Source organism: Xenorhabdus sp. KJ12.1 (assembly GCF_963876495.1).
Taxonomy (GTDB): Bacteria; Pseudomonadota; Gammaproteobacteria; order Enterobacterales; family Enterobacteriaceae; genus Xenorhabdus; species Xenorhabdus stockiae.
This window is the reverse complement of record NZ_CAWNQH010000070.1, coordinates 1-57671: the sequence shown is the minus strand read 5'-3', so window position 1 is coordinate 57671 and position 57671 is coordinate 1. Positions and strand designations below refer to the sequence as shown.

General features: G+C 41.7%; 51 protein-coding genes and 2 pseudogenes. 30 read left to right on the top strand and 23 right to left on the bottom strand.

The genetic code is table 11. The features are described from left to right. Positions 1-5: 5 nt before the first annotated feature. Complete coding sequence (locus AACS92_RS11050) at positions 6-380, bottom strand: YijD family membrane protein (protein ID WP_099111268.1); 375 nt, start codon at positions 378-380, stop codon at positions 6-8. Between the two features lie 25 nt (positions 381-405). Next, complete coding sequence (gene fabR / locus AACS92_RS11045; RefSeq protein WP_228858013.1) at positions 406-1098, bottom strand: HTH-type transcriptional repressor FabR; 693 nt, start codon at positions 1096-1098, stop codon at positions 406-408. A 209-nt stretch (positions 1099-1307) separates the two neighbouring features. Here fabR and sthA point away from each other — a divergent pair, with 209 nt between their 5' ends. Further along, positions 1308-2711 carry a Si-specific NAD(P)(+) transhydrogenase gene (sthA, locus tag AACS92_RS11040; protein WP_099111267.1) on the top strand — a complete coding sequence of 468 codons (1404 nt, stop codon included), beginning with the start codon at positions 1308-1310 and terminating at the stop codon, positions 2709-2711. On the opposite strand, the gene oxyR is transcribed toward sthA, so the two are convergent. The 5 genes from oxyR to argC all read right to left on the bottom strand — a co-directional run bounded on the left by oxyR (position 2703) and on the right by argC (position 8438). Beyond that, a complete protein-coding gene (gene oxyR, locus AACS92_RS11035) occupies positions 2703-3620 on the bottom strand; it encodes a DNA-binding transcriptional regulator OxyR (RefSeq protein WP_099111266.1) in 918 nt (305 codons plus the stop codon). The two genes, sthA and oxyR, sit on opposite strands and share 9 nt — an antisense overlap. A gap of 222 nt (positions 3621-3842) precedes the next feature. Further along, entirely contained in the window at positions 3843-5222 is a 1380-nt protein-coding gene (argH, locus tag AACS92_RS11030; protein WP_099111265.1) for an argininosuccinate lyase, read from the bottom strand. Positions 5223-5255: 33 nt separating this feature from the next. Next, the gene (locus AACS92_RS11025) at positions 5256-6488 is read right to left on the bottom strand and encodes an argininosuccinate synthase (protein ID WP_099111264.1); all 1233 of its coding nucleotides are present in this window, start codon (positions 6486-6488) and stop codon (positions 5256-5258) included. Positions 6489-6590: 102 nt separating this feature from the next. After that, the gene (gene argB, locus AACS92_RS11020; protein WP_099111263.1) at positions 6591-7364 is read right to left on the bottom strand and encodes an acetylglutamate kinase; all 774 of its coding nucleotides are present in this window, start codon (positions 7362-7364) and stop codon (positions 6591-6593) included. Positions 7365-7433: 69 nt separating this feature from the next. After that, entirely contained in the window at positions 7434-8438 is a 1005-nt protein-coding gene (gene argC / locus AACS92_RS11015; protein WP_099111262.1) for an N-acetyl-gamma-glutamyl-phosphate reductase, read from the bottom strand. 130 nt (positions 8439-8568) lie between these two features. On the opposite strand from argC, the gene argE reads away from it, so the two are divergent. Beyond that, positions 8569-9726: an acetylornithine deacetylase gene (gene argE, locus AACS92_RS11010; RefSeq protein WP_099111261.1), complete on the top strand. Its 1158-nt coding sequence runs from the start codon at positions 8569-8571 to the stop codon at positions 9724-9726. A 38-nt stretch (positions 9727-9764) separates the two neighbouring features. On the opposite strand, the gene AACS92_RS11005 is transcribed toward argE, so the two are convergent. After that, positions 9765-10064, bottom strand: coding sequence for a helix-turn-helix domain-containing protein (locus AACS92_RS11005; RefSeq protein ID WP_099111260.1), 300 nt, complete (start codon positions 10062-10064; stop codon positions 9765-9767). Position 10065: 1 nt separating this feature from the next. Then, the gene (locus AACS92_RS11000; RefSeq protein ID WP_099111259.1) at positions 10066-10416 is read right to left on the bottom strand and encodes a type II toxin-antitoxin system RelE/ParE family toxin; all 351 of its coding nucleotides are present in this window, start codon (positions 10414-10416) and stop codon (positions 10066-10068) included. 334 nt (positions 10417-10750) lie between these two features. Between AACS92_RS11000 and metF the strand changes: the two genes are divergently transcribed. Beyond that, the gene (gene metF / locus AACS92_RS10995) at positions 10751-11638 is read left to right on the top strand and encodes a methylenetetrahydrofolate reductase (protein ID WP_099111258.1); all 888 of its coding nucleotides are present in this window, start codon (positions 10751-10753) and stop codon (positions 11636-11638) included. A 169-nt stretch (positions 11639-11807) separates the two neighbouring features. On the opposite strand, the gene AACS92_RS10990 is transcribed toward metF, so the two are convergent. The 4 genes from AACS92_RS10990 to metB form a co-directional block, all read right to left on the bottom strand. Beyond that, complete coding sequence (locus AACS92_RS10990) at positions 11808-12041, bottom strand: hypothetical protein (protein ID WP_099111257.1); 234 nt, start codon at positions 12039-12041, stop codon at positions 11808-11810. A 27-nt stretch (positions 12042-12068) separates the two neighbouring features. After that, complete coding sequence (gene ppc / locus AACS92_RS10985; RefSeq protein WP_099111256.1) at positions 12069-14705, bottom strand: phosphoenolpyruvate carboxylase; 2637 nt, start codon at positions 14703-14705, stop codon at positions 12069-12071. Positions 14706-15161: 456 nt separating this feature from the next. Further along, entirely contained in the window at positions 15162-17597 is a 2436-nt protein-coding gene (locus AACS92_RS10980) for a bifunctional aspartate kinase/homoserine dehydrogenase II (protein WP_099111255.1), read from the bottom strand. 9 nt (positions 17598-17606) lie between these two features. Next, entirely contained in the window at positions 17607-18785 is a 1179-nt protein-coding gene (metB, locus tag AACS92_RS10975; RefSeq protein ID WP_099111254.1) for a cystathionine gamma-synthase, read from the bottom strand. 289 nt (positions 18786-19074) lie between these two features. Here metB and metJ point away from each other — a divergent pair, with 289 nt between their 5' ends. Then, positions 19075-19392 carry a met regulon transcriptional regulator MetJ gene (gene metJ, locus AACS92_RS10970; RefSeq protein WP_099111253.1) on the top strand — a complete coding sequence of 106 codons (318 nt, stop codon included), beginning with the start codon at positions 19075-19077 and terminating at the stop codon, positions 19390-19392. A gap of 136 nt (positions 19393-19528) precedes the next feature. On the opposite strand, the gene rpmE is transcribed toward metJ, so the two are convergent. Next, positions 19529-19741: a 50S ribosomal protein L31 gene (gene rpmE / locus AACS92_RS10965; protein WP_099111252.1), complete on the bottom strand. Its 213-nt coding sequence runs from the start codon at positions 19739-19741 to the stop codon at positions 19529-19531. Between the two features lie 207 nt (positions 19742-19948). On the opposite strand from rpmE, the gene priA reads away from it, so the two are divergent. The 7 genes from priA (at position 19949) to rraA (ending at position 28145) form a co-directional block, all read left to right on the top strand. Next, on the top strand, positions 19949-22147 hold the full coding sequence (gene priA, locus AACS92_RS10960) for a primosomal protein N' (protein WP_099111251.1): 2199 nt from the start codon (positions 19949-19951) through the stop codon (positions 22145-22147). 406 nt (positions 22148-22553) lie between these two features. After that, a complete protein-coding gene (gene cytR / locus AACS92_RS10955; RefSeq protein ID WP_099111250.1) occupies positions 22554-23579 on the top strand; it encodes a DNA-binding transcriptional regulator CytR in 1026 nt (341 codons plus the stop codon). A gap of 73 nt (positions 23580-23652) precedes the next feature. Next, positions 23653-24480 (top strand): cell division protein FtsN, encoded by an 828-nt coding sequence (gene ftsN, locus AACS92_RS10950; protein ID WP_099111249.1) that lies wholly within the window; start codon positions 23653-23655, stop codon positions 24478-24480. 142 nt (positions 24481-24622) lie between these two features. Further along, positions 24623-25153 carry an ATP-dependent protease subunit HslV gene (hslV, locus tag AACS92_RS10945; protein WP_099111248.1) on the top strand — a complete coding sequence of 177 codons (531 nt, stop codon included), beginning with the start codon at positions 24623-24625 and terminating at the stop codon, positions 25151-25153. Between the two features lie 11 nt (positions 25154-25164). Then, positions 25165-26496, top strand: coding sequence for an HslU--HslV peptidase ATPase subunit (gene hslU / locus AACS92_RS10940; protein WP_099111247.1), 1332 nt, complete (start codon positions 25165-25167; stop codon positions 26494-26496). 110 nt (positions 26497-26606) lie between these two features. Next, positions 26607-27527, top strand: coding sequence for a 1,4-dihydroxy-2-naphthoate polyprenyltransferase (locus tag AACS92_RS10935; protein WP_099111246.1), 921 nt, complete (start codon positions 26607-26609; stop codon positions 27525-27527). A gap of 108 nt (positions 27528-27635) precedes the next feature. Further along, on the top strand, positions 27636-28145 hold the full coding sequence (gene rraA / locus AACS92_RS10930; protein ID WP_099111245.1) for a ribonuclease E activity regulator RraA: 510 nt from the start codon (positions 27636-27638) through the stop codon (positions 28143-28145). A 116-nt stretch (positions 28146-28261) separates the two neighbouring features. On the opposite strand, the gene zapB is transcribed toward rraA, so the two are convergent. Beyond that, a complete protein-coding gene (zapB, locus tag AACS92_RS10925) occupies positions 28262-28504 on the bottom strand; it encodes a cell division protein ZapB (protein WP_099111244.1) in 243 nt (80 codons plus the stop codon). A gap of 389 nt (positions 28505-28893) precedes the next feature. Here zapB and AACS92_RS10920 point away from each other — a divergent pair, with 389 nt between their 5' ends. Next, entirely contained in the window at positions 28894-29691 is a 798-nt protein-coding gene (locus AACS92_RS10920) for an MIP/aquaporin family protein (RefSeq protein WP_099111243.1), read from the top strand. Between the two features lie 70 nt (positions 29692-29761). Continuing rightward, positions 29762-31285 carry a glycerol kinase GlpK gene (gene glpK, locus AACS92_RS10915; RefSeq protein ID WP_099111242.1) on the top strand — a complete coding sequence of 508 codons (1524 nt, stop codon included), beginning with the start codon at positions 29762-29764 and terminating at the stop codon, positions 31283-31285. A 73-nt stretch (positions 31286-31358) separates the two neighbouring features. Here glpK and emrD read toward each other — a convergent pair whose 3' ends face one another. Then, positions 31359-32543 carry a multidrug efflux MFS transporter EmrD gene (gene emrD, locus AACS92_RS10910; protein ID WP_099111241.1) on the bottom strand — a complete coding sequence of 395 codons (1185 nt, stop codon included), beginning with the start codon at positions 32541-32543 and terminating at the stop codon, positions 31359-31361. Between the two features lie 421 nt (positions 32544-32964). Between emrD and fpr the strand changes: the two genes are divergently transcribed. Beyond that, positions 32965-33711, top strand: coding sequence for a ferredoxin--NADP(+) reductase (gene fpr / locus AACS92_RS10905; protein WP_099111240.1), 747 nt, complete (start codon positions 32965-32967; stop codon positions 33709-33711). Positions 33712-33870: 159 nt separating this feature from the next. On the opposite strand, the gene AACS92_RS10900 is transcribed toward fpr, so the two are convergent. Continuing rightward, entirely contained in the window at positions 33871-34317 is a 447-nt protein-coding gene (locus tag AACS92_RS10900) for a DUF805 domain-containing protein (protein WP_099111239.1), read from the bottom strand. A gap of 77 nt (positions 34318-34394) precedes the next feature. Here AACS92_RS10900 and AACS92_RS10895 point away from each other — a divergent pair, with 77 nt between their 5' ends. Further along, complete coding sequence (locus AACS92_RS10895) at positions 34395-35015, top strand: DUF1454 family protein (RefSeq protein ID WP_099111238.1); 621 nt, start codon at positions 34395-34397, stop codon at positions 35013-35015. Between the two features lie 139 nt (positions 35016-35154). Then, positions 35155-35922, top strand: coding sequence for a triose-phosphate isomerase (gene tpiA / locus AACS92_RS10890; RefSeq protein ID WP_099111237.1), 768 nt, complete (start codon positions 35155-35157; stop codon positions 35920-35922). A gap of 65 nt (positions 35923-35987) precedes the next feature. Here tpiA and AACS92_RS10885 read toward each other — a convergent pair whose 3' ends face one another. From AACS92_RS10885 to AACS92_RS10865, 5 genes are all read right to left on the bottom strand, one after another. After that, positions 35988-36980: a sulfate ABC transporter substrate-binding protein gene (locus tag AACS92_RS10885; protein WP_099111236.1), complete on the bottom strand. Its 993-nt coding sequence runs from the start codon at positions 36978-36980 to the stop codon at positions 35988-35990. A gap of 250 nt (positions 36981-37230) precedes the next feature. Continuing rightward, a complete protein-coding gene (gene pfkA / locus AACS92_RS10880) occupies positions 37231-38208 on the bottom strand; it encodes a 6-phosphofructokinase (RefSeq protein ID WP_099111235.1) in 978 nt (325 codons plus the stop codon). A gap of 212 nt (positions 38209-38420) precedes the next feature. Next, positions 38421-39320 carry a CDF family cation-efflux transporter FieF gene (fieF, locus tag AACS92_RS10875; protein WP_099111234.1) on the bottom strand — a complete coding sequence of 300 codons (900 nt, stop codon included), beginning with the start codon at positions 39318-39320 and terminating at the stop codon, positions 38421-38423. Positions 39321-39356: 36 nt separating this feature from the next. Next, positions 39357-40301, bottom strand: coding sequence for a phosphatidate cytidylyltransferase (locus tag AACS92_RS10870; protein WP_099111233.1), 945 nt, complete (start codon positions 40299-40301; stop codon positions 39357-39359). Continuing rightward, entirely contained in the window at positions 40298-40939 is a 642-nt protein-coding gene (locus tag AACS92_RS10865; RefSeq protein ID WP_099111232.1) for a lysophospholipid acyltransferase family protein, read from the bottom strand. Before AACS92_RS10865 ends, AACS92_RS10870 begins: the two co-directional genes overlap by 4 nt. Before the next feature lie 261 nt (positions 40940-41200). Here AACS92_RS10865 and rfaL point away from each other — a divergent pair, with 261 nt between their 5' ends. The 14 genes and pseudogenes from rfaL (at position 41201) to AACS92_RS10795 (ending at position 56129) form a co-directional block, all read left to right on the top strand. After that, positions 41201-42412 carry an O-antigen ligase RfaL gene (gene rfaL, locus AACS92_RS10860; protein WP_193756974.1) on the top strand — a complete coding sequence of 404 codons (1212 nt, stop codon included), beginning with the start codon at positions 41201-41203 and terminating at the stop codon, positions 42410-42412. Between the two features lie 257 nt (positions 42413-42669). Then, positions 42670-42867 (top strand): hypothetical protein, encoded by a 198-nt coding sequence (locus AACS92_RS10855; protein WP_153044781.1) that lies wholly within the window; start codon positions 42670-42672, stop codon positions 42865-42867. 344 nt (positions 42868-43211) lie between these two features. After that, complete coding sequence (cpxR, locus tag AACS92_RS10850) at positions 43212-43904, top strand: envelope stress response regulator transcription factor CpxR (RefSeq protein WP_099111228.1); 693 nt, start codon at positions 43212-43214, stop codon at positions 43902-43904. Beyond that, positions 43901-45271: an envelope stress sensor histidine kinase CpxA gene (cpxA, locus tag AACS92_RS10845; RefSeq protein ID WP_099111227.1), complete on the top strand. Its 1371-nt coding sequence runs from the start codon at positions 43901-43903 to the stop codon at positions 45269-45271. Before cpxR ends, cpxA begins: the two co-directional genes overlap by 4 nt. A 641-nt stretch (positions 45272-45912) precedes the next feature. Continuing rightward, positions 45913-46237, top strand: a pseudogene (locus AACS92_RS10840) (transposase); the annotation flags it as partial. A gap of 905 nt (positions 46238-47142) precedes the next feature. Beyond that, complete coding sequence (locus AACS92_RS10835) at positions 47143-48399, top strand: lipopolysaccharide biosynthesis protein (protein WP_099111225.1); 1257 nt, start codon at positions 47143-47145, stop codon at positions 48397-48399. A gap of 382 nt (positions 48400-48781) precedes the next feature. Beyond that, positions 48782-49339 carry an acyltransferase gene (locus AACS92_RS10830; RefSeq protein ID WP_241537995.1) on the top strand — a complete coding sequence of 186 codons (558 nt, stop codon included), beginning with the start codon at positions 48782-48784 and terminating at the stop codon, positions 49337-49339. Then, a complete protein-coding gene (locus AACS92_RS10825) occupies positions 49302-50609 on the top strand; it encodes an O-antigen ligase family protein (protein ID WP_099111224.1) in 1308 nt (435 codons plus the stop codon). The genes AACS92_RS10830 and AACS92_RS10825 overlap by 38 nt, the downstream gene beginning before the upstream one ends. Before the next feature lie 4 nt (positions 50610-50613). Further along, positions 50614-51402: a glycosyltransferase family A protein gene (locus tag AACS92_RS10820; RefSeq protein ID WP_099111223.1), complete on the top strand. Its 789-nt coding sequence runs from the start codon at positions 50614-50616 to the stop codon at positions 51400-51402. Positions 51403-51418: 16 nt separating this feature from the next. Next, positions 51419-52141, top strand: a complete 723-nt coding sequence (locus tag AACS92_RS10815; protein ID WP_099111222.1) for a hypothetical protein — start codon at positions 51419-51421, stop codon at positions 52139-52141. Further along, positions 52125-52808, top strand: coding sequence for a ChbG/HpnK family deacetylase (locus AACS92_RS10810; protein ID WP_099111221.1), 684 nt, complete (start codon positions 52125-52127; stop codon positions 52806-52808). The genes AACS92_RS10815 and AACS92_RS10810 overlap by 17 nt, the downstream gene beginning before the upstream one ends. Positions 52809-52811: 3 nt before the next feature. Next, complete coding sequence (locus AACS92_RS10805; protein ID WP_099111220.1) at positions 52812-53939, top strand: glycosyltransferase; 1128 nt, start codon at positions 52812-52814, stop codon at positions 53937-53939. 246 nt (positions 53940-54185) lie between these two features. Then, on the top strand, positions 54186-54950 hold the full coding sequence (locus AACS92_RS10800; RefSeq protein WP_099111219.1) for a glycosyltransferase family 2 protein: 765 nt from the start codon (positions 54186-54188) through the stop codon (positions 54948-54950). 12 nt (positions 54951-54962) lie between these two features. Beyond that, on the top strand, positions 54963-56129 hold the full coding sequence (locus AACS92_RS10795) for a nucleotide sugar dehydrogenase (RefSeq protein WP_099111218.1): 1167 nt from the start codon (positions 54963-54965) through the stop codon (positions 56127-56129). 1231 nt (positions 56130-57360) lie between these two features. Here the strand turns inward: AACS92_RS10795 and AACS92_RS10790 are convergent. Next, a pseudogene (locus tag AACS92_RS10790) lies at positions 57361-57471 on the bottom strand (IS1 family transposase); the annotation flags it as partial. Between the last annotated feature and the right edge of the window lie 200 nt (positions 57472-57671).

Below are 57671 nucleotides of genomic sequence, written 5' to 3'. Positions count from 1 at the left end.
AGTCATCAGTTATGTTTTTCTGACAGAGTTGCCTGTTGTCTGCGCCCTTTTATCTTCCTGTAAAGCCAGAAGACTAATGCCGTTCCAACCACAACAGACAGGAAATTGGAGCCAATTTCTGGGTGGTTAACCCGAATAATTGCGTTATAGGCGAAAAGGCCTAAAAAGAAACAACCAACAGCCAGTTTTGGTAATCCCTCAGCCATGGGATAATTTAAATAACGCTGATGGAGACAATACAAAGATAGTGCAAGTGTGATAATCGGGAAAATTGAAAAAGGTACCAACGAATTAAAAAATGCTGAAAAAGTGCCGTGAGTTGCCAATCCAACGATAAGAGCCAGCAGCATTGTGCTTTTATCCTGGCGATATTGTTCCATCGTGTTGTTCTCCTTTCAGTCGTGTTCAAGGGGTTTTAGGGACAGAAGTCTTAGAGACAGCGGTTTTTAGGACAGTATTTTTTAAGTTAGCCGTTTTTTCTTGCTCCCGCCGATACCAGTAAAAAGCACCTTTGGAAATCATACGCAGTTGTAATACCAAACGTTCTTCGAGACGACGTCTTTTTTCTTCATCAATATCCAGCGCTTCTGCACCTGCACTGAACACAATTGTTACCATCGCTTCGGCTTGTATTTCGGTAAAATGGCGAGGCATATGACTGGCCTGTTCAAGGTAGTCTGCCAGCTCTGCAATAAAATGTTGGATTTCCCGTGCGACAGCTGCACGGAACTCAGCGGATGTACCGGAACGTTCACGCAGCAATAACCTGAATGCATTCGGGTTATTACCGATAAACTCCATAAAGGTTGAAACAGAAGTGCGAATGATACTCCCACCTTTTGCGATACGCTGGCGAGCCTGACGCATAAGCTGACGCAGCATTAAGCCGCTTTCATCCACCATCGTCAGCCCTAATTCATCCACATCACGAAAATGGCGATAAAATGAAGTCGGTGCAATCCCTGCTTCCCGGGCCACTTCCCGCAAACTCAGGCTGGTGAAACTACGTTCAGCACTCAGTTGGCTAAATGCTGCTTCAATCAGTGAACGACGGGTTTTCTCTTTCTGTTTCGCTCTGACGCCAGTTACATTATTCACAGCAATCCTGATATACATACTCGACTATACTATGCAGCAAATATATCAGATTCTGCTACATTTGCTGTGATTGTTCTCTTAAAGATATTAACCAATGTTTCCCTGTTTTATATCAACATCGGAAACAAAAACCGTACGCTAATTAGGTTATTACGCCAACCAATGTTAATATAGAGTTGTTATTTTGTGTAAAAACAGGTCTTTCCTCTATGCAATATACTCATTTTGATGCCATTGTGATTGGCTCCGGACCCGGTGGAGAAGGGGCAGCAATGGGATTGGCAAAACAAAGAAAAAACGTTGCAGTTATAGAGCGTTATAACAATATTGGCGGCGGCTGTACCCACTGGGGCACTATCCCGTCCAAAGCTCTCCGCCATGCTGTCAGTCGTATTATTGAATTTAATCAAAACCCTCTCTACAGTGACAACTCCCGCATTCTTCGCTCCTCGTTTTCAGAAATTTTACGTCATGCCGAAGTTGTCATGAATCAGCAGACTAAAATGCGGCAAGGGTTTTATGAGCGCAATCGGTGTAAGATGTTTGCCGGTGAAGCCACCTTTATCGATGAACATCATGTTAGTGTGCGTTATGCTGATGATAGTGTAGATATATTGAGTGCTGACAAAATAATTATTGCCACAGGCTCTCGCCCTTATTGCCCTCCCGATGTCGACTTCACTCATTCCCGTATTTATAACAGCGATACTATTCTGGAACTGGATCATGAACCACGTCATGTCATTATTTATGGCGCGGGTGTGATTGGTTGCGAATATGCTTCTATATTCCGGGGGTTGGGTGTGAAGGTCGATTTGATCAATACCCGTGACCATCTGCTGTCATTTCTTGATCAGGAAATGTCTGACGCGCTGTCTTATCATTTCTGGAATAGCGGTATTGTTATCCGCCATAACGAAGAATATGAAAAGATTGAAGGTCTTGAAGATGGCGTCATTATCCATCTGAAATCAGGCAAGAAAGTTAAAGCAGATTGTCTGCTGTATGCCAATGGACGAACCGGTAACACAGATAAACTCGGGATGGAAAACGTCGGGCTGGAAACTGATAGCCGTGGTTTATTGAAAGTAAATCGGGTCTACCAAACCAGCAATGAAAATATTTATGCTGTTGGTGATGTTATTGGTTATCCCAGCCTCGCTTCTGCCGCCTACAATCAGGGGCACATTGCAGCAAAAGCCATCATGACCGGAGCTGAGAATGCCGAAAAGTATCTGGTAGACGATATTCCAACGGGCATTTATACCATCCCTGAAATCAGTTCTGTGGGTAAAACTGAGCAGGAACTAACAGCGATGAAAGTTCCGTATGAAGTGGGACGAGCCCAGTTTAAACATCTGGCCAGAGCACAGATTGCAGGGATGAATGTAGGCAGCATCAAGATATTATTCCACCGCGAGACAAAACAGATCCTCGGTATTCACTGTTTTGGCGAACGTGCAGCGGAGATTATTCATATCGGTCAGGCGATTATGGAACAAAAAGGTGAAGGTAATAGTATCGAATATTTCGTTAATACAACCTTCAACTATCCGACAATGGCCGAAGCTTATCGCGTTGCTGCCCTTAATGGACTGAACCGGTTATTTTGATGTTGTTCCACTGATATCGAAATAATTCCTCATTCTGGTTCGGATCGCCTCTGCCAGTTGCTCATAGCGATTACGCAGAGGTGAGCCGGGACGATAAACCAGAATCACAGAACGTTCCGGCAAGGGATTATGACACTCAAGATAACAGATCCCATCACGCTTTTTCTCTTTTGGAACAGCCAAGTCAGGCAACAAAGTGATGCCGCTCCCTGCCGCTACCATATTACGCAATGTTTCCATACTGGTTGCCCTGAAATGCGTATCTTCTTTGGCTCCGGCCTGAAAACAGAACCCCATTGCCTGATCACGTAAGCAATGACCATCTTCCAGCATCAATAACTTTTCACCAGTCAGCTCACTCATATTGATCTTATCCCGCTCTGCCCATTTATGTTCTTCATAGACCGCAAGCTTCATGGGTTCCTTAAAGAGAGGAATTTCAATAAATGCTTCCGTTTCTTTTATTGCGGCCAGAATCGCACAGTCCAGCTTCCCGCTATCAAGCTGGGCCAGCAGGTTTTGGGTCTGGGCTTCGTGTAGGTACATTTCCAGTTTGGGGAACAACTTATGCAGTTCAGGAATAATCAATGGCAGGAGATAAGGACCAACGGTTGGAATGAGACCGATATGTAATGGGCCGGACATACTTTCACCCTGAAGTGAAGCCATTTCCTGTAATACCTTCACTTCTCGCAATACCGTCTTGGCTTGCTCCACCAGCAACATCCCCTGTTGTGTAAACAAGACCTTGCGGCTTGTGCGTTCCAGCAGCATTACGCCCAACTCATCCTCAAGTTTGCGTATCTGCCCACTGAGCGTCGGCTGGCTGACATGACAAGAATCAGCAGCCCTGCGAAAATGCCGATACTCAGCAAGTGCCACAAGATATTCCAAATCGCGGATATTCATTCCCAACCTCATTGTTTTGGTATCAATGATAGAATTGATCAATAAATCATTATATGCATGAGAGGAGAAAACTATCAATTCGTTGTGATTTCAGTTTTTTTATACAGTTACCTGATAAAAAATGACGGAATTCATTCAAAAAATAGATAAATCGGACCACCGCAATAAGCAGGCAGCCCAATTCGTTGATCCGGGGAAGTTATGTACTCAGAGGGGTTTCAGTTAGCTGAGATGTAGCCTCTGCTTTGCCTCAGTAATAGCCAGCACTACCTGTTTCTGTGCCACACCACCTTTTGCCAGACGTTTATCCAGACAGGACTGTAACGATAAAATATCGTATACATCGATTGAAATAGTTTCACTGAACTTTTGTAATTCAGATAATGATAACTCTTCCAGCGCCTTACCTTTCTTTATTGCAGCAATCACTACTTCACCAACAATGTGATGTGCTTCACGGAATGGGACACCTTTTGCCACCAGATAATCGGCTAATTCCGTAGCATTAGCATAGCCCTGCTTTGCTGCCTCCCGGCAACGCTCACGTTTTATCTGAATGCCATCCAATACCATTGCTGCCATATGCAGGCAAACCCGCCAAGTATCTAACGCATCAAACAGCCCTTCTTTATCCTCTTGCATATCTTTGTTATAAGCGAGAGGCAGCCCTTTTAATGTCATCATCATACCAGTCAATGCACCCTGTACCCGGCCACATTTACCGCGGATAAGTTCCAGTGCGTCAGGGTTTTTCTTTTGAGGCATCAAAGAGGAACCAGACGTTACCCGATCCGATAATTCAATAAAGTCCGCTTCTCCACTGTTGAAGAAAATCAGATCTTCGGCAAAACGTGAAAGATGGATCATACTGATGCTGGCATTTGACAGCAGTTCCAGCACATGATCACGGTCTGACACGCTGTCTAAACTATTACGGGTTGCTGAGGCAAAACCAAGCCATGAAGCCAGTTGTTCCCGATCAATATCATAAGCCGTTCCCGCTAACGCACCACATCCCAACGGGCTGACATCCAACCGTTTTAAAGTATCCTGCAAACGGCTTTCATCACGGGCAAGCATTTCTGCATATGCGAGACACCAATGTGCGAAAGTCACCGGCTGCGCCCGCTGTAAATGAGTATACCCCGGCATAACGGCATCCTGATTATTCTCAGCCGTAATCACTAATGCCTGTTGTAATGCTGTCAGAGCCTGCCGGATATCCGCTATTTGATCCTTACACCACAACTTCAGGTCAGTCGCGACCTGATCATTACGGCTGCGTCCTGTATGCAGTTTTTTGCCTAAATCCCCAACTTTTGCGATCAACTGGCCTTCCACCCAACTATGAATATCTTCCGCATCGCTTTGCAAAATAGCCTCTGGGTTGGTTCTCACTTCATCCAGTAATGCATTCAACGCCAACTCCAGCTTCTGCTGCTCTTCAGATGTCAGAACACTAACTGTGACCAGCGCCTTTGACCATGCGACAGAGCCAAAAATATCCTGCTCTGCCAGACGATAATCAAAACACAGGGAATCATTAAACTGCTTAAATTGCTGATCAGCTTCCTGACTGAAGCGCCCACCCCAAAGTGCCATAATTGCATTCCTCTTCTTTTTATTAGCCGGAAATTACTTTTTGCTTTTCAGCGCACGAATGCGGGAAGAAAGCGAATGGAGGCGGATAAACCCTTCAGCATGGCTGTGATCATAGACTTCATCCTCACCAAAAGTAGCAAACTCTTCAGAGTAGAGGCTATAAGGAGATGTTTTCTGAGTGGCTGTCACCTGCCCCTTATACAGCTTCAGGATCACTTCACCACTGACATTCTCAGCCAGCATCTCTGCCGCAGCCTGAATAGACTGACGCAGCGGCACAAACCAGCGCCCATCGTAAACAACATAAGACATCTCCAGACCCAGCTGCTGACGCCATTTAAAACTGTCACGATCCAGAACTAATTGTTCAATACCGCGCAGAGCCGCCATCATGATGGTTCCTCCCGGTGTTTCATAACAGCCACGGGACTTCATTCCGACCAGACGGTTTTCCACAATATCAATCCGGCCAATACCATGTTTAGCACCCAGCTCATTCAATTCATTAAGGCATTGATATGGCGACAGTATCTTCCCATTGACTCCGACAACCTCTCCTTTCTCAACAGTGACAGAAAGATATTCAGGTTCGTCAGGAGCATCTTCCGGCGCTACAGTCCACTCCCAACAATCTTTATTCGCTGCATTCCACGTATTTTCCAATACACCACCTTCGGTGGAAATGTGCCACGCGTTTTCATCACGGCTGTAAATTTTTTCCAGTGTTGCCGTAGTAGGAATATCACGGACTTTCAGGTAATCCAACAACGCCTCGCGGGAACGCAAATCCCACTCTCGCCACGGAGCGACGACTTTCAGATGTGGAGCCAATGCCGTATAGGTACTCTCAAAACGAACCTGATCATTCCCTTTACCCGTCGCCCCATGCGCCAGTGCATCAGCACCCACTTTCAGGGCCAGTTCAACCTGCGCTTTGGCAATAATCGGGCGAGCCATTGAAGTACCGAGCAAATAACTGCCTTCGTACAATGCTCCGGTTTTCAGTACCGGATAAACATATTCTTTAATGAATTCTTCACGCAGATCAGCGATATGGCATTCTGAAGCGCCGGAACGTAATGCTTTTTGTTCTATACCATCCAAATCTTCACGGCTCTGACCAACATCGGCGACAAATGCAATAACATCACAGTTGCCATAATGTTCTTTCAGCCACGGAATGATGGCAGAAGTATCCAAACCGCCAGAATATGCCAGCACAATCTTTTTAATACTGTTTTTTACCGAAGTAGTCGTCGTTGTCATAGAGGTAGCCTTTTACTTTTATTCACCAGCAAGTTTTCATCAGAAAGGTGCCATGCTGTTAATCAGTCAAAACCGCTTTCATTCTCTGTTATGTCAGAATGGTTATGCCAGAATGCGAGTGCCAACGGATATACCATTAAATAGAGCAATCAGTTGGTCAGCATAACGCCAGCTGGCGATATCCACCGGACGCCCCAGTGTTTTTGCGGCTTCCAGTGCCGCATGGACTTTCACAACCATGCCGTCAGTAATCACACCCTGTTCAATCATCTGCTGTATTTCTTTTTCTGATACTTCAGGGATCTTGTTGCCTTTTCCGTTCAGAATGCCGCTGACATCTGACAGAAAAACTAAATCGGCATCCAGTGACTGTGCGACAGCTGTAGCAGCTTGATCTGCATTCACATTCATTAATTTGCCGTCTTCTGTAATACCAATAGAGCTAATAATGGGGATATAACCGATATCCAGTAAGATTTTCAGCAAATCCGGATTACCGGGAGAAGCCATGCCCGTGTGACCAAATTCCTCGTTAAACTGAGAAACTTTCACAACACAGCCATCACCCAAACATAGACCAACCGCAGGTAAACGGTATTTTATCGCCCAGGAGAGTAAGGTTTTATTAGCTGTGCCAGCCAGTGTCCCGGTAATAATATCGATCTGATCTGCTGGCGTTACACGCAGGCCCTGTTTCTTGGTAATCGGCAACTGTAATTTCTGCATCAGTTCATCAACCAAGCAACCGCCCCCATGTACAATGACTAAAGGGCGTTTATGCGTTTTTCGATATAACTGCAATGTGGAAAATAATCGTACCAGCGCTTCATCACTATCTAATAACACCCCACCCAACTTGATAACTAATGGCTCCATCAGATTTATCCTCTGTCGGTATCAAATAATCTCTGAAATAAAAAAGCTCTGAATTCAAAACACATTGAATTAAAGTAACGCCTGAGTTTCTTCGAACCCGAAGCGAATATTCATACACTGCACGGCCTGCGCTGCTGCACCTTTCAGAAGATTATCCTCAGCCCCGACAATAATCAGATGCTGGCCTTGTACAGCAAAACCAATATCACAGAATGGCAACCCGACGATCCCTTTCAGGGCAGGAACACCTTTTTCATAGAGCCGAATAAGTGGTTTATCGTGATAAGCCTGTTGATAGGCATGCCTGACTTGTTCTTCTGTGATACCGGCTTTCAGCTTGCAGGTAATCGTAGCTAAGATCCCTCGCGCAAAATTGCCTAAATGGGGGATGAAAATCACATCTGTCCCTAAATGTGTAGCAATTTCCGGCTGGTGGCGATGATTGAAAACACCGTAAGGCTGCAAACTGACTTCACAGAAATTGTTATTTATCGACGCCTTACGCCCGGCCCCACTCACACCACTGACAGCATTAATAACGGGCCACTGTCCGGTATCCAGCAAACCAGCTTCCAGCAGTGGTTTCAGCGAAAGCTGTGAAACCGTAGGGTAACAACCCGGAACTGCGATCAGCTGAGCTGTTTTAATTTTCTCCGCCTGCCATTCCGCCAGCCCATATACTGCCTGCTCAAGCCAATCGATATTTTTATGCTCAAATCCGTAGTATTCTGAATAAAACAGTGTATTTTGTACGCGATAGGCACCAGATAAATCAAATACGATACAGCCTGCCTGTAGAAATTCCGGAGCAATGTCATGGCTGACTTCGTGTGCGGTAGCAAGGAAAACGATATCAATACCGCTTGCGGCTTCAGCCACATCAGTTAACGGTTGTAAAGGTAAATCAAGGGTTCCTTTATACTGTGGGTAAAGTTCTGACAAGCACTTTCCGGCATCAGAGCTTTGAGCAGAAACCATCAGACCCGCAAGATGTATATAAGGATGGCGTTGCAGACATGCTGCTAACTCCGCTCCGGTATAGCCACTGGCACCAACTATCAGCGTATTAAGCATGGGATTTATTCACCTTGTATTAACCCAATGTATTGTATTAACCCAATGTAGTAACCCGATTACACAATTGAATTTATATTCAATTAAATTGCATTAATATTGATACTATCTTGAATAAGGGCTGTCAACAGTGAATATTAAATTACCAACGTTTATTGAGTTATATCGCCAGCTTATCGCAGCACCTTCCATCAGTGCCGTGGATGAGGAGCTAGATCAAAGTAATGAATCTGTTATCTCTCTATTGGCTGACTGGCTGAAACAGATTGGTTTTGAAATTGAGGTTCAGCCTGTGCCGGAATCTCGCGGAAAATTTAATATGCTTGCAACGTTAGGGAGTGGGTCTGGAGGGTTACTCTTATGCGGTCATACAGACACTGTACCATTTGATGCCGGGCGCTGGACTCAAGATCCATTCACACTGACAGAGCGTGATAGCAAATTATACGGTCTGGGAACTGCTGATATGAAAGGCTTCTTTGCCTTTATCATTGATGCAATACGAGATATTGATATTACTAAACTGTCTCACCCACTCTATATTCTGGCAACCGCAGATGAAGAAACCTCAATGGCTGGTGCCCGATACTTTGCCGCAAACGCAACTATCCGACCTGATTTTGCCATTATTGGCGAACCGACATCACTACAGCCAATCCGCGCCCATAAAGGGCATGTTGCCCATGCTATCCGTATTGAAGGGAAGTCAGGGCACTCCAGTGATCCGGCGCGGGGTGTTAACGCCATTGATTTGATGCATGAATCCATCACACAGCTGATGAAATTACGTCATACCTTGCAGGAGCGTTACCATAATCCGGCTTTCGCTATTCCGTATCCCACCATGAATTTCGGTCATATCCACGGTGGTGATGCAGCTAACCGGATCTGTGCCTGCTGTGAACTGCATATGGATATTCGCCCGCTACCCGGCCTGACATTACAGGATTTGAATGAAGCACTGAATGAATCACTGGAACCCGTCAAGCAACGCTGGCCGGGACGCCTGAATGTGACAGAACTTCATCCTCCCGTTCCCGGTTATGAGTGTCCGACCAATCACAAGCTGGTAGGTGTTATCGAAAAACTGTTGGGAAAAAAAGCAGAAACCGTCAATTACTGTACGGAAGCGCCTTTTATTCAGCAACTCTGCCCGACAATAGTTCTGGGGCCGGGTTCTATTGAGCAGGCCCATCAACCTGATGAATATATAGAAGTGTCGATGATTGAGCCGACAAGGAAACTGATCGCCCAGATTGTGGAGCATTTTTGCTTGGGTGTGGGTTAAAGCTCATTTTTCGGAGTGGGACCACGGTCCCACTTATTTTAAATAGAAAAATTCATTGAATCGCCATTAGGTAATTTAACACCAAGGGTCATTTCTCCCCCCATAGACTCAATGTACTTTTTGAGTGTGGAAATTTTTAATTCATTTCCCCGTTGCTCGATTGCAGCAACTGATGACTGTGCAATACCTAAATTTTTTGCGACCTGAGTTTGTGAAAGCTCTAACGTTTCACGAATTTGATATAGTTGTGTTTCAAGCAACAACTCCGCTGCTTTTTCTTTAATTCTCTCTTGGCTCTCGGGACTGCGTTTTTCCATTAGTTCTTTTAACGTAGCCATATCATCTCTCCAGATTTTCTAGATGAATTCTGAATTGTTCATCCGCAATTCTAATCATCTCTTTATAGAACAGTCGTTGATTCTGCCCTTCTTTGTTACCTGCACAAAGAATAATTGCCTGACGTTTTGGATCAAATGCAAAAAAAGCACGAATTGGAACTCCATTATGTTGGATTCGTAATTCTTTCATGTTCGGATAACAGGAGCCATTCAATGTATCAACCAATGGTCGGCCCAGTACTGGTCCTTTGAGCGCTAACACATGCATTACTGCCAAAACACTTTCTTGTAATTCATCTGGTTGTACATTAAACCATTGGTCAAACAGTTCTGTTGTTATTAACTCCCACACATTCTACTCCCTCTATACAGTTATAATTTTCCAAGTTAATCATAGACTGTAGGCTATAAACGCATAATAGATTATAGTCTATAAAACACAACCTATCTTGTACAAAAATCATCCCAGTTTCGTTAATAGCACATTTTTAATAACACTTTTTTCCCAACATGAATTTCTTTCCTGATCACACTGAATATTCCTCACTGGAAATAAGCCATTTCCTAATTGACTAAAAATCCCGCTTCGCTCATTCTATTTGGACATCTAAACGGATAGACATATAAACACTTAAGCATCTAAATATAATCGGAGAAAAACTCCGTCGTTCACGAGGGTACAGGGTATGAGTTTCTTTCACGCTAATCATCAAGAGGCACTAAATCAGAATCTGGCTGAACTAGAAGGTCAAATTCGTGTTTCCTTCGAATTTTTTCCCCCCCAAACGGCTGAAATGGAACAGACCCTGTGGAAGTCAATTGACCGTCTAAGCAAACTTAAGCCTAAGTTTGTTTCCGTGACTTATGGAGCTAATTCTGGTGAGCGTGATCGTACTCATAGCATCATTAAGGGCATCAAAGACAGAACAGGCCTTGAAGCTGCGCCTCATCTAACTTGTATTGATGCCAACCGTGAAGAATTGTGTAACATCGCCCACGATTACTGGAGTAGCGGGATTCGTCATATTGTGGCCTTGCGTGGCGATTTACCAAATGGCAGTAGTAAACCTGAAATGTACGGTGCTGATTTGGTTGAGCTCTTAAAAAAAGAGGCTGATTTTGATATTTCCGTGGCGGCTTATCCGGAAGTCCATCCCGAAGCAAAAAGTGCGCAATCTGACCTGATTAACCTGAAAAGAAAAATTGATGCCGGTGCCAATCGCGCTATTACTCAATTCTTTTTTGATGTGGAAAGTTATCTTCGTTTTCGTGATCGCTGTGTTTCAACAGGAATTGATGTAGAAATCGTGCCGGGCATTTTGCCTGTCTCTAACTTCCGTCAGCTACAGCGGTTTGCGACTATGACTAATGTTCGTATCCCAAGCTGGATGACCAGAATGTTTGAAGGATTAGATGATGACCCTGAAAGCCGCAGCTTAGTGGGCGCTTCAATAGCAATGGATATGGTGAAAATTCTGAGCCGTGAAGGAGTAAAAGATTTCCATTTTTATACGCTTAACCGAGCGGAATTGAGTTATGCAATCTGCCATACATTAGGGGTTCGCCCTTGTTAAATTTCATTTCCGCCGAACTCTTTAGTTCGGCGAAGACAAAACTTCCTTACTGATTACAATCAAACGGTGACGATGTAAATCTGTGTCTCTTCCCCAGCAAAACGCATCCCATTTATCAAGAAGTTCATCCATTTGGTTTTAAATCACACAGAATATGAGCAATTTCCCATCAGCACATCCTGTTATTTCTGGAAATAAACCAAAACACAAATCCAACAATAATAACCATACTAACAATATTCAGGATATACCACCCAGCCTGATCGCTCATCACCATACCCACTGACAGAGAAGCAAGCATATTGGACAGATAGGTAATAAGCGAATTCACTCCCTGTAATTTATGTTTAAATGGACTACCGATACAATAAGCAAAACCGGACAGTTTCCCATCCGGTTTCACCCTTTTTCTCATCAAGAAAACGAAATACTAGCCTGTATTGCGCATCCCTGCCGCAACCCCTGCTATTGTTACCATCAGCGCCAGCTCTACGCGAGGATCAGGTTGTTCCTGCTGGCGGGAACGCTGTAATAGCTCTGCCTGTAAAACATTCAGCGGGTCTGTATAAACATTACGTAATGCGATGGATTCCGCTATCCACGGTAGATCCGCCATCAGTTGCCCATCACGTGAAACAGCCAGAACAGTCTCGATATCGGCTAAAAGTTGATTACGCAGTTTCGTACCCAGCGGCCACAGTTTTTTATCAACCAAACGTTGGTCATAATATTCCGCCAACCATAAATCAGCTTTGGCAAAAACCATCTCCAGCATAGCGATACGCGTCGTAAAAAATGGCCAGTCACGAGACATTTCCGACAAAGTATCCTGCTGATCAGCCTCTATCACATGCTGTAATGCAGCCCCTGCACCCAGCCATGCCGGAAGCATCAGGCGGTTTTGCGTCCACGCGAAAATCCACGGAATGGCGCGCAGGCTTTCTACTCCACCTGTCGGACGGCGTTTGGCAGGGCGCGAGCCTAACGGTAATTTCGCCAGTTCCTGTTCAGGAGTTGCCGAACGGAAATAAGGCACAAATTCCGGCTGCTCGCGGACGTAATCACGATACATATCACAGGAAATATCGGAAAGCGTATCCATGATCTGCTTCCATTCAGGTTTCGGCTCTGGCGGTGGCAGTAAGTTCGCCTCCAGAATGGCGCTGGCGTACATTGCCAGACTACTAATCGTCACCTGTGGCAAGCCGAACTTGAAGCGGATCATTTCTCCCTGCTCTGTTACACGCAACCCTCCTTTCAGGCTGCCCGGCGGCTGAGAAAGTAATGCCGAATGTGCCGGAGCACCACCACGTCCGATTGTTCCTCCCCGGCCGTGAAACAGTGTCAGTTTCACACCTTCTTTTTCACACACTCTGATCAGTGCATCCTGAGCACGATACTGCGCCCACGATGCTGCCATCACGCCCGCATCTTTTGCTGAGTCAGAATAGCCAATCATGACCATTTGTTTATCCTGAATCAGTTCACGATACCATTCAATATGGAGCAATTGCTGGATCACACTTTCCGCGTTATTCAGGTCATCAAGCGTTTCAAATAATGGTGCAACAGGTAATGACAATGAACAATCCGCAGCTTTTAGCAGTAATTTCACTGCCAGTACATCTGAAGGGACTTTCGCCATAGAAATCACATAGGCGGCAATCGCATCCGGTGGCGATTCTGCAATGACTTTACAGGTTTCCAATACTTCCTGAGTTTCTGCACTTGGCTGCCAGTGACGAGGAATTAATGGGCGCTTTGAATTCAGTTCACGTAACAAAAAGGCCTGTTTCTCTGTTTCTGACCAGCTCGCATAATCGCCCATTTCCAGATATTGGGTCAGCTCGGCGATAGCATCAGTATGACGGGTACTTTCCTGACGAATATCAATGCGAACCAGTGACAGACCGAAACAACGGATACGACGCAGAATATCCAGCAACTGACCATCGGCGATAATTTCCATACCGCAGGCTTTCAGAGACTGGTAACAGGCATAGAGCGGCTGCCACAATTGATCGTTATGCAGCAATAAATCTGCGGGAGGGATAACCTGTTCACCTTTCAGGCGTTTTTCCAGATATGCCAGCGTATTATTTAATTGAGTACGCAACTGTTTAGCAATTTCACGATAAGGCTCGATAACCTCATCTCCTCCTGCCAGCTGGCGCAGCTCTGGCGTACATTCCGACATCGAAAGCTCGGATACCAGAACTTGAATATCCTTCAGAAACAGGTCAGCGGCTTTCCAGCGACTAAGTAACAGCACATGGCGGGTAACTTCTGCGGTGACGTTAGGATTTCCATCCCGGTCGCCTCCCATCCAGGAAGTAAAACGGATTGGCACAGACTCTACCGGTAAGCTGTAACCGATAGATTCTTCCAATTGCTCATTGAATTCACGCAAAAACGCAGGAACACCTTCCCACAGGCTATTTTCCACTACCGCAAAACCCCATTTCGCTTCATCAATCGGGGTAGGACGGATCTTGCGGATTTCATCAGTATGCCAGGACTGAGCAACCAACTGGCGTAAACGACGCATGATATTGTTATGCTCGTAATCAGCCAAATCATCATGATCCAGCTGTGCCAGACAAGTATTCACTTCAACCAGTTTATGGATCAGAGTGCGGCGGGCAATTTCTGTCGGATGCGCGGTCAGCACCAGTTCAATGGAAAGTTCATTGACCGCCTGAACCAAATCATCATTATTGAAGTTTTTACTTTTCAGCCGTTCAAAGAGTGCTGCTAATGCAACCGGGTTACTGGCTGCTTCACCATGCGGTGAGATGCTGTGATATTGTTCAGCAGCATTGGCCAGATTAAGAAACTGGTTAAACGCTCTGGCAACCGGCAGTAATTCATCATTAGATAAATTTTGCAGTGTCGATAACAGTTGCTGGCGATCAGCGTCATTTCCGGCACGGGATGATTTGGATAGCTTCCTTATCGTTTCAACTTTATCAAGAATATCCTTTCCCTGAGCCTCTTTGATCGTGTTTCCCAGTATCGTACCAAGCATACTGACATTACTTCGCATTGCGGAATATTGTTGATTCATGTGAGTCCTGACCTTGTGTTGCTGTATGCATGTTTACCCTTCGCCTTTCAAGCTGCCTCTTTGTTGGCTGCACTCAGTAATCCCCGGTCACATAGTTATCTATGCTCCCGGGGATTACTGAGAGGCTCCTGCCTCTCACCGGAGGCCAGCCTTTGGCTGGGCAAATTCGTTCCCGACGAATTTGTCATTCCCTGGCCGCCGCGATGCAACTTGAAATCCATTGGGTATATTTAATCTACTATTCATATCAGAAAACAAACAAATTGGGCGGATTTTATGAAATTTTGTTCAAAACTTTCTTTAACCTGAGTCAGACTATTGGCTTTGAAAATTCCCAACAATGAAGGAAAAACAACGAACTTTTGCTGGTAAATGGGGGCTACGTGAGCCTGCTCCAATCAAAAATAAAAGAGGGAACAGGCATAAATCAAATATTCTGATAGAACGTGCGGATTACTATAAAAGTTGCGATAAACGATTCAAATCTGACTGAATCGCACCGGCCGTGACATCACGCCCTGCGCCCGGGCCACGAATGACCAGAGGATTATCACGATACCAGCGGCTTTCTATGGCGAACACATTGTCCCCCGGTAATAACGAGGCTAAAGGATGCTCTGAACGCACCGCTTCTACCCCTACTTTAGCCTTACCTTTGGCATCAAAGCGCGCCACATAACGCAGTACCATGCCCATTTCACGCGCAGCTTCCAACCGTTTCTGCATTTGCTCATTGATAGCTGAGCTGTTTTCAAAAAACTCGTCAATCGAGCCAACGCTGGCTTCTGGTGGTACAAGTGACTCTATCCGCACCTGATCCGGCTCAATCTCATAGCCAGCCTCACGAGCCAGAATCACTAGCTTACGCATCACATCCTGACCGGAAAGATCAATGCGGGGATCAGGCTCTGTTAGCCCCTGTTGCCATGCCTGTTCCACCAGATCGCTGAAAGGAACTGTACCGTCAAATTGGAGGAACAGCCACGATAGTGTGCCAGAGAAAATCCCACTGATAGACAGGATCGTATCGCCACTTTCCCGTAAGTCCCTGACAGAATAGTTAATGGGTAACCCTGCACCAACAGTTGCGTTGTATAACCAGTGACGGCCAGTCTTTGCAAAAGCATCCCGGATCATGCGATAAGTATTACTGTCGGAGGCACCGGCAGCCTTATTAGCGCTAATCACATGGAAACCATAACTGGCAAAATCGATGTAGTTACCCGCCAACTCTTCACTCGCCGTCACATCAAGTACGACCAAATCATCATAAGGGTGTGCCCGCATCCACAAAAACAGTTCATCATCTGCATGAGTGGTGGCCTCATCATTGAAGAATGCTAATGCCCGGCTTGCATCAATCCCCTGATAATTCAGCAGGCTTCGGCGACTATCAACAATGCCTGCCAGAATGAATTCAAAATCACTGCGCGCTGAGATATTTTTCTGTTCACGCGCAAACAGCTCCAGCCAGCGTGAACCAATATTACCTTTTCCAAACAGAACCAAACCGATCTGTTTTTCTGCCCGGAACAAACTCTGATGTAATCCCTGAATCAGATGAGATGTCTGGCCCAAGCGCAGTACAGCCACCAGACTGATATCATCTTCAGCATGCCAGATAAACTCAACCGGCTGGTCTTTAAGCTGCTGATAAAAACGGTGGCTATGTAACGGATTTTTACATACTCCTGCCCCGACCAACGCCACCAGCGAAAACCCTTCGCGCAAGGAAAGTTTTCCCGGCAAAGAGGCATCCTGTAATACATCAAGGGCACTGTTAACTATTTCAGAGGTATAACAAAGCTGGATCAAATTGCAGTCAGTATGTAGCCCCGTCGCCAACGGCCTGATTTGGGCACGCTTCAGCAATGAGTCGATATCTTTATAGGTTTGTTTAAAATCAAGGGACGAAAAAAGGTGTAACTCAATCAGACAGACATCATCGTGGCTGGTTACAATCTTTGCTCCCATCCCGGATGCCAGAACCCGCTCAATACGGGTAGAACCCTGTTCAGGTTGGTAACTGCAACGTAATTGCAAATCGATATCACTGAGCGAAACAGGCTGTAATGTTCGGGTATGAAGTACAGGAGCAGCCAGACGCGCCAGTTCACTCGCTTCATCCAGACGCAATAATGGCAACAGGCATGCATCGCTGACTTTACGTGGATCAGCACTGTAAACCCCGGCTACATCACTCCAGATAGTCACTTTTTTGGCACCCGCCAATGCCCCAACCTGGGTAGCAGAATAATCACTGCCATTGCGCCCTAATAGTACGGTTTCTCCTTTATGGTTACTGGATATGAAACCTGTCACCACCAGACGCTTATCAGAATTCTCAACTAATAACTGGCTCAATAAAGGCTGGGATAAGATAACATCGACCTGCGGCTGGGCCGCCCGTTCAGCCCGCAGGAACTGACGCGCATCCAGCCATGCGCTGGAAATACCCTGAGATTCAAGCACTGCGGCCATCAGGCGTGCGGACCATATTTCGCCATGACCAACAACTTCAGCGTAGGTAATATCACTCACCGGTTTATCCAGTAATGCACTCAGCCTTTCCAAATCAGCAACAAAATCTGCGATCAGTGTTTCGGCGGCAGCTTCTGGCAACAATCCCCGGATTAATTCCTGCTGATAACGCCGTAAGGCCTGCTGAACCTGATGCGCTGAAATACGATCATTCTGGCTCAATTTCAGCCAGTCAATCAGCTGGTTCGTCGTACTCCCCGCCGCCGATACCACCATCAAATCACCCGGCTGGCTGTAGTTCGCCATAATATCCGCAACCCGCTTATAACATTTCACGTCTGCAAGGCTGCTACCGCCAAATTTATGTAACTGGCGGCCAGATTCCGCCCCCGCTATTGCCAGTTCAACCATAATGAATGCTTACCTCGTTGCCGCTGCCTGAAATGCACTATCCAGATCAGCAATTAAATCCTGACTGTCTTCTATTCCCACCGAGATACGAAGAAGTGAATCCGTAATTCCCGCCTGTTTCCTTGCTTCTGCCGACATACCAGCATGTGTCATCGTTGCAGTATGAGAAATCAATGATTCCACACCACCCAGCGATTCGGCCAGAGTAAATAATTTTAACCCAGATAAAAAGCCACGCATTGTTTGTTCATCACCAGCAAGTTCAAAACTCAGCATCGCACCAAATCCGGCCTGCTGTTGGCGTGCTATTTCATGGCCCGGATGATCTTTCAGCCCCGGATAATAGAGTTTTTTCACCTGTGGCTGTTGTTGCAGATATTCCGCAATGGCAACCGCATTATTTTGCTGTAGAAGTACCCGGGCTGATAATGTACGAATTCCCCGCAACAGCAAATAACTGTCAAAAGCCCCGCCTGTTACGCCGATATTATTCGCCCACCATGCCAAATCCTCGGCAATGGAGGGATCTTTAGCAACCACCGCACCAGCAATTAAATCAGAGTGCCCATTCAGGTATTTTGTACAGGAATGAATAACCAAATCTGCCCCCAAATCCAGTGGTTTCTGTAAGACGGGACTCAGAAATGTGTTATCGACTACCGTTAATGCACCGGTTTCACGAGCCAGTTCACAGATGTACCGGATATCCACGATCCGCAGCAACGGATTACTGGGTGTTTCAATCAATACCAGTTTGGGCTTTTGGGCAAGAGCCTGCTTCAATGCTGCATCATCCGACTGATCCACAAAAATAACATTGTAGGCTCCACGGCGACTTAAACTGTCAAACAGGCGATAACTCCCGCCATAGCAATCATGGGGAGCCACAAGAAGATCTCCCGGCTGTAAGAATACCGTGCATAACAAGTGGATCGCTGACATCCCACTGCTGGTCATCACAGCCCCTGCACCGCCTTCCAGTTCAGCCAGAACCTGCTGGACAACATCACGCCCCGGGTTACCGCGCCGGGAATAGTCATGCGCTCTGGGTTCATTAAATCCCGTGAAATTATACGTACTGGAAAGATAGACGGGAGGAACAACACAGCCATATTGTTCGTCAACATTGATACCACTTTGAACTGCAGCCGTTGCTTGTTTACAACCTGCTATTTGTTTAAACCCCATAGCTCTACCCATTATTGTATTTTAGGAGTGACAGAAGAATAACCTCCAGAAATATAGACGTCAATACATCTAGACATCCAAAAAGATTTGCGCTTTAATAATACAATCCGTCTATTACCCCTGTTTTGATGTCAGATTAGGGCATATTTTCTGAAATCCTTAACCGTAGCGATATAGTCGATAGGGGAAATATGCTAAAATGCAGAATTATCGACACGAACATAGTTCAGAAATAATTTCTTTTATTTCTGATTTCAATTGCTTGATTTAAAACTATTTAAGGTATCTCATGGCTGAGTGGAATGGTGAGTATGTCAGCCCTTATGCTGAACATGGCAAAAAAAGTGAACAAGTCAAAAAGATTACGGTTTCAATTCCATTAAAGGTATTGAAGATACTGACTGATGAACGCACCCGCCGTCAGGTAAATAATCTGCGTCATGCAACAAATAGCGAATTACTGTGCGAAGCATTTCTCCATGCATTCACCGGACAGCCTCTGCCTGATGACGACGATTTACGCAAAGAGCGTCATGATGAAATTCCTGAAGCAGCCAAAGAGATAATGCGCGAGTGTGGGATCGATCCCGATACTTGGGAATATTGATATCTCTTTTATCTCAAGTCGTTGTTTATAGGCTGTACTGCGACTTGAAATCAATCAGATGCAGGCAGTTAAAATTGCATTCGTTTAAAACAAAAACGCCCGGCATATAACCGGGCGTTTTTGTTGGCAGTAAGAATTACTTCTTAGCACCTGGAACGCTGAAACGTTTGTTAAAGCGATCAACACGACCACCAGTCGCAACGTCACGCTGCTTACCAGTGTAGAACGGGTGGCATGCACCACAAACGTCCAAGTTCACATCGTGACCGGTAGATTTGATTTTGATAACGTTACCGCAAGAACAGGATGCAGTAATTTCTTCGTATTTAGGGTGAATACCTTGTCTCATGGGGAAAACCTCTGTTAAGGCCGTGTCGCTATCCGGCCTTATTGCCGCCAGACACCACACGTCGTGTTGATTAAAATAAGTTCGGTAATTTTGATACCAAAGGCGGCGGATCATACAGAATATCGTTTTATTGCGCAATGAAATCTGCTGAGTTGCTATGATACTCTTTGTTTATATGTTTGCCATTAATCATCCGGAAATCACTTTATGACAGTTGTTCAGGTTGCGTTACCTGTCCCTTTGGCCCGCTCTTTTGATTACCTGTTACCCGAAGGATTACCCGTTCCTGCTCTTGGAATACGGGTGCGAGTGCCTTTTGGCAAACGCAGTGCAATTGGTGTTGTCACCGGGATCACCGACAACAGTGAATTCGCTCCAGAACAACTGAAATCAATTACTGAACTTCTTGATGAAGCTACCCTTTTCCCTGGCGATCTCTGGCAATTACTCCAATGGTCCGCCCGCTATTATCACTACCCGCTCGGGGAAGTTCTTTTTCATGCTATGCCTGTTTTGCTGCGGCAGGGCAAACCAGCAGAATTTTCCCCGCTCTGGCAATGGCAAATCACAGAAACCGGCCAACAAGTGCCACCAGAACAACTTAAACGCTCAGCTAAACAACAACAGGCATTAGCCAAACTGCGCCAGCAATCCGTTTATCGCCATCAGGTTTCTGAATTAGAAATCAGCGAAAGTGCACTACAGGCACTGAAAAAAAAGGGGTTCATTGATTTGCATCCGGTACAGCCGGAAGCGGAGAACTGGCGGGAACATTTTCAGGTTATCGGCGAACGGCTGAAACTCAATACTGAACAGGCCACCGCAGTTGGCGCGGTTCGCGCAGAAGATAAAACTTTCGCTCCCTGGTTACTTGCTGGTATCACAGGTTCAGGTAAAACCGAAGTTTATCTGAGTGTACTGGAAAATATTCTGGAGCAGGGAAAACAGGCGCTGATTCTGGTTCCTGAAATTGGTTTAACACCCCAGACTATTTGCCGATTCAGAGAACGTTTCAATGCACCTGTCGATGTTCTGCATTCGGCTTTAAATGACAGTGAAAGGTTATCCGTATGGTTAAGAGCCAGACGGGGAGAAAATGCGATTGTTATCGGCACCCGCTCCGCACTGTTTACACCTTTTGCCCACTTAGGCGTCATCATTATTGATGAAGAACATGACAGCTCCTATAAACAACAGGAAGGCTGGCGTTATCACGCCCGTGATCTGGCGGTATTCCGGGCCAAAAAAGAGAGCATTCCCATTATTCTGGGAACCGCAACCCCTGCGCTGGAAACACTGCACAATGTACAGCAGGGTAAATATCGGCAACTCACTTTGACAAAACGGGCAGGTCACGCCCAACCAGCCACTCAACACCTGCTTGATATGAAAGGCTTACCGCTGACTGTCGGGCTATCTCAGCCACTGATTAACCGCATTAGAGAACATTTAAAAGCCGATAATCAGGTTATTCTGTTCCTGAATCGGCGCGGTTATTCGCCTGCCCTGCTCTGCCATGAATGTGGCTGGATAGCAGAATGTCAGCGTTGTGATCACTATTACACCCTTCATCAGAATCATCGCCATCTGCGCTGTCATCACTGTGACAGCCAACGGCCTATCCCACGCCAATGCCCACAATGTGGGACGACAAATCTCATCCCGGTAGGGCTGGGAACGGAGCAACTTGAGGATGGTATCAGCCAACTATTTCCCGATATTCCGGTTACCCGTATCGATAGAGATACCACCAGCCGCAAAGGGGCTTTAGAGCAACAACTGGCTGACGTTCATCAGGGAGGAGCCCGCATTCTAATCGGAACCCAAATGCTGGCAAAAGGCCACCATTTCCCTGATGTCACACTCGTCGCTTTACTGGATGTGGATGGTGCCCTGTTTTCTGCCGATTTTCGTGCCGCTGAGCGCTTTGCACAACTATATACTCAGGTTTCCGGCCGTGCAGGACGCGCTGGCAAACAGGGAGAGGTCGTCCTTCAGACTCACCATCCCGACCATCCGCTTTTGCAGGTATTGCTGGAAAAAGGCTATGACGCATTTGCCCGGCAAGCAATAGAAGAGCGCCAGCAGGTTCTTCTGCCTCCTTTTGTCAGCCATATCATGCTGCGATCAGAAGATCACGATAATCAGCAGTCTCCTGCTTTTTTACAGCAAATGCGCCAACTACTTGAACAACACCCCCTGTATAATGACCAGCTATGGATTATGGGCCCTGTTCCCGCCTTACAGGCCAAACGCAGTGGTCGTTATCGCTGGCAATTACTGGTGCAGCATCCTTCGCGTATTTATCTCCAGAAAATGATGACTGAGGTCTATCCGGGTATTACAGCACTGCCTTTAGCACGTAAAGTAAAATGGAATATTGATGTCGATCCGACTGAAGGCTAATAAAAAAACGCGGCCATAAAAATTCAAAACTAAGCAGAACCCCATGAAAAACAGTGAAACTTATTTCCTTAATTTGCGAAGCAGCTCTAAGAAATGATGCGTATCACATTTTTTATGCAAACAAAGTAACGGCTTGAACTGTTAATCTGTTTAAAATGGATTTATTAATATGCCTGTAGAAAACGAATCCGCCAGCGTTTCCCCACAGAAATGGCTGGCGTTTTTTGTCGTTAATTTTTTAACTTTACGGATATACCCAATGGATTTCAAATTGCATCGCGGCGGCAAGGGAGCGAGTCCCCGGGAGCATAGATAACTATGTGACCGGGGTGAGTGAGCGTAGCCAACATTGAAAGACGAAGGGTATAGCAATCGTTTCACTGCCAGTAGAAAGCGAGGAGCGGCTATGGAAAAAAAGAATTGTGCATTGGCGACAATGAAAGATGTAGCCAAAGTAGCGGGTGTTTCTACCGCAACTGTATCAAGAACGCTAATGAATCCTGATAAAGTTTCTGCGCACACCCGCCAAAAAGTAGAAAATGCAGTACTGGAAGTGGGTTACTATCCCCATAATCTCGCGAAAAATTTAAGACGGAATGAATCCAGAGCAATTCTGGTCATTGTTCCTAATATCTGCGACCCTTTCTTCAATGAAATTATCCGTGGTATTGAAGAGGCCGCAGCACAACATGGTTATCTGGTTCTGATTGGTGACTGTAAACACCAGCAACAGCAGGAACATGCCTTTATTAACCTGCTTATCACCAAACGCATTGATGGCATGATACTGCTCGGTTCAAACATTCCATTCGATGTTTCCAAAGAAGAACAGAAAAATATGCCTCCTATGGTGATGGCCAACGAATTTGCGCCTGAGCTGGAACTTCCCACCGTCCACATTGATAACCTGACCTCTGCCTTCAATGCCACGCACCACCTGCAAGCTCTAGGCCATAAGCGCATTGCCTGTATCACCGGCCCAGAATCAATGCCCCTGTGCCAATACCGGCTTCAGGGTTACATTCAGGCATTACGCCGTGCCGGTCTGCCTATCCGGGATGAATACATTATCAGAGGCGATTTTACTCACGAAAGTGGCGCTGAATTAGCAGAAAAACTGCTCACTCTAAGAAATCCACCCAGTGCTATTTTCTGCCATAGTGATGTCATGGCTATCGGGGCAATGTGGCAAGCTAAAAAAATGGGGTTAAAATTACCAGAAGATCTTTCCATTATTGGTTTTGATAATATCAACACAGCGCAATATAGCGATCCCCCTCTGACAACCGTGGCACAGCCATGTTATGACATTGGGCATAACTCAATGCTTTTGCTGCTGGAACAGCTTCAGGGCCGTATGGTTTCGAAAGGTTCACGATTACTGGATGCAGAACTTCTTATTCGAGGAAGTACTTGTTCGCCTAAAAGCTAGGCAAATAAAGACATGTTCAGTAACATTAGGTATCTATTCCTTAATTTTTTTATAACTCAGCGAATTAAATACAGTGGCACAACGAGATTATGTGGGTCGCGGGCATTCTAATCCCCGCAAGAAAGGTTCTGGTAAGAAAAAAAATCAGGCTAAAGGGCTGCCTAAAACACTATTAGTCATTGCTGTAGCTCTGGTCGTCACATTTATTGGCGGGCTTTATTTCATCGTACACACTAAACATGAAAGTGAAAAAAATATACCGCCAGTTGCTCACCAGCCTAAAGGCCATAGTCTGCCACCAAAACCAGAAGAACGCTGGAGCTATATTAAGGAGCTGGAAAACCGGCCTGTAGGTCTGCCATCAATTCAGGATCCATCGTTAACAACCGGCCAGCCAAACAACCGGCCAGCGGAACTGACTCCAGAACAGCGCCAGTTACTTGAACAGATGCAGGCCGACATGCGCCAGACGCCTGTCCAATTGGCTGAAGTCCCCTATAACAGCGAGCCAGTACCCCGCTCACGTGTGATTATCAATCCACCGTCACAACAGCCGCTTTCAGAATACACACCACAGCAAAATAAGCCGTCAGTGCCACTACCGTCGCCTCAGGCTCAGGTTCCTCAATCGCAAGCACCCAATGAAACCAATAAGCCCAAGACAGAGACGAATGGCTCCCGAATAATGTTACAATGCGGTTCGTTCCGTACGATGGAACAGGCGGAATCTGTCCGTGCCAACCTTGCGCTGGCAGGTATTGAGAGTAAGATCACAACCAAGGACAGTTGGAATCGGGTGGTATTAGGGCCGTATAAAAACAGAGAAAGTGCAGAAAAAATGCACAGACGTGTGACTAATACAGGTATTCCCAGCTGTATTCTCCGCCCTGCCGGGGGTTGAAAAACCAAAAAGTTCCCCCCATCTTGATTTCTAATAACGTGCACACGCTGCTTTTGATAAACAATTGTGGCTTACAGCCAAGGTTTTGGTAAGTAAAAGTATCGTGTGTACCATCTTCTATTTTGTAACCAGGGGCTAACTCGTGACTACAATCGTAAGTGTTCGCCGTAATGGCCAGGTCGTCATCGGTGGTGATGGACAAGCAACAATGGGCCATACCGTTATGAAAGGCAATGTCCGTAAGGTACGCCGCCTTTATAATGACAAGGTTATCGCGGGTTTTGCCGGCGGTACCGCTGATGCCTTCACCCTGTTCGAACTGTTTGAACGCAAACTGGAAATGCATCAGGGCCACCTGACCAAAGCTGCTGTTGAACTTGCAAAAGATTGGCGGACAGACAGAATGCTCCGTAGGCTGGAAGCCCTGCTTGCTGTTGCAGATGAAAATGCATCTCTGATTATTACAGGTAATGGTGACGTGATTCAGCCAGAAAATGATCTCATCGCTATTGGCTCCGGTGGCTCATATGCACAGGCAGCTGCGCGCGCAATGCTGGAAACCACTGAACTCAGTGCCCGGGAAATTGCAGAACGCGCCCTGACTATCGCTGGCGATATCTGTATCTACACCAACCAAAATCATAACTTCGAAGAACTGCCTTCAAAAGCGTAAGGATAGATAGCATGTCTGAAATGACTCCTCGCGAAATTGTCAGCGAACTTGACAACCACATCATCGGTCAGGATAAAGCAAAGCGTGCTGTTGCCATCGCTCTGCGTAACCGCTGGCGTCGTATGCAGTTGGATGAATCACTGCGTTATGAAGTGACCCCGAAAAATATTCTGATGATTGGCCCAACTGGTGTAGGTAAAACCGAAATCGCCCGTCGTCTGGCTAAACTGGCCAATGCGCCTTTTATCAAAGTTGAAGCAACAAAATTCACTGAAGTGGGTTATGTCGGTAAGGAAGTTGATTCCATCATCCGCGATCTGACTGATGCGGCAGTAAAAATGGTACGCCTGCAATCCATTGAGAAAAACCGCTATCGCGCTGAAGAACTGGCAGAAGAACGTATTCTGGATGTTCTGCTACCACCAGCGAAAAACAACTGGGGACAAGCTGAAGAGCAGCCAGAACAATCCTCTACCCGTCAGGCATTCCGCAAGAAACTGCGTGAAGGTCAGCTGGATGAGAAAGAGATCGAAATCGAAGTGGCAGCTGCCCCGGTTGGTGTTGAGATCATGGCGCCTCCGGGCATGGAAGAAATGACTAATCAGTTGCAGTCCATGTTCCAGAACCTGTCTGGTCAGCGTCAAAAAAGCCGTAAGATGAAGATCAAAGACGCATTCAAACTGCTGGTGGAAGAGGAAGCTGCGAAGCTGGTGAATCCTGAAGAGCTGAAACAGCAGGCAATTGATGCCGTTGAACAGCACGGTATCGTCTTTATTGATGAAATCGATAAAATTTGTAAACGCGGTCAAACCTCCGGCCCGGATGTTTCCCGTGAAGGTGTCCAGCGTGACTTGCTGCCATTGGTTGAAGGCTGTACGGTTTCCACCAAACATGGCATGGTAAAAACTGACCATATTCTGTTCATTGCTTCCGGCGCATTTCAGGTTTCCAGCCCTTCCGATTTGATCCCAGAGCTACAGGGCCGTCTGCCTATCCGTGTCGAACTGGAAGCATTAACTACCGAAGATTTTGAACGCATCCTGACTGAACCAAATGCTTCACTGACAGAACAGTACAAGGCATTAATGGCAACAGAAGGCATGCACATTGAATTTACCACTGATGGTATTCGCAAAATCGCAGAAGCAGCATGGCAGGTTAATGAAACAACCGAAAATATTGGTGCCCGCCGCCTGCATACTGTTCTTGAGCGCATGATGGAAGATATCTCTTTCGACGCCAGCGAATCTCAGGGTCAGTCAGTTGAAATCAACGCTGACTACGTCAAATCACACTTAGACGAACTGGTCGCTGATGAAGATCTGAGTCGATTCATCCTGTAATTGATCTGGATCCTGCTTAGTAACAGTAAAAATGGAATGGGAGGCTTGCCTCCCATTTCTCTATTCTGCTTAAATCAAAATTTATCACATATGACATATTTGATGACAATATGAACTCAACAACGACAAGTAGTCAAATGCAGGCATGGCTGGAAAGTTTGCGTCCGAAAACCCTCCCGCTGGCGATAGCAGCAATTATGACAGGTTCAGCCCTTGCTTCATGGACCGGTCATTTTAGCTGGCCTGTGGCATTACTAGCCTTCCTGACAGCCTCCCTGCTGCAAATTCTGTCTAACCTTGCTAATGATTATGGTGACGTCGCCAAAGGCAGTGATACCGAAAAGCGTATCGGCCCAATGCGGGGTATGCAGAAGGGCCTGATTACAGCCCAACAAATGAAAACCGCGTTAAAAATTACCGTGCTGCTCTCCTGTTTGTCAGGCATTGCGCTTATTGCCGCAGCCTGTCATAGCCTTGGCGATATTATTGGTTTTCTGGGATTAGGTTTACTGGCAATTATTGCAGCCATTACTTATACCGTTGGTACCAAACCTTACGGCTATATGGGGCTGGGTGATCTTTCAGTCCTGATTTTCTTTGGCTGGCTCAGTGTTCTTGGCACGTATTATTTACAAGCGCATACTTTTTCCTTAAGTACCGTTCTGCCAGCAACTGCCTGTGGTTTACTCTCCGTAGCTGTGTTGAATATTAATAACCTGCGGGATATCGAAACAGACAGCCAGAATGGCAAAAATACCCTGGCAGTCAGACTCGGTGGCAAAAAAGCTCGTTATTATCATGCTGCTCTGCTTACGGGAGCTATGGTCTGTTTGATCGCCTTTACACTTCTGTACCTGAACAACAGCGGGTATAGCTGGTTATTTTTGCTGGCCTTCCCAATGCTATTGAAGCATGTACTACAGGTTCTGCGCGATCCAACAGCCGAAGGTATGCGCCCTCAATTAGTACAGATGGTCAAAGTGGCACTCCTGACCAATATCCTGTTTTCGATTGGACTGATACTTAATTAAGCGAGTACATATCAATTTTATCCTCACGTTTTAAGATTGATGATTTTGCCAACGCTAGTCTTAAAAGGATATACTGTCCGTTCCTTGCATAAACCAGACGTAAATCCCATGAAATATGATACTTCCGAACTTTGTGATATCTATCAAGAAGATGTGAATGTGGTAGAACCATTATTTTCCAACTTTGGTGGGCGTACTTCATTTGGTGGTCAAATCATCACGGTGAAATGTTTTGAAGACAACGGACTGCTCTATGACTTGCTGGAAGAGCCGGGACGCGGGCGCATTTTACTGGTTGATGGTGGCGGATCGGTACGCAAGGCTCTGCTCGATGCCGAGCTGGCCCAGCTTGCTGTCAATAACGAATGGGAAGGTATCGTCATTTATGGCGCTGTGCGTCAGGTAGATTACCTTGCTGAATTTGATATTGGTATTCAGGCGATGGCAGCAATTCCTGCTGGCTCCAGCAGTGAAGGCATCGGGGACAGCGATATCAGAGTAAATTTTGGCGGAGTGACTTTCTTTTCCGGTGATTATCTTTATGCAGACAACACAGGAATGATTTTGTCAGAAGTTCCGCTGGAAATAGATGGGGATGAAGATAATGATGAAGTGTAATAAATTATAGCCCAGCCATCACTCCTGATAATGATAAAAAAGGGCGCAGTAATTATCGCCCTTTTTTTGCAAAATAATTTCTGCAAAACTATCTTTCGGTAAAGCCAGCGGATACTTTATTGCACGTCTTCCATTTTACCCAACAAGGTACGTAAGCGTTCTTGCCATGCTGATTGTTCTTGTTTGAGCTGCTCATTTTCACGTACCAGTGAATCACGGCTGTCTGTCGCATTCTGGACATCCTGAGATAACACTGCGTTCTGTTCTTTTAATTCTTCAATTTCCATTTGCAGCAAAGTAATGGTATCAATTGCCTGCTGAACTTTAGATTCCAGCTTTTCAAAAACTTCAAATGACATTCTCGAGCCCCTCTTATAAGCAATGCCTTGATTGTATTTAGCCTGTTAACGACTGTCTAGTTTCATACTTCTAATGTGTGGCATATACCCTCCATCTTACGAGCGACCTCCCTATTTATTACGTGAGGTAACCCGAAATTTACCGGGTATGACGAGAAATATAGTGACTAATCCTAAATGAAGATAAGATCACATTTTAACGATGAATAAAACCCCAATTAAATGCGAATTCGCTCATTTTGTTGACGCAACACGCAGATTTCAATTTCGCTATTTCTCGTTTCCGCTCATTAACGATAAATTCACACCACCTTTCTCTGCGTAATCAGAACGCAGCAAGAAAGGACTAATAATTAATCTCCTCTCTGTACTTTTTATAGGATATAGAAATGGGCCAGACCACCACTCCAACATTATCAGGTCAATGTATTTCAGAGTTTCTGGGTACAGCATTGCTTGTTTTCTTCGGCTTAGGCTGTGTTGCTGCCGCACGTCTTGCAGGTGCACAACTTGGACTGTGGGAAATCAGCATTATCTGGGGCTTTGGTGTCGCCCTGGCTGTTTACCTTACTGCCGGCATTTCTGGTGCACACCTTAATCCCGCAGTAACTATTGCTCTATGCCTATTTGCCAGTTTTGACAGAAAAAAAGTACTCCCTTACATCATTGCCCAAATGCTAGGCGGTTTTGTCGCCGCAGCTCTTGTCTATATGATGTATTACAACCTTTTCCTTGATTATGAGCAAGTTCACAACATTGCTCGTGGGTCGCAAGAAAGTCTTTTCACGGCTGGCGTCTTTTCCACTTACCCTGCAACACAAATATCCGTATTCCATGCATTTATTGTTGAAGTTATCATCGCGGCTGTTTTGCTTTGCCTGATCCTGGCTCTGACAGACGACGGCAACGGTATTCCACGTGGCCCTTTGGCACCATTGATTATCGGTATTCTGATTGCCGTTATCGGTGGTTCTTTTGGTCCTCTGACCGGATTTGCTCTGAATCCCGCTCGTGATTTTGGACCTAAATTAGTTGCTTATTTTGCCGGATGGGGAAATATTGCTCTGACCGGAGGTCGGGACATCCCTTATTTCCTTGTTCCATTGGTAGCCCCTATTATTGGCGCCATTCTGGGTGCATTTGGTTACCGCAAATTAATTTCCCGCCATTTACCACGTGAAAATTAGTTTTGCCTATATTTAGAGATGATAACAGATTAAAAAATAAAAAATTATTAAATAAGACCAGGTTATAGTTATGACAACAGAAAATATCACTGATAAAAAATATATCGTTGCGTTGGATCAGGGAACAACCAGCTCAAGGGCGGTGATTCTTGATCACGATGCCAATATTGTCAGTATTTCACAACGTGAATTTCCGCAAATATACCCTAAACCAGGCTGGGTAGAGCATGATCCGATGGAAATTTGGGCCAGCCAAAGCTCAACGCTGGTTGAAGTATTGGCAAAAGCCGATATTCGCTCAGACCAAATTGCCAGTATCGGGATCACGAATCAACGGGAAACAACGATTGTCTGGGAAAAAGAGACAGGTAAACCCGTTTACAATGCCATTGTATGGCAATGTCGCCGAACCGCAGATATCTGTACCCGCCTGAAGAAAAAAGAAGGTCTGGAAGAGTATATCCGTCATAACACTGGTCTGGTTATCGACCCTTACTTTTCCGGAACAAAAATAAAATGGATTCTGGATAACGTTGAGGGTGTCCGCCATCGCGCTGAAAATGGTGAACTGCTGTTTGGGACCGTTGATACCTGGCTGGTCTGGAAAATGACACAAGGTCGCGTACATGTTACCGACTATACCAACGCTTCCCGCACTATGCTGTTTAACATCCATGACCTCGACTGGGATCAGAAGATCCTTGATGAGCTGGATATTCCTCGCGTTATGCTGCCAAAAGTTGCTGCCTCCTCGGAGATTTATGGTCAGACTAATATCGGCGGTAAAGGCGGTACTCGTATTCCTATCGCAGGTATCGCAGGCGATCAGCAAGCCGCGCTGTACGGTCAATTATGTGTCCATCCGGGCATGGCAAAAAATACTTATGGCACTGGCTGCTTCCTGCTGATGAATACCGGCACCGATGCAGTACGCTCCAGCCACGGTTTGCTGACCACGATAGCCTGTGGCCCACGGGGAGAAGTGAATTATGCTCTGGAAGGTGCCGTGTTTGTGGGAGGAGCATCAATCCAGTGGCTGCGTGATGAACTGAAACTCATCGCTGATGCAGCAGACTCCGAATACTTCGCCACAAAAGTACAAGACAGCAATGGCGTTTATGTTGTTCCGGCCTTTACCGGGCTTGGTGCGCCTTATTGGGATCCGTACGCCCGTGGTGCCATTTTTGGGCTGACCCGCGGAGCAAACAGCAACCACATTATCCGAGCAACGCTTGAATCAATCGCTTACCAGACCCGTGACGTACTGGATGCAATGCAGGCAGATTCCGGCGCACGTTTACAGGCGCTGCGCGTAGATGGTGGAGCGGTCGCGAATAACTTCCTGATGCAGTTCCAGTCTGACATCCTCGGCACTCGTGTAGAGCGCCCTGAAGTCCGTGAAAGTACTGCATTAGGTGCGGCATTCCTTGCTGGTCTGGCTGTCGGCTTCTGGAAGGATCTTGATGAAGTGAAAAGTAAAGCGACCATCGAAAAAGAATTCCGCCCTGGCATAGAAACCACAGAGCGTAACCACAAATACAATGGCTGGAAAAAAGCTGTTGCCCGTGCTCAGGAATGGGAAGACCGCGCTTAAAAAGCGCATACATGCGAAAGCTCTGACAAATTAGCGTCAGAGCTTTTTAGTATCCGATAATTCAATGAATATCTCAGACAGTACGTTCCTGCTGCTGGATCCTCTGAGAGATTGGCAGCCAACACAATAAAATAAGTAACGCCATACAGAACATCAGCATACCCACGCTGAATTGGCTATTTTGTGGCAGCATCGCCGATAACCATGTAGCCACACCAGATCCTACATTCTGTAACCCCCCCACCAGCGCACCTGCCGCTCCAGCCAGATAAGGGAAGGGTTCCATAGCACCCGTCGTCGCCAGCGGAAATAACATACCCGCCCCAAAAAAGAACAGCGCAGCCGGAAGCAACAACGTCCAGACATTCATAATGCCGAACCAGCCGGGCAACCACATCAATGTTCCCGCCAGCAGACAGCAAATAACAGCATTCCACACCAGCTGATAAAACGTTTTGTTTTCACGCCCTGCATACCATGCCCCCAGAAATGCAGCAGGAATAGGCAGAATAAACAAAATACTGACTGTTAAACTATCCAGCCCTAAAACAGCGCCGAGCAAAACCCCACAGCTAGCTTCAAACACAGCCACTCCCGCCAGACCGCCAATCAGCATAATCAGATAAGAAACAAAAATGCCATTGGATAGCAGCTGATGGAAAGAAACCAGCATTGTGCTCTGCGTTGTCTGCTCCGGACGGGTTTCCGGGAAATGCCGGAATAAAAACAGGATCACGCCTGAACCCAGCAACAATAAAAACCAATAACAGGCACGCCAGCCAAAATAATGGCCCACGACACCACCAATCATCGGTGCTAATAACGGGCTGACCAGTATCGCCATATTCAACAGACTATTGGCACAACGCAGCGATGCTCCGGTATATAAATCTCTTGGCACAGTACGTATCATTACGCCTGCGACTCCCGTTCCCAGTCCCTGAAATACACTGACTATCACCAATGCCAATAAACTGGAAGAAAACAGTGCACATATCGTAGCAACCAGAAAAACTGACATTCCTGCCAAAATCACGGGGCGACGGCCGACTTTATCCGACAGTGGCCCATAAAAGAGCTGTGAAAACCCATAAGCGAATAAATAGGCCGCCATAACCCGTTGGACTTCCCCCGCCGGCTTACCAAAGCTATTCGCTATATCAGCAATCACCGGAACATAAATTGTCTGAGTCATCTGCCCAACAGCGGCTAACGCAATTAACATCAGCAATAAATTGAAATGTGCTATTTTTCTCATCGCATTTACATACAATTTTATTTAAGCAAAATATACCGCCTGATTAAGGTACATTCCCTATCAATCAGATGGGTATAACGGCAACAGTGAAGCCCTCAGGTTATTAATGAACAAACCTGACTACAGACTTCACTGGATTAAATTTTCCCGAGCAATGTATATTTTTTATCGGCAGTATACAATTTTACATGAGGAAAAAATTTCAGTCACATTACTCTGTAATGTCAATAAAAGTGTACATATCCATCTTAAAATACAACGAAAATACAGTTAATTAGACTGCAACACGTAATCGATAAGCCTATTTCCCTCAATCGCGTAGAATCACCGAGTGATGAGTCACTCACTCCGTACAATTTCATTCTGTAAAATTTTATTTCGTATAATTTTCTTTCGTAATAGTGCAGAGAGGCTAAATGCAATGGCAAACTGGGTTACAGGAAAAGTCACTGACGTCACCAATTGGACAGATTCACTATTCAGTATCAAGCTACATGCACCAATAGAAAAATTTACTGCTGGCCAATTTGCAAAACTTGCTCTCAAAATTGAAGAGGAACGTATCCAGAGAGCCTATTCTTATATCAACGCTCCCAATGACAATAGTCTTGAGTTTTATTTAGTCACTGTACCGAATGGAAAACTCAGCCCTCAGCTTGCCACTTTGCAGGTCGGTGATGAAGTTCTGGTGACAGAACAGGCAGCCGGTTTTTTTGTTCTTGATGAAATCCCTGATTGCCAAAACCTCTGGATGCTCTCAACCGGAACGGGTATAGGGCCTTATCTTTCCATTCTCCAGCTGGGAAGTGATTTGGAGCGGTTTGAAAATATTATCTTGGTTCATGCGGTCAGATGGGAGCAGGATTTAAGTTATTTACCTCTCATGCGGCAACTGGAAAAAACGTTTCAGGGGAAATTGCGGATCCAGACCATCGTTAGCCGGGAGCAATGCCAGAATTCGCTAATGGGGAGAATTCCGGCACTGATTGAAAATGGTGAACTGGAATCAGCTATCGGCTTATCAATGCAGGCAGAAAACAGCCACGTGATGTTATGCGGAAACCCCCAGATGGTCAGAGATACCCAACAATTGCTTAAAGAACAACGTGGTATGACAAAGCACCTGCGCCGTAAGCCGGGGCATGTGACCAGTGAACAATACTGGTAATATACACTTCGTCTTTCAAGTTGCCTCTTTGTTGGCTGCGCTCGCTCACCCCAGTCACATAGTAATCTATGCTCCAGGGGATGAACTCTCTTGCCGCCGCGATGCATCTTGAAATCCATTGTGTATATTCATAAATCAATTCATTGGATATATGACCATTTAATGTTTTTGTGCAGAATTGCCGGCAGAGATGTACTCAACCATTTCTGCCGATTCACCAAAACGGTTTGCACCTTCCGTACCCCGGAATACCCCGCAGTCCAGTATGATCATGACAAAAATCAGTGTCGGGATAAAACGGCCAATTCCCCACTGCCATATGGGTGCTAGCATATTCCAGTCGAGAGATAGCAAAAACCAGGCCAATATCAGCAATAACGCCCACCCTCCGCGTTTATTGCGATCATGCAGGCGCTTCGAAAAAATCGCCGCTGTCGGATACAATATCAGTGCCGTGCATACTGCCGCAAAATTCATGGGGAGAACATTCATTCCATGCAGAGTAAGGAGAATAAAAATCAGGGCAAAACAGATACCAATTCCGATCCAGAACTCCCGTCGCCCGATGCGACCTTTGAATGAAAATCCCCATTGTTGTAATGTCATGTATTCTTTCCCAATTGTGGATACTGTTTTTCTGCCATTGACACTTTTTCCGCGACTTACATTCGGCGAGTAACAACATGAAAACAGGCATAAATAAACTTCTGCTGACAATATTAATCGCTTTTGGTATCGGTTTACCATTCTCAAGCACTGCAGGTGAGCCTTCTGTCACACCAGATCTGCGCCCACAGTTAATGTATCTCCTGCCTGATTCCCCGACTTTTGAAGAAAATATCCCGACCTTCCGGGAAAAATACAATAAAAGTTATCCTGATATTCTGCTGCACGAATATAAAGTTATTACGAGCACCGATATCTCTCTGCCTTTTATCCGTGCAGCCAGCAAGATCAACGAAAAAATCTACTCTTCCGCCGTACTGGAAAGAGGCAGTGAAAAAATTAAAAGTCTGCAAATTACATTACTGCCATCCCAACTCACACAGGAAAAAGAACAAAACCTGCTCCTGACAAAAAAATATATCGCCGCCATAACCCGCCAGTTTGAACCCACACTTTCTCTGGAACAGGCTCAGACACAAACAGAGAAACTTTTTAAGATGGCGGAAACACAACCTTTTTACAGTCTAAAAATCGGAGCAATACGCTATATCATCGTAAACAGCAGCGAAAATATAATGACCTTCGCTATTGAACCGATTAAGCTATCACTATCTGACGTACCAGCAAATGAAAATTAGTGACATAGCGCAGAGCTATTCGAGCCGATGATCTTTATACTGTCGGCCTTTCACTGATAGAGATATGGCGTATCGCTACTCACGAAAGCACATTCATTTAGTTCGCAATTTGATTATTTTTCTGGTTGGAGGGAAAAACATGCGACATCCATTAGTTATGGGTAACTGGAAACTCAATGGCAGTACCCACATGGTTAACGACCTGATTGCAGGCCTGCGTAAAGAACTGAGCAACGTTGACGGCTGTGGCGTCGCTATTGCACCACCAACTGTTTATGTCACTCTGGCAAATAATGCACTGGCTGGTAGCCGTATCGCACTGGGTGCTCAAGATGTAGGTGTTAATCTTTCTGGTGCATATACAGGCGAAACATCCGCAGAAATGCTGAAAGATGTGGGCGCAAAATATATCATTATCGGTCACTCCGAACGCCGTACTTACCACAAAGAAAGCGATGAGTTCATTGCGAAAAAATTCGCTATTCTGAAAGAACAAGGGCTTATCCCGGTTCTGTGTATTGGGGAAACTGAACAAGAAAATGAAGCAGGCCAGACAGAAGCCGTCTGTGCGCGCCAGATTGATGCCGTTCTGAACACATTGGGCGCAGAAGCGTTTAAAAACACTGTTATTGCTTACGAACCTGTCTGGGCTATCGGCACCGGAAAATCCGCTACTCCTGCACAAGCACAGGCTGTTCATAAGTTCATTCGTGATCACATTGCTAAGCAGGATGCGGCTATCGCTGATCAAGTTATCATTCAATACGGTGGCTCTGTTAACGCCAGCAACGCAGCAGAATTGTTTACTCAGCCAGACATTGATGGTGCTCTGGTTGGCGGGGCATCACTGAAAGCTGATGCATTTGCCGTTATCGTGAAGGCAGCAGCTGAAGCGAAAAAAGCCTAAGAGCTTACAAAGATAATCGTCACCACAGTGGCGATTATCCTTCTGACTTTTTTCTCACCGGTCAGTTAACGGCGAATAATCTCATCAAATACCCCACCTGTGGCAAAATGTTCTTTCTGCGCTTTTCCCCAGCCACCAAATACGCCATCAACTGTAAATAACTTCAGCTCAGGAAAGTCGGCACGGTACTTTTCTATAATCGTTTTATTACGAGGACGATAATAGTTTTTTGCGGCAATTTCCTGCCCGACCGGTGAATACAGGTATTTCAAGTATTCTGTTGCCAATTCACGTGTGCCTCGCTTATCGACAACTTTATCGACTACCGCCACAGTTGGCTCTGCCAGAATAGACATACTCGGAGTGACAATTTCAAATTGCCCTTTTCCCTGCTCTCCGTTATCTAACGTATGAATTGCCAGTAATGCCTCATTTTCCCATGCAATCAACACATCCCCAATCCCACGCTCAACAAACGTATTCGTTGCGCCACGGGCACCGGAGTCTAAGACTTCAACATTTTTATACAGCGCCTTCACGAAAGCTTTTGCCTTAGATTGATCCTGCTCGTTATGAGCCAGCGCATATCCCCAGGCAGCCAGATAATTCCAGCGTGCACCACCGGATGTTTTAGGATTTGGGGTGACAATCGTAACATCAGGTCGGACCAAATCTGACCAATCTTTGATATGTTTAGGATTGCCCTTTCTTACCAGAAAAACAATCGTTGATGTGTAAGGCGCTGAATTATCGGGTAAGCGATGAAGCCAATTTTTAGCAATCCGACCACGCTCTGCAATCGCATCCACATCATAGGCCAGAGCCAGTGTCACCACATCAGCCTGAAGACCATTGATAACTGAAGTTGCCTGTTTGCCTGAACCACCGTGTGATTGCCGGATTGTGATCCGATCTCCGGTTTTCTGCTGCCAATATTGGCTGAATGCCTGATTATATTGCTGATATAACTCACGCGTCGGATCATAAGAAACATTCAGGAGCTGTAAATCTTTCGCCCAGGCATTTCCTCCGGTCAGAATAACCAGCAACAGCACCATCAATGGGGAATACCGGCTTATTCTCCATTTCATCCTCTTCCATTTCATAGGCGTAATCATCGGAAATGCTCTCCTCAATATTGGGTATGATTTTCATCGTAAAATTGACAGAAAGCGTTATGCCGCAGAAATAATTTTAAATTTCCACTTATTCATTATGGGAATATGACGTATGAAAAGGAGAGAGATAAAAAGAAAAACAGCCATATAAATATCATATGACTGTATCGGAAAAGCGCTCTTATGAAGGTTAGTAAAGTTTCTTCGCTGTATCTAACCAATCTTTCTTGAAGATACGCTGCATATTCTGCACCGCATCAATAATGTCATGATGAACAAGTTTTTCGTTCTGGATACCAACACAACGGCCACCGCATCCTTCCAGCAACAGCTGAACAGAATAAGCCCCCATACGTGATGCCAGAATACGGTCATAAGCCACTGGCGCTCCACCACGCTGAATATGACCTAATACCGTTGCCCGCGTTTCGTGACGTGTTTCCGCTTCAATATATTTTGCCAGCTCATCAACATCGCAGACATGCTCCGTAATCGCAACAATGGCATGACGCTTACCTTTCTGGATACCAGCTTGAATTTCAGCCAACAATTCTTCGCGATCAAACGGAATTTCACGTTCAGGCAGCACGATAAACTCACATCCACCTGCAATTGCCGCAGACAACGTCAAGTCACCGCAGTAACGTCCCATCACTTCAACAATAGAAATACGCTTGTGGGAGGTTGAGGTATCGCGCAGACGGTCAATAGCTTCAACAACCGTATCCAACGCTGTAAAATAACCGATAGTGTAATCTGTTCCCGCAACATCATTATCTATCGTACCGGGCAGGCCAATGCAGGGGAAACCCGCCTCAGTCAGTTTTTTCGCTCCCAGATAAGAACCATCACCACCAATCACCACTAGCGCATCAATTTCATTCTTACGCATGTTTTCGATAGCAATTTCACGCACTTTATCATCCCTGAACTCAGGGAAACGTGCCGAGCCTAAAAACGTGCCGCCACGGTTAATCATGTCGGAAACACTGTAGCGATCGAGCTTTTTCATCCTATTTTCATACAACCCCAGATAGCCATCATAAATACCATAAACCTCTAACCCTTCGGTTAAAGCGGCACGAACAACTCCACGAATAGCGGCGTTCATACCCGGTGCATCTCCACCGCTCGTTAAGACTCCGATTCTTTTAATCTTGTTGATCATGATGACCTCTGACTTATAGATGTAATATTTGCCTAATCTGCTGACTGCCCTTCCAAAAGAGAAGGTTCACGACGATTATTTCACTAAATTTTTGATTGCCAATTCATTAGCTGAATTGATTCAACCGCGCCCATGATACGGAAAAACATTCAGTCTGCATCAATCTTTTGTCTACTTTTTGACATTATTTTGATTATGAATAAATTCTTCTATCAATCCCAATTGTTTTTATGTTCATCAGGAACAACAGAGTTGGGATCCTGATGGATAATAATATCGGCACCGGGAAACCTATCACGCAATTTATTTTCAATTCCTTCGGCTAAAGCATGAGCCTGTACCAACGGTAAATTATCATCTATTTCAAGATGAAACTGAATAAACCTCGTCGGCCCCGATTGGCGGGTTCGCAGATCATGCCCGCCGGAAACACCGGGATAATTTCTGATAATCTCTATAATCTCCTGCCGTTCCTCATCTGGCAAAGCACGATCCAGTAAAGACTGGATCGCATCGTATCCCATTCTTAACGCGCTATAGAGAATATACACACCAATTCCCAATGCAAATAAAGCATCTGCTCGTCGGAACCCGTAGACACTCAAAACCAATGCCACCAAAATCGCGCCATTCATTAATAAATCAGATTTGTAATGCAACATATCGGCACGAATGGCCTGACTTTGAGTTTTATTAATCACCCATTTCTGAAAAATAACCAGACAGCTTGTTGAAACAATGGCAATAATGATTACCCAAACACCCACAGCGGCATGTTCTAAAGGCTGGGGAGAAAACAAATGCTGAAAGCCGGTCAAAAACAGAAAAATCGCTGAGCCGGAAACAAACATGCTTTGGGCAAGAGCAGCCAATGACTCGGCCTTACCATGCCCGAAAGTATGTTCTTCATCTGCTGGCTGAAGGGAATAACGCACGACAAAAAAATTAGTCAGAGAAGCAGCCAGATCGACCAGAGAATCTACCAGTGCCGCCAATAAACTCACCGAGCCGGTAAACCACCAGGCAAAAATCTTCACAACTAACAATATACTGGCCAGTATTGTCGCCACCAGTGCAGCAGTACTGACCCATCGGCCATAATTAATACCCATATTCACAGCCCTCAAAGTTATTCAGGATGGTCTGTATCAGGTATAAAAATAGCGCGTTAAATGGAAAAATATAGGGGCAGAAAAGCAAAGAGAATCGATTCTGTCCAACATACCACCGTGGCCTTCAATAATCTCACCAAAATCTTTCACGCCGCTGTCACGCTTGATCGCTGACATACACAGCCCACCGATGAACCCCATCAAGGTAATAGCCAGTGACATCCCTCCTGCTACCCACGGAGAAAATGGCGTTATCCAATACAGCGACATTCCCAGTAAGACCGAGGCTAAGATACCGCCGATAAACCCTTCAACCGTTTTATTCGGGCTTAATTTCGGGACAATCGGTCGCTTGCCGAATAATTTCCCGAACACATACTGCAAAACGTCAGACATTTGCGCCACAATCATCAAAAACAGCAATAGCTTGATATTCTGCCCCTGATATTCCGCGATATCTAACATCAACAAAGCCGGTGCATGGCTAATGGCAAACACCGTTACCAGCATTCCCCACTGTATTTTTGCGGTACGTTCCAGAAAGTGAGTGGTATCACCGACCAAAGCAATACGGGCCGGTAAAAACAGAAAAACATAAACAGGGATAAACACCGAAAACAGCCCGTACCACTGCATTCCAACTAACACATACTGAACCGGCAGAAAACCGAAGAAACACCAGAACAGGGCCTCATGGTCACTGCGACGAGTCGGGGTGAGAGTGATAAATTCACGCAGGGCAAAAAAAGACATGACAGAAAACAACACAACGGACCCAATTGGCCCGATAACTACGGCCAGCACACAAACAATACACATCATCCACCAGCCACGAATACGGGCATTCAGATTATCGATGGTTGCGTTTCGTTTTTCCCTTGAATAACAGAGTGACAGAATACCGCCAATCACACTGGCAATAATCAGTACGCCAAAAATCCCGCTAAACAACAACACCAAATCATGATCTATCCCTGTCATAACACCAGCTCCTCCAATGCAGTCTGGGCTCGTTGTAAAAAGACTTCCTTACTTTCATCATCCGCCAATTTATCCAGAGGCTGACCAAATGTCGCCGAACAAATAACGGGGATTAATATCCTTTTTCCTTTTGGTAAAGCACGATTTAAATTTTCCAGATAAACAGGGATAAGTTCAGCATCAGGATATTTTCGGGCCAGATGATACAGACCACTCTTGAACGGATTGATTTTCTCACCGTTCCCACGAGTTCCTTCCGGAAAAATAATCAAAGACTCCCCTTGCGCCAGAACACTTTCCAACGGTGCCAGAATTTCTTTTCTGTTACTGTTTTCCCCCTGACGCTCGATCAAGACAGCACAAAATACCTTATGAATAAGATAACGGCGAAGTTTGGTTTTATCCCAATAATCACGAGCCGCAACCGGATGCACCAAATGGCGCAACACAGGCGGAAGACCGGACCAAATGACTAATCCATCCAGATGACTGGAATGATTGGCATAATAAATCCGGCTCTTGGTCGATGGCTGGCAACCAACCCATCGCGCACGTACCCCCGTCAGGAGACGACACAGGCCCGATAACATCGCGCCTATGCTTCTCGACAGCAAACTGATTTTATAAATTTTTCCCATATAGGGTATCCCTATCCCTTTTTATATAGAGTAACAGTGATAAGATTTTTTAATTGAATAGACTGACCAGGTAAGATAATCAAGATTGGCTAAAATAACAACAGACCTATAACTTAAAACAGGAACTGAAATACCCCCTAATTTACGGTTTACGAGACCTGCCTGACGGAATTTACATGATCGCCCTGTTATTTCTTCGTGCCTCAAACCCTAAAATAATAGAGAATATCCGCTAAAATCCGTGTTTGTTCAGGTATGGTTATGTTTAAAGAAACAATCAGAAATCATTTATCTTGGAGTACGTTTTTCGTAGGGGGTTACATTTCACTCGTCTACGTTACAGGCGTTACCCGTTATAAAAACTTATTCTTTGCTTTAATCGCACTGGCTGCGCTCTACTGGATCATAAAAAACCCTAAAGGATGCCTCGCTGCACTAAAAAATAACCTTGTGTTGGCTTTGGGAATATTCACGCTAACCACTATTTATTCCGTCATTATCTCTCCCGACCCAAAACTCAGCTTCCATGAGATAAAAACACCTTTTTTTAGGGATGTGGTACTTTCTGCCATACTGATTACTTTAGCGCTAAGCCAAACGGATAAATTGAAAATCCAGAAAATGATCATCGGCTCATTTTTACTCGGATTGCTCTTTATCACGATGAAAGAGATGAGTCTGTTTTATCAGGACTATCAGAATGGTATTATGCCTTTCACTAACTACAATCACCGTAATATCGCTCATGGTATTGTCTTCTTCTTCCCCGCATTAGTCGCCCTTTGGCATTTTCAAAAACCCCAGAATTACATCCGCCTAACGTTGACGATCTTACTGATTCTATCAGTATCTTTTGTACTACTGGGAACACTGGCAAGAGGGGCTTGGTTGGCTGTTTTCGTTATGTTTTTCATGATGATATTGATGAATAAAAACTGGAAAACATTGATTGTAAGTATCGTTATTATCTGTGCAGCTTTATTTGCTATTAAACATGGTTATCTTGACAAAAATCGAACACTAGCTTTTAAATTGCAACAAACCGATAGCAGCCATCGATATACCAATGGCACGCAAGGCTCAGCACTCAACCTAATTCTGGAAAATCCTCTCAAAGGTTATGGTGCAGGCGGTAATATCTACGACCAAATTTATAATGATAACGTTAAAAACTATCCAACCTGGACATTCAAAAAATCTCTAGGACCCCATAATATTTTTCTGACCGAATGGTTTGCTGCCGGGATATTTGGATTAGGAAGTTTTCTGTTCTTGATATTTGCTTACCTGAAACAATCAGGTAAGCAGTGGAGGCAAGATAACAGCTGTTATAAACAAGCTGCACTGATTTTGCTCATCTCTTTCACTGGATATTTTATCGTGAGAGGAAACTTTGAAACCGTTCACCTAAACACCTTGGGTATTTATTTCGGCTTGCTGCTCGCACTCTGTCAGAAAAGGCTGAATGAGTAAAACAGAAATAGAAAATGAGTAACCAAAAGCAACTGTAGATATCAAAATATCCACACTCAGACAATTTCATATCATCTACAGTCGCTTAATGAAAAATTATCACTTTGATTTTAAAGGGAATTAATATTGAAGGGCAGATAAAAAAAAGCCCCGAAACGGGGCTGAAAGACAGGGATGGTGTCTATGGCAAGGAAAATCGTTATTGATGTTGTTCTATGGATAGTTATAACAACACCAATGCAAATACTGGGTATTTCATGCCTGATAGCATCTATGAAGCTGTTTTTCTTTCTCAGGCGTCAGAATCTGATTGCGAATACGCGCAAATTTCTTTGCTATCAAAAGACGGTATGTTTTCTGATGTTCTGTCTGCATATTCGTTATTAATTACTCATGTACTCATGCAGATACCGTTTCTTCGCCAGAACTCACTCAGCTATCGCTGCTTTTCATAATATGATTCCCCCAAAGACACAACTATAGTCATAGTTACGCAGATAGTTACCAGAATCACTGTTGTCGTATGGCAGACAAAGCGACGAATCAACCTCAGCGTCGCTACACGTATCAACAGTTTTAACTAGAACCATCATCGTTCCAAGAACGGGTTTCGACGCTAAAGCTAACATTGCTATTTTACGCATTTTTGGTAATTCCTTACTTTATCGAATAGCACTATTCGATTCAGTGCAGGTAATATAGCCCCACGGCTGCAAACTAGCGTCAGAGCATGTAAAAGAACGTAAAGTCATGGAATAGCAAAATTTGTTATCGTATTTTGCTCTCGGAGGAAGAATGAATGCATAAGATATTATTAGTTGATGATGACCGCGAACTGACAGCTTTATTGAAAGAACTACTAGAGATGGAAGGGTTCAATGTGGTTATCGCCCATGATGGTGAACAGGCATTACAATTTATTGACTCTTCAATTGACCTTCTTCTGCTGGATATTATGATGCCGCGCAAAAATGGCATTGAAACCCTGAAAGAGCTGCGTCAATATCATCAGACTCCCGTTATTATGTTAACAGCGAGAGGAAGCGACCTAGATCGTGTTCTGGGGCTAGAACTGGGTGCAGATGATTACTTACCCAAACCATTTAACGATCGCGAACTGGTAGCCCGTATACGAGCGATCCTACGTCGTTCCAACTGGAGTGAACAACAAGCCGACAACAGTACACCTATACTGGAAATAGATAAGCTACAACTCAACCCAGGGCGTCAGGAAGCCAATTTTGACGGCGATATTCTGGATTTAACTGGTACAGAATTCACACTTCTCTATTTGTTAGCTCAACATATTGGGCAAGTTGTTTCTCGTGAGCATTTGAGTCAAGAAGTATTAGGGAAACGACTAACACCTTTTGACAGAGCCATAGATATGCATATTTCTAACCTTCGACGTAAATTACCTAACCGGACTGATGAATTACCCTGGTTCAAAACACTACGTGGGCGCGGATACTTAATGGTTTCAGAGAAATGATTAATAGCTTAACAGCGCGCATATTTGCAATTTTCTGGCTGACACTGGCACTTGTTCTGATGGTGGCACTGATGGTGCCTAAGCTGGATTCCCGGCAATTAACTCCGCTATTAGATAGTGAGTACCATCAGGGAAATCAGTTAGCCAGGCATATTGAAGCAGAATTAACCCGACATCCCCCCAGTGATCTGTTCTGGTGGTTAAGGCTGGATCGCGCCATAGTCAAATGGGTGCCACCGGACCAACGATTATTTCTCGCAACCGGAGAAGGACGCGTTATCAGTACTGAGAAACGCGATACGCAACTCGTACGCAATTTTATGGGACAATCAGATAACTCCGATCACCCTAAAAAGAAAAAATATGGTCGTGTCGAAATAATGGGGCCATTTTCAATACGAGATGGTGAAGATTACTATCACCTCTACCTTCTTCGCCCGACAAGCAGCCCACAATCAGACTTTATCAATCTGATGTTTGATCGCCCTCTTCTGTTACCAGCTGCGACCATGCTCATCAGCGCACCACTGCTCTTATGGCTTGCATGGAGTTTGGCAAGACCCGCGCGTAAACTAAAAAACGCAGCAGATCAGGTAGCAAAAGGAAATTTAAAACAACATCCAGAGCTGGAATCAGGCCCACAGGAATTTCTAGCAGCCGGCAGCAGCTTTAACCAAATGATTAGCGCACTAGAAAGGATGGTAACCGCTCAGCAACGCCTCATCTCAGACATTTCCCATGAATTACGCACCCCCCTTACCCGTTTACAGCTCGCCACAGCATTATTGCGCCGCCGTCACGGAGAAAGTAAAGAACTGGAGCGAATTGAAACAGAAGCACAGTTACTGGATAGCATGATTAACGACCTACTGGTACTTTCCCGTAACCAGCATAAGAACGAACTACTGCGCGAAAACATCAAGGCTAACAAGATCTGGAATGACATACTGGAAAATGCCAAATTTGAAGTCGAGCAGATGAACAAAACTCTGGATATCGTTTCACCGCCCGGTCCTTGGATTATCTACTGCAACCCGGCAGTACTCGGCAGTGCACTGGAAAACATCGTCCGCAATGCCGTCCGCTACTCCAGAAGCCATATTGCTGTTGCATTTAAAGCTGATAACCATGGCGTAACGATTACCGTTGATGACGATGGTCCGGGAGTTAGTCCTGAAGACCGTGAACACATCTTCCGACCTTTTTATCGTACGGATGAAGCGAGGGACAGGGAATCAGGGGGAACTGGCTTAGGGCTGGCGATAGTAGAGACTGCCGTGGAGCAGCATCGGGGTTGGGTTAAGGCAGAGGATAGCCCTTTAGGTGGGTTAAGATTGGTAATTTGGCTGCCGTTGCATGGGAGATAGATAGTGGCCTGACTAAAATATAGCTAATAACAGCATGTAATAATTAAAGAAAAAAGATTATTATACTTGACCTTGAGGCGTTGAGAGTCTACCCTCGTCGCGGCTTAACACAAATTGCTAATATGACTACTATTATTAAGAAATAAAATCCTTTTATATTAATAAGATGAATTTTTTAACTTCCAAAATAATAGGCACTCTGGGAGCCATAACCTAGTGCGGTAGCTTTAGCTATAAATGATAAGATGGCTGAACACTATATGCCCTATAATTTATAATAAAAAGATCAATACTCACTCCCCCTGAGTTCAAGATCATCACATAATTAATTTAGCATCATACATATTAGCAAAATAGATCTATGGCGCCCGCTTCCAAAATTGAGTTTTCATTTATATTCCATCTTTGATGATTTAATTTTATTGAAGCTTTTTACTCATATTTAACTCTAACCATTGCAATATCTCAACGTTTCCTATAATTTTTCAAAATCAGATAAATATAGCAATTAGTGGTCATAACATATCTAATTGAAGGCTATTTTAATTTTGCTAGGGCGTGTTGACGTTTGCTCGAAAGGAATTGAGGGCATGATAATCTGATTCCTTATTTTCGCCAAAAAACTCGTCACCCGAACTTTCATACCACGACCTATATTATCAGATCCTGTGTGGAATAAGCCATTTGTCTTCATACAACAAAATCTGTTTGTCTACCATAAAAAAACCATCGCCTCATCATGGAAAGTATCCTTTTTCGAATAAGAACTGGGATCCTCTGGCGGGAACTGCCTTCTGAATCTAGGAAATGGAATACGGTCTTTAAGCGTTTTAATGAGTGGTCAAATGAAGGGATTTTTATTAATTATTCAACTAATTAGCGAAAGACTCTGATACTAAGTAGTTGTTTATTGATGGCAGTATTGTCCGCGCTCATCAGCACAGTTTAGGTGCGGCCTCAAAGGAGGGATTATGTGGTTTAAGTCCGTAAGTAGTAGTAGATGTACTGACAGGTAGTACCGACTCTCTGTGAAACTGACAAATGGCTCAGTCTCTCAAGACTGTTGAAATAATGAAGACAGAGTGAGGATTTCCATCAGGACTCTTTGAAGCCGAATATATGTGTGCGACTACTTTTGTCAGAAAAATATTTCATCGACTTGAATTAGGTCGGTGTCCATAAGTTATTTGGATAGTGTTGTCATGAGACATTTCGTTCAATAATAGCCCTCCATCATAAGAATCGATTGACCATTAGTACACCATTGCCACGATATTCAGATCGCTCCAGAGTCTGCTTAAACTTCATTTGCCAAGACGTAAAAGCACTTGAGGACGTGTAGCTGAAGATAATCGACGTTTTATCAAAAGGGTGTTTTGGATTTTGAAGAAAGAAAACGGAAAGAATAATATGAACACACTAGTTTCAACTTTCTCTGTTACACCCACCCTCAAGCCAAAACTAATTAAAAACACCAAACGCAATAGCTATTGATCAGCTTTAAAGCCCAGTGAGCAAAATAGCACGGGGTGTAAAAGAGTTCAAAAATCGTAAAGTTAATATTGAAGATTAGAATGTGGACAAAGTCACAGTCTACCTGAACCCTGCAATAACTATGTGGTTGAATTATTATAGTCAATTTTGTCATTGAGAATCGTACAAATCCTACAGATTATTCCTATAATGCAAATATACTATAAATATTAAAAGTTTCATTATTCATTAAAGTCAAATTCATCGATTATCAAATAATTTCAAAATTTTATTATACTACAAATAACTTTAAATCGAATCTTTATGAAAACTCTTTTTAAACTACAAGCAAAGTAACAAGAAGATTAATCTATAGTTATATAAAAAGGCGATAACAAATGAAACTACTTAAAGGAGCTAGCATTTATTTAGTATCTAATATTTTAAACGCTGCAATCCCATTTTTACTTCTTCCTATACTTACACGCTATTTATCCCATGAAGAATATGGACAAATAGCAATATTTCAAACAATTTTAACAGGAATAAATACATTTATTGGGTTAAACACTATTGAAGCTACAACACGTAAATATTTTGATACAAATAAAAATGATAATTTACTAAGAGAATTTAATGGTAGTTGCTTACAAATATTATTTATTAGCAGCCTTATGATAATCATATTAGCACTATTTTTTAAAGGAAATTTAGACTTTTTTTCAATTCCTGCAAATTGGATAATAACAGCAGTAATAATCAGCATATTCAACTTTATAATATCACTAAGATTAGTACAATGGCAAATACGAAACAAAGCGAAATCATTTGGAATATTGCAATTAACAAACAGCTTAGTCAATATGTCATTAACCCTTGTACTAGCTATATATATGAAACAAGGGGCACAGGGAAGAATAGATGCCCAGCTAATAACTTCTTTAACCATTGCATCTATTTCATTACTATTAATTTATCGAGATAACTTAGTAACTATAATTTCATGGAACTGGCTGAATATAAAAGAAGCTTTAAAATTTGGTCTTCCATTATTACCACATAATATTGGTGTTTTTATAATTAGCTCTATCGATAGATTTTTCATCACACAAAAATTAGGAATCGCTGAAACTGGTATTTATATGGTGGCTGTACAGTTAAGTTCTTCGCTAGCTATAGTATTTAATTCTTTATATCAAGCTTATATACCCTGGTTATTTGAAAGATTAAAAAGAAATAATCAAAATGAGAAAAAAACAATTGTAAAAAATACTTATATCTATTTTATTTTATTAATTATTGCTGCAGCATTATCTTTCATAACTGGACCATTTTTTGTTATTTTAATAGCGGGAGAAAAATATAGTTCAGTTAGCAATATAATTGGCTGGCTATGTCTGGGACAAATTTTTGGTGGTATGTATTTAATCATGTCTGGGTATATTTATTACTCCAAGAAAACCAGCAATTTTGCATTTATCACTTTATTTTCAGGATCAATAAATATTATATTACTTTATTTATTTATAGATAGCTTTGGATTGCTTGGAGCTGCTGTTTCTTACGCCATAACCAAATTCATACAATTTATAATCGTATTTTTAATCTCTAAAAAAATTACCGATATGCCTTGGGGAAAAATATTCCAATCATAAAACTAGATATATATAGCTTATTTTAAAAACAGTCCACATCTATAATTAGATATATTACCATTATAGTAAAACACGCTCCTAATGAAAAATTTTTTGTTATTTATTCAGGGAAATTAATATATCATGTTGGTATGGAAAAAATCAGATGAAAACAACGTGATAATTTATAAAAATTCGCTACTTTCACTACCTAATTACCACACTAAAGGAATTGTAACAACGAAAAAATATTAATGAAAAATAATATTAATGATATACATATAATACCTATTATATGTATATCACCAAATTTTCTATTAAAGATAGGCTAAACTATAATTGTTTTCATACTTCAATAGTAATCGCTCAATTCATGCTCCTTACAAAAAAGGACAGTAAAAATATGAAAAAAACAAATATAAAAGTCATGAAGTTAATAATAAAAATTCTTAAGTTCATATTCAATAAGGGAAAAGTCCAAGAAAGACTAGATAAATTAGGATATATAATTAATAAATTAGAGTTAAAAAATAAAAATGTTCATATAGGTATAAATACCATAATATACAACACTGAATTTTCATATAGTAGTAAAGGTGATCACTTTTATATAGGTAATAATTGCACAATTACAGGTGCAACTTTATTAGGTCATGATGCCTCTCCTTGTTTATTCATTCCAGATTTAGTCATAAAAAAAGATGTATGGCTATCAGGATCTAGATTATCGTATAGAGACCCAATTTATATTGGGGATAATGTGTTCGTTGGTGTCGGTGCAATAATATTACCAGGAATAAAAGTAGGGAATAATGTAATAATAGCTGCAGGTAGTGTAGTTACATCTAATATCGAAGACAATAGCGTATACGCAGGAAACCCTGCAAGAAAAATAAAATCAATTGGAGAATACATAAATAAATATGAAAAACTCTACAAGGAAAATAAAGATAAGTTCTAAAAAAACACATTCTTTAACGAATTTTATAGTATATATTTATGCTATCATAGCTCCTCTATCAACAACTTTTTTAGACCGTTATAATCTAGTATTAATAGCCATTATATTTTCAATAGTGTTCTTCATAAAGTTAATTAAATCACCCAATTACAAAATTAATAAAGTAGCAGCTTACTTTATTTTTTTATATTTGATGATATTCATATTTAGTTCATTTGGTCAAATTTATTCCATATATAAAATCACTGATAATGGATACGTTATCAGTGTTATTTCGAGAATATTAACTATATCCACTTGTATAATTACAATATTACTCATTTCTGATTGGGCTGAAAAACAAAACACTAATAATTTATTGTTTTTTTTAAAGGCATCTTTCTTTTCTACATTAATTTTTGCTGCATTTGGAATTTATCAAATAATTGCTTATAAATACAATTTACCATTTTTAGAAACGCGATCTAATGTATATGGGGCTAGTCACGAAATACAGAGTCAATTAAATTTTCGTTTAACCTCTATTACTAGAGAGCCAAACTTTTATGCTCCCATACTATTAGAATCAATATTGATATCGATTGTGGTTTTGAATAAGAGATTGTTTTTTTTATTTTTATCTCTATCACTATACTTGATCTTTAGAACCTATTCTACAGGTGTATATATTCATACTGCAATAATATTTGCATTATTTTTTATATTTATTGAAATAAACAAAGTATACAAATTACTAATACTAATACTAATACTAATACTAATATATGCATTTACAATAAATGAACTAAATACTGACTTTTATTTTTACTTTATAGAAAAGCTAAATAGTGAAAAGAATGGTGAATCATTCAGAGTGTTTGTATATTTAACTGTTTTAAACTCCATTATTGATTCAAATATAATTAACATCTTATTTGGTCATGGAGTAAACTCCTTACAAAACTTTAGTGATATAACAGGAATGAAAAGCTTAACTAATGTGAGCGCATCTAATAATTTATTTTTAGATGTATTATGGGAGTCAGGTATATTAGGTATTATAACATTTTTTATTGGAATGTTTTTTATAGGAAAAACTATTTATTCAAAAAAATATTACTTAAAAAAATGCAAATATAGATATATTTCATTCATGCTCTTCTTAAGTGTTCTTGTTACATCTCTTTATCGTTCGGAATATACGACAACTCATTTTTCCTGGGTCTTTTGTAACATAATCATACTTTATATAATAGCAAAGAAAAATAGTAGAAAAAACATGAGAAAATAATGTCATGAAATTAGATATGCTTTATTCAACCCATGATGATGGTATATATTCTCTTTTAGAAAAAGTTCCTGAATATCATCCTAGAACTAATATAATTATCATTCACCAAATAATAAATGAAAAAAATTACGATGATATATCATATAAATTAGAAAATAGAAATGACATAGATTATTATAAACTAAAATCAAAAGGTGTAACAAAAAGTAGAAATCTAGCGATAAAGAAATCTAAAAATGACATTATTTTATTTTGTGATGACGATACATCCTATAAAGACGGATTTCAAGATTTTATCTTGAGGCAATATGAGACTAATGAAGACATAGATTTCATCACATTTTCATATAGCCAAAAAAATAAAATATTACCAAAATTCTCCAAAATTAAATTCAAGCATAATATTAAGACTATATTAAGTGTTGGAACCATCGAAATAACATGCAAGAGTAATATACTTAAAGAAAAGAAATTATTTTTTCCAGAAGATATGGGCGCGGGAGAAAAATATTTCTTATGTGACGAACCTGTTTTTTTATCTAGATTATTAAAAGATAAACTAAAAGGCATTTATATACCATACATAATATGTGAACATCCCGATGAATCAAGCGGTTCAATTTTCAATCATCGCAATGCATACGCTTCAAGATTACTATGCTTTATTCGTATTTTTGGCTTTTCTTTAGGTCGAATATTATACTTATTTTTCATAATAAAAAACATAAATAAATTTAATTCATTAAAGAATTTTAATCTCGCCATTTCAGTATTTTTCTCAAACTTAAGATGAAAACTAAGGATAAAATTTGAATTTTATATTTAAAAAAATCGGAATTACATTTACGGACAAATGGAACTCATCCGATATAGCATTTACCGATTTATTCAAAGCCACATCTTATAAAGGTGGTTATACTACTCCCCCTTATTCATACCTACTATTTAAAGAAAAAAAGAGAAGTATTAGAAATAATCTACAAGATGATATAGAAATAATATGGAAGGGTTTAAAAAAAAACACGAGAAATGAAATAAATAAAATTTCCCAACAGAACCCTAGTTTTGAATTAAATAAAATACCTGAAGAAAATTTCATCATTTTTTATAATAAATTTGTTGAGGATAAAAAATTAAACCTTCCATTAATGTCAAAAGAACGACTAAGAAAATATAAGGATAATATTACTTATACTTCTACAACATTAAATAATAATTGGTGTTCAATTCATGTCTATTTATGTATAGGCGATTACGTAGAATTATTATACTCCATTACCAACTCAGAAATGGAATATAAAATAACTGGGATGATTAATCGATTCCATCATTGGAATGATTTTAAATTTCTCAAAGAAAATAAATTTAACACTTATGATTGGGGTGGAATTGCTTTCGGTGAACTTGATGGGATATCAAAATTTAAATTCTCCTTTGGAGGATATGAAACTATCTATCCTATATATTATTCACCATTGTATTTTATTACATTGTTTTTTAAGAGGATAATAAAAAATGAGAAAAATAATTAATGCTGATGATTTCGGGTATTCAATCCAAACAAATATAGCAATCGTTGAGTGTTTTAAAAGAAATATCATCAACAGCGCAACGCTAATGGCTAACATGCCAGGAACTGAACAAGCTATTGCACTAACAAAACAGCACAATTTATCTGTTGGTATTCATCTGAATCTTAACGATGGAATTCCGATAAATAGAGACATATTAAATATAAAAAAATTATCAAATGGTAATGAATTTGACTTTAAAATACGTAGAAATTCCATTTTTTTAGAAAAAAACATTTCAAATAATATTTATAAAGAGTTTAAGCTTCAGGTGGAATTTTTAATTTCAAATGGCATTAAAATAACTCATATTGATTCCCATCACCATATACATACAATCTTTCCGATATTTCAGATTGTTAGACATATTGCAAAAGAATATAATCTAATGGTTAGAATCCCAAGAACCTCAGGAACCAGTAACTTCATAAATAAACTATATAAAAAAACCATACAAAAAATCATGGAAAGGGAAAAACTTTCTCTCACTAAATATTTTATAAACTATGATGAATACATTTCTGATGAGCTTACCAAAGATAACACTGAAATAATGGTTCATCCTATTGCTATCAATAATAAAGCAATCTGTTCAACAACAAATATTTTTTTATGTGACATTAATTAAATTATGAAAGTACTTTTAGTTAACACATCCTTTTTCCCTTGTATCGGAGGGGTGGAAAATTCCCTTCGTAGTATTTGTAATATATTGGTTATTGATGGTCACTCTGTCGATATAATTGCAAGTGACTGCAATCAATTTAAACGAACTGAAAAATCATTTAATTCCAACATAACTAGATATCGACAACATAAATATGGATTTTTCTTTATATCTCTTCTCAAGACTTTATTAAAAAAAGATCTTAATTCATATGATATCATTATTTCTAGACACACAATAACAACGTTTGCCTTGCTATTATTAGGAGTAAAAAAGACTCTGTTTATCGTGCCTGGAGTTCATTTTTATCAAAACAAAAAAGACAATGAGACTATACTTGGAAAAATAAAATTTAAATTAAATTTATTATTAGAAAAATATGTTTTTATAAAGACAGATAATTTATTCGTTTTTAGCGAAACAATGAAAAACCAAGTTTCTATTTATAGAAAGAGAAAAGAGGTTTTAACGTTGAATCCTGGTGTCGATAATACCAGGTTCCATAAAATAGCTAATCCTGAAAAAATTAATTTAAGGAAAAATCTACAACTACCTATTAATAAAAAAATTATCTTTTCATTAGGTAGATTGGTTGATGTGAAAAATTTTGAAACTCTAATTAAAGCAGTTTCTCTAATGCCCAATAACTACTATTTAGTTATAGTTGGAGACGGACCAGAGAAAGAAAATTTATATAAATTAATTCATGAGCTAAATATAAGAGATAAAGTGTCATTAATTAGCTCCACCCAATCACCAGAAAAATATTATTCTATTGCTGATATATTTTGCTTACCATCTACATATGAACCATTTGGTCAAGTTCTGTTAGAAGCAACGTTTAGTGAATTACCTATAGTTGCGATTAAATCTGATGCTAAAGGTATAGATACGGCAACTTCTAGCATTTATAGAGATTATCATTCATTAATTACATACTCTGATTCCAACTCTCCAATAGGGTTATCGGACGCATTAATAAAAGCATCTTCGACAATTTTTTCTATTTCTGAACTAGAAAAATTCAAATCTGTATATTCTTGGAATTCCATGGTAAAAGAATTAATCAATCATAACAAAATTCAACATTGAAGAAAACGTAAGCATTACATTACTAATAGGGTAATATTTCATTTTCACTATCCTGTACAAGAAAATATATAATTTATTAATTATTTATCCTTTTGCTATAAAATGGAATTATTTTTTGTTAAAATATTCCTCAGTGTTACCTAAATAATATATAAGAAATATACTGCTTCAGGTAGATTACATAGACGTACCAATGTTGAAATAGATTTCATAGTCCTTAAAAAGATATAGAGAATTAAATAAAAAATGAAAAAAAGTGATGATGATATAATAGTTTCCATTATTATGCCAAGCTATAACTCTTCCTTGTTTATTGAAAAATCAATAGAGTCTGTTCTAAAACAAACCTTTCCTTATTGGGAGTTATTAATTACTGATGATTGTTCAACAGATCATACTTACGATATAATTTCGAAATATGCATTATATCATCCAAGAATTAGAGTTTTTAAAAATGAAAAAAACCTTGGAGCTGGATTCGCAAGAAACAATTGTATAAAAAATGCAAAAGGTCGCTTTATCGCTTTTCTAGACAGCGACGATCTATGGCATCCTGTTAAATTAGAAAGACAGATTTCTTTTATGAAAGAAAAAAAGTGTGCTCTTTCTTATAGTTATTATCAAAAAATAGATGAAAATAATAAACTAAAAAGTACAATAAAAGCACCAAAATTTACAAACAGCAAAAAATTGTTATTTACCAATGTAATTGGATGTTTGACCGCTATATATGATACCAACCAAGTTGGAAAAGTGTATATGCCATTAATACGAAAAAGACAGGACATGGCTCTTTGGATAAAAATCATGGATATCTCTGGAAATGCTTATGCTATTCCAGAAGTATTAGCTTATTATAGAATATCAAGCAAAAGCTTATCAGGAAATAAATATAAAGCTGCAAAATCACAATGGAATTTATATCGAAATACATTAAATTTAGGATTACTAAATTCATTAGTTTATTTTATTTCATATGCTATTTTTGGGTTTGTTAAGAAGTTTAAATAGAGGATATAAAAAATGGACATAACTATATCAGGAGTAGGGTACGTAGGTTTATCCAATGGAATTCTATTAGCTCAAAACCATAATGTTATTGCTTTAGATATTGATCAAGAGAAAGTGTCTCTTCTAAACAAAAAGAAACTACCAATTTATGACAAAGAAATACAAGAATACATAAATAAGAAAAATCTAACATTTTCTGCAACAACGGATAAAAAATTTGCTTATAGTAACGCTAAATTTGTAATAATTGCAACCCCCACTGATTATGATCCTAAAACTAACTATTTCAATACAAAATCAGTCGAATCTGTTATTGAAGATGTTTTAATTTATAACCCTGATGCAGTAATGATTATTAAATCAACTATTCCTGTTGGCTTTACTAAAAGAATGAGAGATAAATATAATACAAATAATATTATTTTTTCTCCTGAATTTCTTAGAGAAGGACGAGCTCTATATGATAATTTATACCCATCAAGAATCGTGATTGGAGAAAAATCTGAAAGAGCAAAACTATTTTCAGATCTCCTACTTGAAGGAGCCATAAAAAAAGATACACCTGTTATTTTTACCGACTCAACAGAAGCAGAAGCTATAAAATTATTTTCAAATACATATTTAGCTATGAGAGTAGCATATTTTAATGAACTTGATAGTTATTCAGAAACCCACGAATTGAATACAAAACAAATTATAGAAGGTGTTTGTTTAGACCCGAGAATAGGTAACCATTATAATAACCCATCATTTGGTTATGGAGGCTATTGCTTACCAAAGGATACTAAGCAGTTACTTGCAAACTACCAAAATGTCCCAAATAATATCATCAAAGCAATTGTAGATGCTAATCGAACAAGAAAAGATTTTATTGCTGATTCTATTATCAGCAAAAACCCCAAAATTGTAGGCGTTTATCGTTTAATAATGAAAACAGGATCTGATAATTTTAGAGCGTCATCAATACAAGGTATTATGAAAAGGATTAAATCAAAAGGAATTGAAGTTGTTATATATGAACCAGAAATGACTGAAGATTATTTTTTCAATTCTAGAGTTATTCGCAATTTACAAAACTTCAAATCCATTTCAGATATAATTATATCCAACCGTATGTCTGATTCACTCAGCGATGTAAACGGAAAAGTTTATACTCGTGATTTATTTGGACAAGACTAATAGTCATATTGCAGAAAAAACTGTGATCATTAATAAAATTTATGCAAAAAAATTAGCACATGTATATCATTAGAAACATTACTCATGATATCAATTCATTGAATTGACTATACTCGATAAACTTCAAGTTACAACGGGTAATATAAGAAAAATCCTTATATTTCACCGCATTGCGGGGATATATAACACGCACATTGAAGTTGAATTAGTATATATTACGTCTAATTGGAAGACATTCAGGTTGCAAAGATTAATATAGCCCTGTCTATTCAGGATTGATATCTTTCTATCAGTCGCTTTATGATTAAACGTGACCATCTAAACAGTCACGTTTAATCAAGAATAGCAATTACACAAAATACTAAAAAAGATTACTCTAACATCTGCAACGCTCATAGCGTGCAGGAATGATAAAAGCTAGACCAGCAAATTTTATCAGTGACACATACCATTAAATTTTTGGTGTAACTGGGCAATAGAAGACACTTTACCTTTTCTGAGGATTAGAACACGCAGTTCGATATTTCTCACACTTTGAATAAATCCACACCTAAAAGCCATCTATTGCAAAGAAATGTCACTGAAAAATTATATTAACTGCTGTTTTATAGCGATAACCGCAACAGGCTTTATCCGTGTTTCTGGTCTTAGTTTGGCGACAATTATTAGATCGTAAATGAAGCATTTTTGCTATATAAAATAAATAGCTACTACTTAATATCCTGTATATTTTAAAATATAACTATACTAATCATAGAAGAATCTATGCTTCCTCCAAGAATTGATTAAGGTAGATAAAAATATTTAAAAACTTACTACTTGTATAGTATATAATAGTAGTACTTTTTAGAAAGTTTACAAACATGAATATGATAGGAAAATTATGTACTCCCCCCAAAATAATGTAAAGAGACTAGAAATACTGGATTGTTTCATTGAAATAAAGATGAAAAAAATATGGATTACATTATTTAATCATTTGCTTGAAAGGCCAATTTCACTTGTAGAACAGGCAAGAAATAGAGTTTCATCTTTTGTTTTTCGGTAATTAAATATGGTCATGATATTTTTCAATATAGGTACCAATAAGTTCTTCATAAATTTCTATTGAGTGAGAATAACAATTAGCTCGGTCATAATGAAAAGTTGTTATCCGAACTTAAAGAACAACAGCAGCGTTTGAAAACATTGGATAAACGCCTTGAGCAACTCAAGGTCGTACTGCCAATAGTTAAATTGTTTCTGAAAGATAGTATTCACGCTCAATGAACGTACCTACCACTTTGTCATGTATTTCTTCGGATTTGGAGTAGCCAATCGTTTTCCAATTTAGCCGTTTGATGCTAAATAGCTTTTCAAAATGGTAGGCGAATCAAAGAAACTCAGTCCTATTTTTGCGAACTTTTTAATCGCAAAACCAAAAAAACACAAAAAGGAAGGACTGAGTTATGGCCATCGTACCACCAATTCCGCGCAATGAGCGGCGTCAAATGAGAAAAATTGTCCAAAAAACGGCAGATAAAAACTATGCTCGCCGGATTA

Excerpts from the sequence above, each read along its gene's own strand:
- AACS92_RS11050 (WP_099111268.1), bottom strand. The coding sequence starts at position 380 with ATGGAACAATATCGCCAGGATAAAAGCACAATGCTGCTGGCTCTTATC.
- sthA (WP_099111267.1), top strand. The coding sequence starts at position 1,308 with ATGCAATATACTCATTTTGATGCCATTGTGATTGGCTCCGGACCCGGT.
- oxyR (WP_099111266.1), bottom strand. The coding sequence starts at position 3,620 with ATGAATATCCGCGATTTGGAATATCTTGTGGCACTTGCTGAGTATCGG.
- argH (WP_099111265.1), bottom strand. The coding sequence starts at position 5,222 with ATGGCACTTTGGGGTGGGCGCTTCAGTCAGGAAGCTGATCAGCAATTT.
- AACS92_RS11025 (WP_099111264.1), bottom strand. The coding sequence starts at position 6,488 with ATGACAACGACGACTACTTCGGTAAAAAACAGTATTAAAAAGATTGTG.
- argB (WP_099111263.1), bottom strand. The coding sequence starts at position 7,364 with ATGGAGCCATTAGTTATCAAGTTGGGTGGGGTGTTATTAGATAGTGAT.
- argC (WP_099111262.1), bottom strand. The coding sequence starts at position 8,438 with ATGCTTAATACGCTGATAGTTGGTGCCAGTGGCTATACCGGAGCGGAG.
- AACS92_RS11005 (WP_099111260.1), bottom strand. The coding sequence starts at position 10,064 with ATGGCTACGTTAAAAGAACTAATGGAAAAACGCAGTCCCGAGAGCCAA.
- metF (WP_099111258.1), top strand. The coding sequence starts at position 10,751 with ATGAGTTTCTTTCACGCTAATCATCAAGAGGCACTAAATCAGAATCTG.
- ppc (WP_099111256.1), bottom strand. The coding sequence starts at position 14,705 with ATGAATCAACAATATTCCGCAATGCGAAGTAATGTCAGTATGCTTGGT.
- AACS92_RS10980 (WP_099111255.1), bottom strand. The coding sequence starts at position 17,597 with ATGGTTGAACTGGCAATAGCGGGGGCGGAATCTGGCCGCCAGTTACAT.
- metB (WP_099111254.1), bottom strand. The coding sequence starts at position 18,785 with ATGGGGTTTAAACAAATAGCAGGTTGTAAACAAGCAACGGCTGCAGTT.
- metJ (WP_099111253.1), top strand. The coding sequence starts at position 19,075 with ATGGCTGAGTGGAATGGTGAGTATGTCAGCCCTTATGCTGAACATGGC.
- rpmE (WP_099111252.1), bottom strand. The coding sequence starts at position 19,741 with ATGAGACAAGGTATTCACCCTAAATACGAAGAAATTACTGCATCCTGT.
- priA (WP_099111251.1), top strand. The coding sequence starts at position 19,949 with ATGACAGTTGTTCAGGTTGCGTTACCTGTCCCTTTGGCCCGCTCTTTT.
- cytR (WP_099111250.1), top strand. The coding sequence starts at position 22,554 with ATGGAAAAAAAGAATTGTGCATTGGCGACAATGAAAGATGTAGCCAAA.
- hslU (WP_099111247.1), top strand. The coding sequence starts at position 25,165 with ATGTCTGAAATGACTCCTCGCGAAATTGTCAGCGAACTTGACAACCAC.
- AACS92_RS10935 (WP_099111246.1), top strand. The coding sequence starts at position 26,607 with ATGAACTCAACAACGACAAGTAGTCAAATGCAGGCATGGCTGGAAAGT.
- rraA (WP_099111245.1), top strand. The coding sequence starts at position 27,636 with ATGAAATATGATACTTCCGAACTTTGTGATATCTATCAAGAAGATGTG.
- zapB (WP_099111244.1), bottom strand. The coding sequence starts at position 28,504 with ATGTCATTTGAAGTTTTTGAAAAGCTGGAATCTAAAGTTCAGCAGGCA.
- AACS92_RS10920 (WP_099111243.1), top strand. The coding sequence starts at position 28,894 with ATGGGCCAGACCACCACTCCAACATTATCAGGTCAATGTATTTCAGAG.
- glpK (WP_099111242.1), top strand. The coding sequence starts at position 29,762 with ATGACAACAGAAAATATCACTGATAAAAAATATATCGTTGCGTTGGAT.
- emrD (WP_099111241.1), bottom strand. The coding sequence starts at position 32,543 with ATGAGAAAAATAGCACATTTCAATTTATTGCTGATGTTAATTGCGTTA.
- fpr (WP_099111240.1), top strand. The coding sequence starts at position 32,965 with ATGGCAAACTGGGTTACAGGAAAAGTCACTGACGTCACCAATTGGACA.
- AACS92_RS10900 (WP_099111239.1), bottom strand. The coding sequence starts at position 34,317 with ATGACATTACAACAATGGGGATTTTCATTCAAAGGTCGCATCGGGCGA.
- AACS92_RS10895 (WP_099111238.1), top strand. The coding sequence starts at position 34,395 with ATGAAAACAGGCATAAATAAACTTCTGCTGACAATATTAATCGCTTTT.
- tpiA (WP_099111237.1), top strand. The coding sequence starts at position 35,155 with ATGCGACATCCATTAGTTATGGGTAACTGGAAACTCAATGGCAGTACC.
- AACS92_RS10885 (WP_099111236.1), bottom strand. The coding sequence starts at position 36,980 with ATGGTGCTGTTGCTGGTTATTCTGACCGGAGGAAATGCCTGGGCGAAA.
- pfkA (WP_099111235.1), bottom strand. The coding sequence starts at position 38,208 with ATGATCAACAAGATTAAAAGAATCGGAGTCTTAACGAGCGGTGGAGAT.
- fieF (WP_099111234.1), bottom strand. The coding sequence starts at position 39,320 with ATGGGTATTAATTATGGCCGATGGGTCAGTACTGCTGCACTGGTGGCG.
- AACS92_RS10870 (WP_099111233.1), bottom strand. The coding sequence starts at position 40,301 with ATGACAGGGATAGATCATGATTTGGTGTTGTTGTTTAGCGGGATTTTT.
- AACS92_RS10865 (WP_099111232.1), bottom strand. The coding sequence starts at position 40,939 with ATGGGAAAAATTTATAAAATCAGTTTGCTGTCGAGAAGCATAGGCGCG.
- rfaL (WP_193756974.1), top strand. The coding sequence starts at position 41,201 with ATGTTTAAAGAAACAATCAGAAATCATTTATCTTGGAGTACGTTTTTC.
- AACS92_RS10855 (WP_153044781.1), top strand. The coding sequence starts at position 42,670 with ATGCCTGATAGCATCTATGAAGCTGTTTTTCTTTCTCAGGCGTCAGAA.
- cpxR (WP_099111228.1), top strand. The coding sequence starts at position 43,212 with ATGCATAAGATATTATTAGTTGATGATGACCGCGAACTGACAGCTTTA.
- cpxA (WP_099111227.1), top strand. The coding sequence starts at position 43,901 with ATGATTAATAGCTTAACAGCGCGCATATTTGCAATTTTCTGGCTGACA.
- AACS92_RS10835 (WP_099111225.1), top strand. The coding sequence starts at position 47,143 with ATGAAACTACTTAAAGGAGCTAGCATTTATTTAGTATCTAATATTTTA.
- AACS92_RS10830 (WP_241537995.1), top strand. The coding sequence starts at position 48,782 with ATGAAAAAAACAAATATAAAAGTCATGAAGTTAATAATAAAAATTCTT.
- AACS92_RS10825 (WP_099111224.1), top strand. The coding sequence starts at position 49,302 with ATGAAAAACTCTACAAGGAAAATAAAGATAAGTTCTAAAAAAACACAT.
- AACS92_RS10820 (WP_099111223.1), top strand. The coding sequence starts at position 50,614 with ATGAAATTAGATATGCTTTATTCAACCCATGATGATGGTATATATTCT.
- AACS92_RS10810 (WP_099111221.1), top strand. The coding sequence starts at position 52,125 with ATGAGAAAAATAATTAATGCTGATGATTTCGGGTATTCAATCCAAACA.
- AACS92_RS10805 (WP_099111220.1), top strand. The coding sequence starts at position 52,812 with ATGAAAGTACTTTTAGTTAACACATCCTTTTTCCCTTGTATCGGAGGG.
- AACS92_RS10800 (WP_099111219.1), top strand. The coding sequence starts at position 54,186 with ATGAAAAAAAGTGATGATGATATAATAGTTTCCATTATTATGCCAAGC.
- AACS92_RS10795 (WP_099111218.1), top strand. The coding sequence starts at position 54,963 with ATGGACATAACTATATCAGGAGTAGGGTACGTAGGTTTATCCAATGGA.